This window comes from Janthinobacterium sp. PC23-8 (genome assembly GCF_002250505.1).
Lineage (GTDB): Bacteria > Pseudomonadota > Gammaproteobacteria > Burkholderiales > Burkholderiaceae_D > Janthinobacterium.
This window is the reverse complement of the sequence record NZ_NJGY01000001.1, coordinates 3225230-3280574: the sequence shown is the minus strand read 5'-3', so window position 1 is coordinate 3280574 and position 55345 is coordinate 3225230. Positions and strand designations below refer to the sequence as shown.

57 protein-coding genes and 2 rRNA genes (1 of these 59 only partly in view) are annotated in these 55345 nt (G+C 63.3%); 21 read left to right on the top strand and 38 right to left on the bottom strand.

Translation table 11 applies throughout. The features are described from left to right. From CD932_RS14160 to rsmB, 3 genes are all read right to left on the bottom strand, one after another. On the bottom strand, positions 1 to 1423 hold the 5' portion of the coding sequence (locus CD932_RS14160; protein ID WP_094443182.1) for an ATP-binding protein. The gene continues 857 nt to the left of window position 1, outside the view; 1423 of the gene's 2280 nt are visible here — the first part of the coding sequence; its start codon is at positions 1421 to 1423; its stop codon lies off the left edge, out of view. Then, a complete protein-coding gene (locus tag CD932_RS14155) occupies positions 1423 to 1944 on the bottom strand; it encodes a DUF4390 domain-containing protein (RefSeq protein ID WP_254926617.1) in 522 nt (173 codons plus the stop codon). The genes CD932_RS14160 and CD932_RS14155 overlap by 1 nt, the downstream gene beginning before the upstream one ends. 76 nt (positions 1945 to 2020) lie before the next feature. Then, positions 2021 to 3442: a 16S rRNA (cytosine(967)-C(5))-methyltransferase RsmB gene (rsmB, locus tag CD932_RS14150; protein ID WP_094443180.1), complete on the bottom strand. Its 1422-nt coding sequence runs from the start codon at positions 3440 to 3442 to the stop codon at positions 2021 to 2023. 330 nt (positions 3443 to 3772) lie between these two features. On the opposite strand from rsmB, the gene argS reads away from it, so the two are divergent. From argS to CD932_RS14115, 7 genes are read left to right on the top strand one after another with little or no spacing between them, the layout of a single operon-like run. Continuing rightward, a complete protein-coding gene (argS, locus tag CD932_RS14145; protein WP_094443179.1) occupies positions 3773 to 5482 on the top strand; it encodes an arginine--tRNA ligase in 1710 nt (569 codons plus the stop codon). A gap of 20 nt (positions 5483 to 5502) precedes the next feature. After that, positions 5503 to 6228, top strand: a complete 726-nt coding sequence (locus CD932_RS14140; protein WP_094443178.1) for an SPOR domain-containing protein — start codon at positions 5503 to 5505, stop codon at positions 6226 to 6228. Between the two features lie 32 nt (positions 6229 to 6260). After that, positions 6261 to 6932: a thiol:disulfide interchange protein DsbA/DsbL gene (locus CD932_RS14135; protein WP_094443177.1), complete on the top strand. Its 672-nt coding sequence runs from the start codon at positions 6261 to 6263 to the stop codon at positions 6930 to 6932. Between the two features lie 16 nt (positions 6933 to 6948). Further along, the gene (locus tag CD932_RS14130) at positions 6949 to 7737 is read left to right on the top strand and encodes an SDR family oxidoreductase (protein WP_094443176.1); all 789 of its coding nucleotides are present in this window, start codon (positions 6949 to 6951) and stop codon (positions 7735 to 7737) included. Further along, entirely contained in the window at positions 7734 to 8528 is a 795-nt protein-coding gene (locus CD932_RS14125) for a biotin--[acetyl-CoA-carboxylase] ligase (protein ID WP_094443175.1), read from the top strand. Before CD932_RS14130 ends, CD932_RS14125 begins: the two co-directional genes overlap by 4 nt. 4 nt (positions 8529 to 8532) lie before the next feature. Further along, positions 8533 to 9279 carry a type III pantothenate kinase gene (locus CD932_RS14120; RefSeq protein ID WP_094443174.1) on the top strand — a complete coding sequence of 249 codons (747 nt, stop codon included), beginning with the start codon at positions 8533 to 8535 and terminating at the stop codon, positions 9277 to 9279. Continuing rightward, on the top strand, positions 9273 to 9956 hold the full coding sequence (locus tag CD932_RS14115; protein WP_094443173.1) for an SPOR domain-containing protein: 684 nt from the start codon (positions 9273 to 9275) through the stop codon (positions 9954 to 9956). Before CD932_RS14120 ends, CD932_RS14115 begins: the two co-directional genes overlap by 7 nt. 3 nt (positions 9957 to 9959) lie before the next feature. Here CD932_RS14115 and CD932_RS14110 read toward each other — a convergent pair whose 3' ends face one another. From CD932_RS14110 to CD932_RS14085, 6 genes are all read right to left on the bottom strand, one after another. Next, positions 9960 to 11006: a septal ring lytic transglycosylase RlpA family protein gene (locus CD932_RS14110; RefSeq protein WP_094443172.1), complete on the bottom strand. Its 1047-nt coding sequence runs from the start codon at positions 11004 to 11006 to the stop codon at positions 9960 to 9962. Continuing rightward, on the bottom strand, positions 11006 to 12121 hold the full coding sequence (gene rodA / locus CD932_RS14105; RefSeq protein WP_094443171.1) for a rod shape-determining protein RodA: 1116 nt from the start codon (positions 12119 to 12121) through the stop codon (positions 11006 to 11008). Before rodA ends, CD932_RS14110 begins: the two co-directional genes overlap by 1 nt. A gap of 8 nt (positions 12122 to 12129) precedes the next feature. Further along, positions 12130 to 14097: a penicillin-binding protein 2 gene (gene mrdA / locus CD932_RS14100; protein ID WP_094443170.1), complete on the bottom strand. Its 1968-nt coding sequence runs from the start codon at positions 14095 to 14097 to the stop codon at positions 12130 to 12132. A 12-nt stretch (positions 14098 to 14109) separates the two neighbouring features. Further along, the gene (gene mreD / locus CD932_RS14095) at positions 14110 to 14622 is read right to left on the bottom strand and encodes a rod shape-determining protein MreD (protein ID WP_094443169.1); all 513 of its coding nucleotides are present in this window, start codon (positions 14620 to 14622) and stop codon (positions 14110 to 14112) included. After that, a complete protein-coding gene (gene mreC, locus CD932_RS14090) occupies positions 14619 to 15626 on the bottom strand; it encodes a rod shape-determining protein MreC (protein ID WP_254926582.1) in 1008 nt (335 codons plus the stop codon). The genes mreD and mreC overlap by 4 nt, the downstream gene beginning before the upstream one ends. Before the next feature lie 103 nt (positions 15627 to 15729). After that, positions 15730 to 16773, bottom strand: a complete 1044-nt coding sequence (locus CD932_RS14085; RefSeq protein WP_010393186.1) for a rod shape-determining protein — start codon at positions 16771 to 16773, stop codon at positions 15730 to 15732. A gap of 351 nt (positions 16774 to 17124) precedes the next feature. Between CD932_RS14085 and gatC the strand changes: the two genes are divergently transcribed. From gatC to CD932_RS14065, 4 genes are all read left to right on the top strand, one after another. Then, entirely contained in the window at positions 17125 to 17427 is a 303-nt protein-coding gene (gene gatC / locus CD932_RS14080) for an Asp-tRNA(Asn)/Glu-tRNA(Gln) amidotransferase subunit GatC (RefSeq protein ID WP_094443168.1), read from the top strand. Between the two features lie 61 nt (positions 17428 to 17488). Beyond that, positions 17489 to 18973, top strand: a complete 1485-nt coding sequence (gatA, locus tag CD932_RS14075) for an Asp-tRNA(Asn)/Glu-tRNA(Gln) amidotransferase subunit GatA (protein ID WP_094443167.1) — start codon at positions 17489 to 17491, stop codon at positions 18971 to 18973. 24 nt (positions 18974 to 18997) lie between these two features. Beyond that, positions 18998 to 20458, top strand: coding sequence for an Asp-tRNA(Asn)/Glu-tRNA(Gln) amidotransferase subunit GatB (gene gatB, locus CD932_RS14070; protein ID WP_094443166.1), 1461 nt, complete (start codon positions 18998 to 19000; stop codon positions 20456 to 20458). 104 nt (positions 20459 to 20562) lie between these two features. Continuing rightward, positions 20563 to 21609, top strand: a complete 1047-nt coding sequence (locus tag CD932_RS14065) for an oxidoreductase (protein WP_094443165.1) — start codon at positions 20563 to 20565, stop codon at positions 21607 to 21609. Positions 21610 to 21613: 4 nt separating this feature from the next. Here the strand turns inward: CD932_RS14065 and CD932_RS14060 are convergent, their stop codons facing one another. The 3 genes from CD932_RS14060 to CD932_RS14050 form a co-directional block, all read right to left on the bottom strand. Continuing rightward, positions 21614 to 22075 (bottom strand): hypothetical protein, encoded by a 462-nt coding sequence (locus CD932_RS14060; protein ID WP_094443164.1) that lies wholly within the window; start codon positions 22073 to 22075, stop codon positions 21614 to 21616. A 14-nt stretch (positions 22076 to 22089) separates the two neighbouring features. Then, the gene (locus tag CD932_RS14055) at positions 22090 to 22281 is read right to left on the bottom strand and encodes a YqaE/Pmp3 family membrane protein (RefSeq protein ID WP_094443163.1); all 192 of its coding nucleotides are present in this window, start codon (positions 22279 to 22281) and stop codon (positions 22090 to 22092) included. 85 nt (positions 22282 to 22366) lie between these two features. Continuing rightward, positions 22367 to 23260, bottom strand: coding sequence for a LysR substrate-binding domain-containing protein (locus CD932_RS14050; protein ID WP_094443162.1), 894 nt, complete (start codon positions 23258 to 23260; stop codon positions 22367 to 22369). Positions 23261 to 23384: 124 nt separating this feature from the next. On the opposite strand from CD932_RS14050, the gene CD932_RS14045 reads away from it, so the two are divergent. From CD932_RS14045 to CD932_RS28855, 5 genes are read left to right on the top strand one after another with little or no spacing between them, the layout of a single operon-like run. Continuing rightward, on the top strand, positions 23385 to 24128 hold the full coding sequence (locus CD932_RS14045) for a sulfite exporter TauE/SafE family protein (RefSeq protein ID WP_094443161.1): 744 nt from the start codon (positions 23385 to 23387) through the stop codon (positions 24126 to 24128). 22 nt (positions 24129 to 24150) lie between these two features. Beyond that, positions 24151 to 24429, top strand: coding sequence for a hypothetical protein (locus tag CD932_RS28265; protein WP_141213249.1), 279 nt, complete (start codon positions 24151 to 24153; stop codon positions 24427 to 24429). After that, entirely contained in the window at positions 24410 to 24838 is a 429-nt protein-coding gene (locus CD932_RS14040; RefSeq protein ID WP_094443160.1) for a hypothetical protein, read from the top strand. The genes CD932_RS28265 and CD932_RS14040 overlap by 20 nt, the downstream gene beginning before the upstream one ends. 9 nt (positions 24839 to 24847) lie before the next feature. Next, a complete protein-coding gene (locus CD932_RS14035; protein ID WP_094443159.1) occupies positions 24848 to 25135 on the top strand; it encodes a type II toxin-antitoxin system RelE/ParE family toxin in 288 nt (95 codons plus the stop codon). Next, on the top strand, positions 25114 to 25446 hold the full coding sequence (locus tag CD932_RS28855) for a hypothetical protein (protein WP_176460954.1): 333 nt from the start codon (positions 25114 to 25116) through the stop codon (positions 25444 to 25446). Before CD932_RS14035 ends, CD932_RS28855 begins: the two co-directional genes overlap by 22 nt. On the opposite strand, the gene pyrE is transcribed toward CD932_RS28855, so the two are convergent. Continuing rightward, on the bottom strand, positions 25434 to 26096 hold the full coding sequence (gene pyrE / locus CD932_RS14025; protein WP_094443158.1) for an orotate phosphoribosyltransferase: 663 nt from the start codon (positions 26094 to 26096) through the stop codon (positions 25434 to 25436). The two genes, CD932_RS28855 and pyrE, sit on opposite strands and share 13 nt — an antisense overlap. 107 nt (positions 26097 to 26203) lie before the next feature. On the opposite strand from pyrE, the gene CD932_RS14020 reads away from it, so the two are divergent. Then, the gene (locus CD932_RS14020) at positions 26204 to 26980 is read left to right on the top strand and encodes an exodeoxyribonuclease III (RefSeq protein ID WP_094443157.1); all 777 of its coding nucleotides are present in this window, start codon (positions 26204 to 26206) and stop codon (positions 26978 to 26980) included. 3 nt (positions 26981 to 26983) lie between these two features. On the opposite strand, the gene CD932_RS14015 is transcribed toward CD932_RS14020, so the two are convergent. The 12 genes from CD932_RS14015 to CD932_RS13960 form a co-directional block, all read right to left on the bottom strand. Then, entirely contained in the window at positions 26984 to 27871 is an 888-nt protein-coding gene (locus CD932_RS14015; RefSeq protein ID WP_094443156.1) for a pseudouridine synthase, read from the bottom strand. A gap of 1 nt (position 27872) precedes the next feature. Beyond that, on the bottom strand, positions 27873 to 28778 hold the full coding sequence (locus CD932_RS14010; RefSeq protein WP_094443155.1) for a M48 family metallopeptidase: 906 nt from the start codon (positions 28776 to 28778) through the stop codon (positions 27873 to 27875). 120 nt (positions 28779 to 28898) lie between these two features. Continuing rightward, positions 28899 to 29513, bottom strand: coding sequence for a methionine biosynthesis protein MetW (gene metW, locus CD932_RS14005; protein ID WP_094443154.1), 615 nt, complete (start codon positions 29511 to 29513; stop codon positions 28899 to 28901). Then, on the bottom strand, positions 29510 to 30709 hold the full coding sequence (locus CD932_RS14000; RefSeq protein WP_094443153.1) for a homoserine O-acetyltransferase: 1200 nt from the start codon (positions 30707 to 30709) through the stop codon (positions 29510 to 29512). The genes metW and CD932_RS14000 overlap by 4 nt, the downstream gene beginning before the upstream one ends. A 132-nt stretch (positions 30710 to 30841) precedes the next feature. Continuing rightward, the gene (ptsP, locus tag CD932_RS13995; protein ID WP_094443644.1) at positions 30842 to 32584 is read right to left on the bottom strand and encodes a phosphoenolpyruvate--protein phosphotransferase; all 1743 of its coding nucleotides are present in this window, start codon (positions 32582 to 32584) and stop codon (positions 30842 to 30844) included. A gap of 44 nt (positions 32585 to 32628) precedes the next feature. Continuing rightward, a complete protein-coding gene (locus CD932_RS13990; protein ID WP_094443152.1) occupies positions 32629 to 32898 on the bottom strand; it encodes an HPr family phosphocarrier protein in 270 nt (89 codons plus the stop codon). Positions 32899 to 32964: 66 nt separating this feature from the next. Continuing rightward, positions 32965 to 33369 carry a PTS sugar transporter subunit IIA gene (locus CD932_RS13985; RefSeq protein ID WP_094443151.1) on the bottom strand — a complete coding sequence of 135 codons (405 nt, stop codon included), beginning with the start codon at positions 33367 to 33369 and terminating at the stop codon, positions 32965 to 32967. A 9-nt stretch (positions 33370 to 33378) separates the two neighbouring features. After that, positions 33379 to 34341 (bottom strand): glutathione synthase, encoded by a 963-nt coding sequence (gshB, locus tag CD932_RS13980; protein ID WP_094443150.1) that lies wholly within the window; start codon positions 34339 to 34341, stop codon positions 33379 to 33381. 99 nt (positions 34342 to 34440) lie between these two features. Beyond that, positions 34441 to 35739, bottom strand: coding sequence for a glutamate--cysteine ligase (gshA, locus tag CD932_RS13975; RefSeq protein ID WP_094443149.1), 1299 nt, complete (start codon positions 35737 to 35739; stop codon positions 34441 to 34443). 213 nt (positions 35740 to 35952) lie between these two features. Further along, a complete protein-coding gene (gene amt / locus CD932_RS13970) occupies positions 35953 to 37503 on the bottom strand; it encodes an ammonium transporter (protein ID WP_094443148.1) in 1551 nt (516 codons plus the stop codon). A gap of 11 nt (positions 37504 to 37514) precedes the next feature. Beyond that, positions 37515 to 37853 (bottom strand): P-II family nitrogen regulator, encoded by a 339-nt coding sequence (locus CD932_RS13965; RefSeq protein WP_065308187.1) that lies wholly within the window; start codon positions 37851 to 37853, stop codon positions 37515 to 37517. 11 nt (positions 37854 to 37864) lie between these two features. Next, positions 37865 to 38632, bottom strand: coding sequence for a TorF family putative porin (locus tag CD932_RS13960; RefSeq protein WP_094443147.1), 768 nt, complete (start codon positions 38630 to 38632; stop codon positions 37865 to 37867). 267 nt (positions 38633 to 38899) lie between these two features. On the opposite strand from CD932_RS13960, the gene CD932_RS13955 reads away from it, so the two are divergent. The 4 genes from CD932_RS13955 (at position 38900) to CD932_RS13940 (ending at position 41904) form a co-directional block, all read left to right on the top strand. Beyond that, positions 38900 to 39169 carry an accessory factor UbiK family protein gene (locus tag CD932_RS13955; protein ID WP_094443146.1) on the top strand — a complete coding sequence of 90 codons (270 nt, stop codon included), beginning with the start codon at positions 38900 to 38902 and terminating at the stop codon, positions 39167 to 39169. A 90-nt stretch (positions 39170 to 39259) separates the two neighbouring features. Next, positions 39260 to 40780: a YifB family Mg chelatase-like AAA ATPase gene (locus CD932_RS13950; protein WP_094443145.1), complete on the top strand. Its 1521-nt coding sequence runs from the start codon at positions 39260 to 39262 to the stop codon at positions 40778 to 40780. 54 nt (positions 40781 to 40834) lie between these two features. Further along, positions 40835 to 41380, top strand: coding sequence for a hypothetical protein (locus CD932_RS13945; protein WP_094443144.1), 546 nt, complete (start codon positions 40835 to 40837; stop codon positions 41378 to 41380). A 179-nt stretch (positions 41381 to 41559) separates the two neighbouring features. Next, the gene (locus tag CD932_RS13940) at positions 41560 to 41904 is read left to right on the top strand and encodes a DUF1840 domain-containing protein (protein ID WP_094443143.1); all 345 of its coding nucleotides are present in this window, start codon (positions 41560 to 41562) and stop codon (positions 41902 to 41904) included. 91 nt (positions 41905 to 41995) lie between these two features. Here the strand turns inward: CD932_RS13940 and rrf (CD932_RS13935) are convergent. The 13 genes from rrf (CD932_RS13935) to rrf (CD932_RS13875) form a co-directional block, all read right to left on the bottom strand. Next, a 5S ribosomal RNA gene (rrf, locus tag CD932_RS13935) occupies positions 41996 to 42108 on the bottom strand. A gap of 246 nt (positions 42109 to 42354) precedes the next feature. After that, positions 42355 to 43782 carry an aldehyde dehydrogenase family protein gene (locus CD932_RS13930; RefSeq protein WP_094443142.1) on the bottom strand — a complete coding sequence of 476 codons (1428 nt, stop codon included), beginning with the start codon at positions 43780 to 43782 and terminating at the stop codon, positions 42355 to 42357. Between the two features lie 60 nt (positions 43783 to 43842). Next, positions 43843 to 44841 (bottom strand): AraD1 family protein, encoded by a 999-nt coding sequence (gene araD1 / locus CD932_RS13925; protein ID WP_094443141.1) that lies wholly within the window; start codon positions 44839 to 44841, stop codon positions 43843 to 43845. Between the two features lie 10 nt (positions 44842 to 44851). Next, positions 44852 to 46027 (bottom strand): L-rhamnonate dehydratase, encoded by a 1176-nt coding sequence (locus CD932_RS13920; protein WP_094443140.1) that lies wholly within the window; start codon positions 46025 to 46027, stop codon positions 44852 to 44854. 76 nt (positions 46028 to 46103) lie between these two features. Further along, complete coding sequence (locus CD932_RS13915) at positions 46104 to 47138, bottom strand: 4-hydroxythreonine-4-phosphate dehydrogenase PdxA (RefSeq protein WP_094443139.1); 1035 nt, start codon at positions 47136 to 47138, stop codon at positions 46104 to 46106. Continuing rightward, a complete protein-coding gene (locus tag CD932_RS13910) occupies positions 47138 to 48055 on the bottom strand; it encodes an amidohydrolase (protein ID WP_094443138.1) in 918 nt (305 codons plus the stop codon). The genes CD932_RS13915 and CD932_RS13910 overlap by 1 nt, the downstream gene beginning before the upstream one ends. A 12-nt stretch (positions 48056 to 48067) precedes the next feature. Beyond that, positions 48068 to 48997 carry a YncE family protein gene (locus CD932_RS13905; protein ID WP_254926581.1) on the bottom strand — a complete coding sequence of 310 codons (930 nt, stop codon included), beginning with the start codon at positions 48995 to 48997 and terminating at the stop codon, positions 48068 to 48070. Positions 48998 to 49115: 118 nt separating this feature from the next. Beyond that, positions 49116 to 50234, bottom strand: coding sequence for a substrate-binding domain-containing protein (locus tag CD932_RS13900; RefSeq protein WP_254926580.1), 1119 nt, complete (start codon positions 50232 to 50234; stop codon positions 49116 to 49118). Between the two features lie 19 nt (positions 50235 to 50253). Beyond that, positions 50254 to 51321, bottom strand: a complete 1068-nt coding sequence (locus tag CD932_RS13895) for an ABC transporter permease (protein ID WP_094443136.1) — start codon at positions 51319 to 51321, stop codon at positions 50254 to 50256. Positions 51322 to 51352: 31 nt separating this feature from the next. Beyond that, positions 51353 to 52888: a sugar ABC transporter ATP-binding protein gene (locus tag CD932_RS13890; RefSeq protein ID WP_094443135.1), complete on the bottom strand. Its 1536-nt coding sequence runs from the start codon at positions 52886 to 52888 to the stop codon at positions 51353 to 51355. A gap of 82 nt (positions 52889 to 52970) precedes the next feature. Beyond that, positions 52971 to 53864 (bottom strand): SMP-30/gluconolactonase/LRE family protein, encoded by an 894-nt coding sequence (locus CD932_RS13885; RefSeq protein ID WP_094443642.1) that lies wholly within the window; start codon positions 53862 to 53864, stop codon positions 52971 to 52973. A gap of 51 nt (positions 53865 to 53915) precedes the next feature. Then, positions 53916 to 54647, bottom strand: coding sequence for a FadR/GntR family transcriptional regulator (locus CD932_RS13880; protein WP_094443134.1), 732 nt, complete (start codon positions 54645 to 54647; stop codon positions 53916 to 53918). A gap of 384 nt (positions 54648 to 55031) precedes the next feature. Then, a 5S ribosomal RNA gene (gene rrf / locus CD932_RS13875) occupies positions 55032 to 55144 on the bottom strand. Between the last annotated feature and the right edge of the window lie 201 nt (positions 55145 to 55345).

Here is a 55345-nt window from a genome sequence, read left to right as displayed (position 1 = left end):
GGCGCGGAATCTCGATCTGGCGCTGCCAGTGCAGCCGCTGCGCATTGCGGCCCGACGCCGATTGCGCGCTTTGCGCCGAAAACGCGCTGACGATGGCCGCGCCAAATTCTTCAATCCCGGAGATACTGGTCAGGGGCTGGCCCACCATCGTCACGCCCGCGTGCTGCAAGATGCGCTCGACCGAGGCATTGCAGGTGACCAGCTTGAAGTCGCCGTCGAGCACCATCACGCCGGCCGACATATTGGCCAGTACCGATTCCAGGTGGGCCTTGGCGTTTTGCAAGGCGGCGCGGTTGCTTTCGACGGCCGTGCGCGCGTCGAGCAACTGGCGCGTCATGATGTTGAACGACTGCGTCAGCGTGCCCAGCTCGTCGCGCGAGGCGACGATAGGGCGCGGCGACAGATCGCCCTGGGCCACCGCCTGCGTGCCTTCGGCCAGCAGCAGCAGCGGCTGGGCCAGGTTGCTGGCGATCAGGAAGGCGCTGCCGATGGCGCCGAAAATGGCCAGCAGCAAGGTCAAGGTGAGGATTTCCATGTACATCTTGCGCAGGCCCACGCGCGCGACAAACCGTTCCTTGTATTCGCTGTAGGCGCCGCGCAGCATTTCGCCGTTGGTGGCCAGCTTGGGCGGTACCGCTTTGAGCAACTGCAGATAGCGTGGCGACACGGAAGGCCCGGGCACGGCCACCAGCACGCGCAAGCGCAGGCTGGCGGCCGCGTCCAGCGATGACGGGCCGCTGCGCATGCCGCCGCCGCCCGACTCCATGCTGTCGTCATGCAGCTCCAGCCCGCCTTCGGCCGAAGCATAGCCGGCAGGCTGCGCCGCCTGCGCCAGCATCGCCGCCGTCGGCAGGTCGGCGCCGCTGTGCGGGCCGGCGCTGGCCAGCAACATGCCGTCGCCGCTGACGATCATCACGTTCTGCATGCCCTCTTCGCGCAACAGGCTGGTCAGCACTGCCGGGCCGGTGACCGGGTCGCTGCGCAATTCATCGACGGCCTGCTTGCCGCGACGATCGAGTTCGACCAGCGCCGTGTCCAGGCCGGCGCGGCCCAGCTCCAGGCCCGATTCGAGCGCCGCTTCGATCTTGACGTTGAACCACGATTCGATCGAGTGCGAAACGAACTGCACCGACACCAGAAAGATCACCAGGCCGGGCAGGATGCCGACGGCGGCAAACAGCATCACCAGGCGCATCATCAGCTTCGAGCCGAACTTGCCGCTCTTGTAGCGTGCATACAGGCGCGCCAGCGAAATGCCGACCAGCGCCAGCAGTGACACGGCGACGGCCGCGTTCAGGCCCAGCAGCCAGGTGTAATAACGGTCGAAGAAACCGGAGTTGTCGGAAGCGGACGCCAGCAGGAACAACAGGATGCTGACGATGCCGCCGCCCACCACCAGCAGATAGCGCAATGCCTGGGTCACTACTCCGCCGTATACAAGAAGGTTTTTCTGTTCGAAGCCAGTCGCCAGTCGCTATTGTTGAAGGCGTTGACCTGGATCGGCTTGGGCAGATAATCGCGGTCCATGCCCATGCGCAAGGTGACGTTATAGGTCTGCCCGACTTTGAGCGCGCCGCGCGCCGCCACCAGCCAGCGGCTGGGGCGCCGGATCAGGAACAGCGCGTCGTCGAGGGTGGCGAAGCTTTGCTGCAAGCCGCCCAGCGAGACGTGATACTGGCGCGTCAGCACGTTGTACGACAGCCGGCTGGTCTGGCGCGCGACGATGGCTTTTTCATCGAACCAGTACCAGCGCGGCCGGGTCAGTTCGATTTCGGTCGTGAAAAACAGCGGCACGCCGTGCTGCACGGCGTCGTCGAGGTCGTGATTGAGGTCGAAAGAGTAACTGGCCGCCAGCTTGTAGCCCTCGTCGCTCGCTTCGATATAGGCGCGCGTGATCTCGACCACATCGGCGGCATGCGCGCGTGGCGTCAGGCATGCCAGCATCAGCACCAGGGTCAGGGAGCGGAAAAATGTCACAAGCGTGCCGGTCGTATCCGTGAAAAAAGGGGCGAAGTAGCGCTCAGGCAGCATTTTTTTGAAAGAGCGCATAGAACAAGCCGTCATGGTCCTGTTCCGCGCTGCCAGTCGGCAACAGCTGGCCAGGGGCTGTCAAACGGGTCGCATTATTGCGCACCGCAAATGCTGCCGCTTGTGCTTCGGACTCTTGCGGCCACAATGAACAAGTCACGAACAACAATTTACCATCGGGGCGCAGCATCTGCCACAGATTGTCCAGAATTTTCGCGGAAAGTGTTGCAAGTTGCAAGGCGTCGCCCTTGCGGCGCAGCCAGCGGATGTCCGGGTGGCGACGCACGATGCCCGAGGCCGTGCACGGCACGTCGGCCAGGATGCGGTCGTACTGCTGGCCATCCCACCAGGCGCTCGATTGCGCGTCCTGCGCCTTGAGCGTCGCTGCCAGTCCCAGGCGCTCGAGGTTTTCAGCAATGCGCGGCAATCGCCTGGCGTCGGCGTCGATCGCCGTCACCTGCACGTCGGCCAGTTCCAGGAGATGGCAGGTCTTGCCGCCGGGCGCGGCGCAGGCGTCGAGCACGCGCATGCCGTCTTGCAAGTCGAGCAGCGGCGCGGCCAGCTGCGCGCCGGCGTCCTGCACGGAAACAACGCCCTGCTCGAAACCGGGGATCAAGGCCACGCCGATCGGCTTGTCCAGGCGCACCGCAAACGGCCCCACCTGGCGCGCGGCGATGCCGGCTTCCTGCAACACGGCCAGATAGGCTTCGACCGTGCTCTTGCGGCGATTGACGCGCAAGGTCAAGGGCGGCACGGCATTGCCGGCCGTCAAAATGGCCTGCCAGTCGCGCGGATAGGCCACGCGCAGCGCATCGATCCACCACTGCGGATAATTCCACTGCGCCAGCGGCTGCTGCAAGGCTGATTCCAGCAAGGACTTGCGTTCGCGCAGGAAACGGCGCAGCACGGCGTTGACCATGCCCTTGGCGTGCGCCAGGTCCGGGTGCGAGGTGGCCACCGTGACGGCCTGGTCAACCACCGTGAATTCTTCATACGGCTGTTCGCCCGGCTCGTTTGATATCAAGGACAGCGCGCAGCACAGCAGCGCGGCCAGCATCGGCGGCTCGGGCGCCTTGGAGGTCATCAGGCCGACCAGCGTTTCGCTGCGGCCCAGCTGGCGCATGGTGCGATACGAAATATCCTGGATCGCGCCGCGCGCCTGCGCGCTGGCGTTCGATTGCGCAAACACTTTTGCCAGCGCCTGCGGCAGGGCCGTGCCGGTGCGCACCTGGGCCACGGCATTGGCCGCGCCAAGCAGGCAGAAGGCCAGCGAATCGGCGCGCAGGTCGGGCTGGAAGCCTGGTTGCAGGACCGGTTTGACGTCGGGATGGTAGCTGGGACGCAGTTTTGCGGCTACCGGCGCGGCGGCGGGCGCTGGCCTGGTTTTCAGTTTCAGCGTGGGGCGCTTGTTCATAAATTATCCGGTGTGGCTGCGCGCGACGAAAAAAACACGATCGCGCGTCATCATAAAGGGTCGATTGTAGCGTTTGTCAGGCCCTGTGCACCAAGCGATTGCAACGATGCGTGTAATTCGCTGTAAAAAAGTGCATATGTACAAGCCGAACTGGCCAGGTTGATGTTTTCATGCACCAATGACCGGCACGCCCGCCTGTCCTGCGGCGTATTGTTCCAGCCGGCAAACCAGTATAATTACCGCAGTCCGGGCGACGGCATCGACCGTCGTCCTTTTGCATTTGTGCACCATTCTTTTCAATCTTAACGCGGTTCCGCCGCCATCCTGCTCATGCTCGCCCAACAGAAACAAGAAATCATCGCCCTGTTCCAGGCCGCCCTCGCTCCCGTCCTGGCCGGCACGTCGCTGCTGCCTTCCGTGGTGCTGGAGCGACCACGCGACGCATCGCATGGCGACGTCGCCTGCAATATCGCCATGCAGTTGGCCAAGCAGCTGAAACAAAACCCGCGCGAACTGGCGCAAACCATCGTCACGGCCGTGCTGGCCAACCCGGCCGGCAAGGGCCTGATCGAGGCGGTGGAAATCGCCGGCCCCGGCTTCATCAACGTGCGCGTGTCGAACGCCGCCAAGCAGGCGGTGGTCAAGACCATCCTCAGCGAAGGCGCCAGCTATGGCCGCGGCACGGCGGGCGCCGGCAAGCAGGTAATCCTGGAATTCGTCTCGGCCAACCCGACCGGCCCGCTGCACGTGGGCCACGGTCGCCAGGCGGCGCTGGGCGACGCCCTGTCGTCGCTGTTCGACGCGCAAGGTTACAAGGTGACGCGCGAGTTCTATTACAACGACGCCGGCGTGCAGATCCAGACCCTGGCCCATTCGGTGCAGGCGCGCGCGCGCGGCTACAAGCCGGGCGACGCCGAGTGGCCCGAGTCGGCCTACAACGGCGACTACATCAGCGAAATCGCCGAAGACTTCAAGGCCGGCAAGACCGTCTCGGCCAGCGACGGCATGCCTGCCACCGCCAATGGCGATATCGAGGACATCGATTCGATCCGCCCGTTTGCCGTGACCTATCTGCGCAACGAGCAGGACATCGACCTGCAGGCATTCGGCGTGAAGTTCGACAACTACTACCTCGAATCGTCGCTGTACAAGGATGGCAAGGTCAACAGCGCCGTCGAGACGCTGGTCAAGGCCGGCCACACCTATGAACAGGATGGCGCGCTGTGGCTGCGCACCACCGACTACGCGGACGACAAGGACCGCGTGATGCGCAAGAGCGATGGCAGCTACACCTATTTCGTGCCGGACGTGGCCTACCACCTGGTCAAATGGCAGCGCGGTTTTGTGCAGGCGATCAATATCCAGGGCAGCGACCACCACGGCACCATCGCGCGCGTGCGCGCCGGCCTGCAGGCACTCGACATGGGCATCCCGCAAGGCTATCCCGACTACGTGCTGCACAAGATGGTCACCGTCATGAAGGATGGCGAAGAGGTGAAAATCTCGAAACGCGCCGGCTCCTACGTCACCGTGCGCGACCTGATCGAATGGTCGGGCGGCGGCGACATCGACAAGGGCCGCGACGCCGTGCGCTTCTTCCTGATCTCGCGCAAGGCCGATACCGAGTTCGTGTTCGACGTCGACGTGGCGCTGAAAACCACCGATGAAAACCCGGTCTACTACGTGCAGTACGCGCATGCGCGCATCTGCCGCATCCTGGAAAACTGGGGCGGCGACGAGAACGCCATTGCCGGCGCCGACCTGTCCTGCCTGACGGCGCCGACCGAAGCGACCCTGCTGGCGACCCTGGCCGCCTACCCGGAAATGCTGGCGCGCGCGCAAGCCGAGCTGGGACCGCACCAGGTGGCGTTCTACCTGCGCGACCTCGCTGCCAACCTGCACAGCTTCTATTTCGCGGAAAAAGTACTGGTCGAGGACGACGCCGTGAAAATGGCCCGTCTGGCGCTGGTGCTGGCCGCGCGCCAGGTGCTGCGCAATGGCCTGGCACTGATCGGCGTATCCGCGCCAAACAAAATGTAAACGCAAAGGTCTGAACCTTCATGAACCAAGCTTCCCGCTTTACTTCCAGCCGCCGCCAGCAGGGCAATACGCTGGTCGGCATCATCATCGGCCTGGTGGTCGGCCTGGGCATCGCCGTGGTGGTGGCGCTGGTGATTTCCAAAGGTAATTCGCCGTTCACCGACAAGTCGGGCAAGGTGGGCAAGTCGACGGAACCGACGGCCGGCCAGATCGCCGACCCGAACAAGCCAATGTATGGCAACAAGGAAGCGGCGCGGGAAGCGGCGCGCGATTTTTCGAAGGAACCACGCGAACTGGCCTTGCCGGGCCAGATCACGGCGCCGGCCGCGCCGCCCACCACGCCACGGCCACCGCCACCGGATGCGCTGCAGGAACTGATCGGCACGCTGAAGGACAAGCCGGCGCCGAAAGCCGCAGCGGCCACCGCGCCAGGTGCGCCGGCGGCACAGGCAGCCGCAGCCGCCCCGGCGGCGCCACCGGCGCAAGCGAAGGCCGATGCAGCCAGCGACAAATGGATTTATTATCTGCAGGCTGGCGCCTTCCGTGACATGGCGGACGCCGAAAGCACGCGCGGCAAGCTGGCCCTGCTGGGTTTTGAGGCGGCCATCAGCGACCGCAGCACCGATGCCGGCGTGCTGCACCGCGTGCGTGTCGGCCCCTTCAATCAGGTCGATGCAATGAACCGCGCGCGTACCAAACTGTCCGAAAACGGTGTCGATGTCGCCGTTGTCAGGAATTCCAAATGAGTCCAAATGAGTCATCTGAACAAGGAAGCAGCATGCGTTTTCTGAACAAAGTATTGTTTGCCGCCGCCCTGTGCGGCGCCACCGCCTTCGCCGCCGCGTCGCCGGCCGCCCCGAAGAACGGCGTCGAATATGAAACCCTGGCCACGCCCCAGCCGACCGAATCGGGCAAGAAGATCGAAGTGACGGAGTTCTTCGCCTATTACTGCCCGCATTGCAATGTGCTCGAACCGCAACTGGCGGCCTGGGTCAAAAAGCAGGGCGACAATATCGTCTTCAAGCGCGTGCATGTGTCGCGCGATGAAAGCGTGGCGCCGCAGCAGCGGCTGTTCTTTACCTTGCAGGCCATGGGGCTGCTGGACCAGCTGCACACCAAGGTCTTCCACGCCATGCATGTGGAGCACAACCGCCTGAACAGCGACGACGCCGTGTTCGACTTCGTCGCCAAACAGGGCGTCGACCGCCAGAAGTTCATCGATACCTACCGCTCGTTTGGCATGCCCGCCCGCATGCGCCGCGCCGACGCCATGATGCAAGCCTACAACGTCACCTTCTGGCCGATGATCGCCATCGATGGCCGCTATATCACCTCGCCATCGCAGGCCGACCAGGGCAGCAAATCGGCCCGGAACGAAGAGCAGTTGAACGCCCAGGCCCTGACGGTGATGGATATGCTGGTGGCCAAAGCCAAAGCGGAAAAGAAGTAAACGTGAGCATCACCTGATGCAGGCCGTCTTCATTACCGGAGCATCGAGCGGCCTGGGCGCCGCGCTGGCGCGCCAGTACGCCAGCGACGGCGCGCAACTGGGCCTGCTGGCCCGCCGTGGCGAGGCCCTTGACCAGCTGATCGCCACCCTGCCCCGGCCCGAACTGCACCGCGCCTACGCCGTCGATGTCGGCGACCATGCCGCGCTCAAGACTGCGGCCGACGATTTCCTGGCCCATGCCGGGCGCATCGACGTGGTGATCGCCAGCGCCGGCGTGTCCGTCGGCACGCTCACCGAACACGCCGAAGACCTGGCGGTGTTTGCCGCCGTCATGGCCATCAACGTCAACGCCACCGTCGCCACCTTTGCGCCGTTTATCGCCGCCATGAAACGGCAGGGAGACGGCCGCCTGGTCGGCATCGCCAGCGTGGCCGGCATCCGCGGCTTGCCCGGCGCCGAAGCCTACAGCGCCTCGAAGGCGGCCGTGATCAGTTACTGCGAATCGCTGCGCCTGGAATTGAAACCATCCGGCATCAAGGTCGTCACCATCACGCCCGGCTATATCGATACGCCGATGACGCGCCACAACGCCTACCACATGCCGTTTTTGATGCCGGCCGCCGCCTTTGCGCGGCGCGCCGCGCGCGCCATTGGCCGCGGCGACAGCTATCGCGTGATTCCCTGGCAAATGGGGGTGGTGGCCAGGCTGCTGCGCCTGTTGCCCAACGCCGTCTACGACCTGGCGTTTGCCAGGGCGCCCCACAAAGCCCGCCAGCACCACACTGGCAAGCAACCGCTCCCATGACCTGTCACCTTGACCTGAACAGCGCGGCCATCGCCGCCCTTTGCGCCACCGGCGCCTCCCACGTCGCCATCGAAGTGGTCGATGAAACCGGCTCTACCAATGCCGACCTGCTGGCGCGCTGCGCGCAGCTGCCTGGGCCCACCCTGCTCATCGCCGGCCAGCAGACGGCGGGACGGGGACGCGCCGGACGGCCCTGGCTGTCGCAGGCGGACGCCAGCCTGATGTTCTCGCTGGCCTGGCGCTTCAAGGGCCCGCTGCAAGCGCTGGTCGGCTTGCCGCTGGCCGTCGGCGTGGCGCTGGCCGAAACCATGGGTTCATTGGGTGTGCCGGTGCAACTGAAGTGGCCCAACGACCTGATCAAGGACGGCAGCAAGCTGGCCGGCATCCTGGTCGAGACCCGCCAGGCGACCGACGGCGGCGTGTGGGCCGTGATCGGCTGCGGCATCAATCTGACCATGTCCGATGCGCTGGAACAGCAAATCGGGCGCAGCGTGTCGGCCGTGCCCTGGCTGGCGCAGATGGAACGCAACGCCCTGGTCGCCGCCCTCTTGAGCCGGCTGGCCGGCGTGCTGGCCGAATTCGACGATACCGGCTTTGCACCGTTTGCGCAGCGCTGGAACGCCCTGCACGCCTGGCAGGGCCAAGCGGTAAAAATTGTCGACAACGGCCATCTGCTGCAGCAAGGCGTGGCGGCCGGCGTCGACCAGCTGGGCCAACTGCTGCTGGCGACTGATAGCGGCACGGTCGAGATCATGTCCGGCGACGTGTCCCTGCGCCTGGCGCAGGAGTAGGCGCATGCTATTGTTGATCGACGCGGGCAATACGCGCATCAAATGGGCGCTGGTGGCGCCCGATGCCGGCCTCGGTGACTGGCTGGCCAGCGGCGCCGTGGCGCATGCCCAGCTCGACAGCCTGGCCGCGCAGTGGGCGTCGTTGCCGATCGGCACGGTGCTGCTGTCGAACGTGGCCGGCAGCGCCATCGCCGCGCGCCTGCGCGCCATGCTGACGGTCGCCGTGCGTGATTTTGTGTCGCTGCCGCAGCAAGCCGGCGTTGCCAATGGCTATCGCAATGCGGCCCAGCTGGGCTGCGACCGCTTTGCCGCCGCCATCGGCGCGCGCGCGCTGGCGCCCGGCCAGGCCGTGATCGTCGCCAACTGCGGCACCGCCACCACCATCGACGCCATCACCGCCGAGGGTGTGTTTTTGGGCGGCATGATCCTGCCGGGGCTGGGCCTGATGGCCAGTTCGCTGGCGCGCAATACGGCGCAGTTGCCGCAGATCGCCGACACGGCCCCGCTGCCGGCCGGCTTTGCCGACAATACCGACGACGCGATTCTTTCCGGCTGCCTGGCCGCGCAAACGGGCGCCATCGAACGCGCCGTGCGCATGCATGGCGCGCAACGCTGTCTGCTGTCCGGTGGCGCGGCGCCGCGCATCGCCCCGGCGCTGGCATTGCCGTTTCAACTGGTGGACAATATCGTCATGCTCGGCCTGCAGGCGGCGGCCAGGGCAAACCGTGCGCAAGGAACACAACCATGCTGAAATTCGTCTTCTGGCTGCTGGCGGCCATCAACCTGCTGGTGCTGGCCATCGGCCAGGGCTACCTGGGTAGTTTTCGCACCGAAACGCGCGAACCGGCACGGCTGAAAAACCAGCTGCACGCCGAGAAAATCACCTTGCTGATGGCCGCCCAGGCGACGGCGCCGGTGGAACCGGCGCCGTCGCCTGCAAAGCCGCCCCCCGCCGCACCGCAAATCTTCGCCTGCACCGAAGTAGGCAATTTCGTGCTGGCCGACGCGCGCAAGTTCGAGTCCCGGCTCGCCGCGTTGGCGCTGGGCGAGCGCCAGTCGCGCCACAACGTGGCCGGCCAGGATATTTCCAGCTATATGGTGTTCATCCCGTCGCAGGGCAGCAAGGAAGGCGCCGACCGCAAGGCCGGCGAATTGAAACAGCTGGGCGTGACGAATTACTTCATCATGGGCGAAGGCAGCCCGCAGCGCTGGGGTATTTCGCTGGGCGTGTTCAAGTCGGAAACGAGCGCGCAAACCCATCTGGCGTCGCTGCAGAAACAGGGCGTGCACAGCGCCCGCGTGGCGCCGCGCTACAGCGCCAGCAAGCAGGTCGCTTACCAGTTCCGCGACCTCGACACCGCCACGCGCACGCGCCTGGCCGAGATCACGAAGCAGTTCGACGAGCAGGAACTGCGCTCCTGCAAATAAACCCTAGCGTTCGATCACGATGGGCTTCACGCCGGCCGACGCCGGCAGGCTGGCCGCTGCGCGCGCCGCGTCGGCGCGGCTGGTGAACGGCCCGCCGTACAGGCGGAACAGCGCTCCGGCCGGCACCACGTCCAGCTTGCCCAGCGTCTGCGCATACGGCGCCAGTTGCGCGCGGCCCTGTTCGGCATTGTCCAGACGCGAATAGGCGCCCAGTTGCAGGTAAAAACCGGTGGCCAGCGCCATTGGCGCGGGCGCCGCCACGGTGGCGTCGAGCATCGCCATGCTGGTGATTTCAGGCTGCGCCACGGCGGTCAGTTCCGCTTCGCTGCCGGCCGGCGTATCGATCGACCGGGCGATCACGCTCGGCACCGGTTTCGGCGCCGCGCGCGCCGCCAGGATGGCGTCGATATCGGCCGGCAGCAGGCGCTCGACGATCACCTGGTGGCTGCCCTTGCCAAGGAAGCCGAGTTTGAGCGCCGCCGTGTACGACACGTCGATCACGCGCGTGGCGTGGAAAGGGCCGCGGTCATTGATGCGCACGATCACCTGCTCGCCGCTGTCGATGCTCGTCACGCGCGCATACGACGGAATCGGCAGGGTCGGATGGGCCGCCGTCATCTTGTACATATCGTAGATTTCGCCCGACGAGGTGCGCTGGCCGTGGAATTTCTTGCCATACCAGGTGCCCGTGCCGCGCTGCGTGAATGGCTGGTTGTCGGTAAGCGGCGTATAGGTCTTGCCGAATACCACATAGGGCCGGTTCGAGCGCGTCGAATAGGGCTCGTTGCGCACCTCGGCATCGGGCACGTCGCGCAGATTGGACGGCGGATTGTCGCCCGGGCCGTCATCCTTGTAATAGCCGCCACGGCCTGAACCGGCCGCCGGCATGGCCGGCAGGGTGGGATCCTGACGCACGGGAATCTTGACCTTGCCGCCATGCGGCATCTTGACGTTATCGGACTGTTGCGGCGTCGTGCCGCAGGCAGCCAGGGTCAACAACACAGCCAGGCCCAGGCCACGCGTATACAGGGTATCGACAGGCGCGCGCATCAGGTCTGCACCAGCTTGCGGTGGCGCTGTATGCTCATCAGGATGCCGCTGGCCACGCCCAGGGTAATCAGGGCAGTGCCGCCGTAGCTAAGGAAGGGCAAGGGCACGCCGACCACCGGCAGGATGCCGCTGACCATGCCCATGTTGACGAAGGCGTAAGTAAAGAAAATCATGGTAATCGCTCCTGCCAGCAGGCGAGTGAAAAAACTGGGGGCGCCGGCGGCGATCATCAGGCCGCGGCCTACCAGCAGCAAATACATCAGCATCAGGATCAGGTTGCCGGCCAGGCCGAATTCTTCGGAATACACGGCAAAAATGAAGTCGGTGGTGCGTTCCGGGACAAACTCCAGGTGGGCCTGGGTACCGTGGGTCCAGCCCTTGCCCGTCATGCCGCCCGAACCGATGGCGATGATCGACTGGATGATGTGAAAGCCCTTGCCCAGCGGGTCCTTGGTCGGGTCGATCAGCATCATCACGCGGTCACGCTGGTAGTCATGCAGGTGCGACCAGACGATGGGCAGGCTGGCCACCAGCGACAGCAGCAGGCCGGCCAGCACTTTCCAGGACAGGCCCGCCAGGAAAATCACGGTAAAGCCTGCCGCCACCACCAGCAGCGAGGTGCCCAGGTCGGGCTGGCGCGCGATCAGGTACACGGGTGCGAGCAGCAGCACGGCGGCCACCGCGAAGGAGTTCCAGCGCAGCGCACCGGCATTATGCTGGAAAAACCAGGCCAGCATCAACGGTGCGGCGATCTTCAAAAATTCGGACGGCTGGATATCGATCACGCCGATGTGCAACCAGCGCCGCGCGCCGAGCTTGATGGTGCCGAACAGGGCCACGGCAATCAGCAGCAGCACCGACAGCGTATAGGCCGGCACGGCGACGCGCATCATCATTTGCGGCGTGACATTGGCCGCTACCCACATGACGAAAAAGCACAGCACGATATTGCGCAGGTGGTCTTCGATCTTGCCCGGGATGCCGATGCTGGCCGAGTACAGGGTCACCAGGCTGGTACAAAGCAGCATCACGATGATCAGCATCAGCGGCGGATCGAACACCGCCAGGTAGGGCTTGGCGCGCCGCCACAGCGAGCGCCTTTCGTTAATGGACATGTATTTCCTTATTGCGTCGCAGGCGGCGTGCCGGCCTGTTCATCCGTGATTTCTTCGAGCGTGCGTACTTCGTCGACGTCTTCCTTCGGCACCTTGGTGGTGTCGCGGTCCTTCTCGCCCGGGCGCTTGCCCAGCAAGTAGTAATCGAGCGCCTTGCGCGCGATCGGCGCGGCCACGCCGGCGCCAAAGCCGGCGTTTTCCACCACGATGGCCAGCGCGATGCGCGGCTTGTCGGCCGGCGCAAAGGCGGTAAACAAGGCGTTGTCGCGCAGCCGTTCGGCCAGCAGCTTGGCATTGTACTTCTCGTTTTTCTTGATGCCCACCACCTGCGCCGTACCGGTCTTGCCGCCCACCGTGTACTGCACGCCGGTGAAGATGGTCGCGGCCGTGCCGCCCGCTTCGCTGGTCACGCCCACCATGGCGCGCTTGATGATATCGATGTTTTCCTGCTTCAGAGGGATGCGGTAGCTCTCCTTGGCCACCGTCAGGGTGCGCGCGCCGGAGGCCGCGTCTTCGATGATCTTGACCAGGTGCGGCTTCATCACCACGCCGTTATTGGCCAGCACCGCCGTCGCATGGGCGATCTGCAGCGGCGTATAGGAATTGTAGCCCGAGCCATTGCTGACCGAAATCGTGTCGCCGCCTACCCATTTCTTTTGCTGCGCCGTCTTGAAGCGGTCGCGCTTCCATTGCGTCGACGGCAGCACGCCGCGCTTCTCGTTATTGAGGTCGATGCCCGTCAGCTGGCCGAAACCGAAAGGCTTCATGAAGTCGTGGATGGCGTCGATGCCCATGTCGCGGCCGAGCTGGTAATAATAGGTGTTGCACGACACGACGATGGACTTGTGCATGTCGACCATGCCATGACCGCCGACCTTGTCGTCCCTGAACTTGTGGCCGCCCAACATGAAGAAACCGGAATCGGCAATTGCCTGGCCAGGGGTGCGCTTGCCCAGTTCCAGCGCGGCCAGCGCCATGAAGGGCTTGAAGGTGGAGCCGGGCGCATAGGTGCCGGACAAAGGCCGGTTGACCATCGGCCGGTCCAGCGAGGTATTCAGTTCAGTCCAGCTTTGCTGGTCGATGCCGTCGACGAACAGGTTGGGGTCGTAGCCAGGCTTGGAGACATAGGCCAGGATGTCGCCGGTGGCCGGGTCGATCGCCACGGCCGCGCCGCGCCATTCGCCGAAGGCCTCTTCCATGACTTTTTGCAGCTCGATGTCGATCGACAGGATCAGGTTATTGCCCGGTACGGCGGCGGTGCGCGACAGGGTGCGCATGGCGCGCCCGCCAGCCGACACTTCCACCTCTTCATAGCCGGTGGTGCCGTGCAACTGCTTTTCGTAGCTTTTTTCCAGGCCTTCCTTGCCGATATGGTCGGTGCCATTGTAATTGGCGGCGTCGTCGCCCTCGTCCAGTGATTTGGCCTCGCTGCGGTTGATGCGACCGATAAAACCCACCACGTGCGAGGCCACCTCGCCCATCGGATACTGGCGGAACAGGCGTGCCTGTACTTCGACGCCAGGAAAGCGGAAGCGCTGGGCCGAAAAGCGCGCCACTTCCTCGTCGGTCAAGCGCGTGCGCAGCGGCACGCTGACAAAGTTTTTTGACTCTTCCAGCAGCTTCTTGAAACGGCGGCGGTCCTTGATGTCGATCTGGATCAGGGTGCCCAGTTCGTCGATCACCGAGTCGAGGCTGGCGCTGAGCTTGGACGGCGTGATTTCCAGCGTAAACGCCGAATAATTGCGCGCCAGGACCACCCCATTGCGGTCCAGGATCAGACCGCGCGTGGGCACGATCGGCACCAGCGCGATGCGGTTGTCCTCGGCCTTGGTGGCGTAATCTTCATGCTTGATCACCTGCAGCCAGATAAAGCGGGCCAGCAGCAGCGAAAAGCAGACGAAGACGAGCGCGCCCAGTATCGTCAGGCGCAGCCGGAAGAAATGCAGTTCGCGCTCGGTATTCTTGAGTTCATTCATGACAGGTCAGGGTCAGATCGGCCGGTTATGGTCGCGGTCCACGACGCGGCGCTGCGGCGCCAGCAGCATCCAGGTGATCAGGGGCCACAGCAGCACGGCGAGAAAGCTTTCGACGAAATTGAGCCAGCCCTGGAAGCGGCCCGAGACGATCAGCCGCGTCACCAGTTGCAGCGCCTGCGTCAGCAGCAGCAGCGGCAGCACGTGCAGCGCCTGCGTCATGACGGGGAACCACAGCACGCGGCGGTGCATCATGATGGCCAGATAGGACAGCACGGTATAAGCGAGCGCGTTTTCGCCCAACAGGGTCGAATCGTGCACGTCCATCATCAGGCCCATGAAAAAAGCCACGCCGATGCCGACCTTGCGCGGCTGGTGGATGCCCCAGAACACCAGCACCAGCGCGACAAAATCGGGCACGCCGACGAAATGGCCCCAGGGCAGCAGGTTCAGCAGGAACGCGCAGAGCAGCGAAAAAGCGATGAACAGCGGGTTGACCGGCAGCAGGATGTAATGCGGACGGCTCATCGCGCGGTCTCCGTCGGCGCGGTGGCGGGCGTGGCTGCAGGCTTGGCCGGCGCCGCGGCGGGTGTGGCCGCAGGCGTGTCGGTCGGCTTGGGCGTATCCTTGATCGGCGCCATCTTGCCGGCGATCTTGCGGCCGGTCTTGATGTCCTCCGCAGGCGGGCGCGGCGCAATGTCGGGCGAGGAAGTGAGGATCAGCAGTTGCGTATTGCGCTCGATGCCGGCCAGCGGCTGGCACACCACGCGGCCGAACGGGCCGTGCGCATTGCGCTCGACCAGGGTCACGCGCGCCACGGCCAGGCCGGCCGGGTACAGGCCATCGAGGCCGGACGTAATCACGATATCGCCGATCTGGATATCGGCCGTCGGCTCCGTAAAACGCAGTTCCAGGGTGCCGGACTTGCCGCGCCCGTAGGCCACGCTGCGCACGCCGGTGCGCAGCAGCTGCACGGGAATCGCCTGCTCTTCATCGGTGAGCAGGGTCACTTCCGAGGTAAACGGGAACACGCGCGTGACCTGGCCAACCACGCCGAGGTTGTCGATCACGGGCCGGCCCAGCTCCACGCCGTGCTGGATGCCGCGATCAAGCACGATCTTGCGGGTGACCGAATCGCGCGTGTCATACAAAATTTCGGCCAGCATCGATTTCACCGGCACGCGCTCGCGCGCTTCCATCAATTTGCGCAGATGGTTGTTTTCCACGATATTGAGCTGCGCCTGCTGCAGTATCTGCGCCGAGGCGATCTGTTCGTGCTTGAGCTCACGCACCTGTTTTTCCAGCGCCGACAGCGAGGAAAAATAGGTGCCGACGCCGAGCGCCACGTCGCGCGGCACCAGCGCCGCCATCTGCACCGGGTAAAGCAGCGTGCCCACCGCCTGGCGCACGGCGGTCAGCGCGTGCATGCGCGAATCGACCAGCAGCAAGGCGATCGAAATGCCGGCGAACAGCATCATCTTGACGCGGGCGGAGGTGCCCTGTTTGAAAAGTGGCGGAGGACTGTATTCCATGACTTCCAATAATCAGGCCAGGCGCGCAGCGCCAACGTGCGGGCGCCGGGCCAACGCCGGTGCCAAAACCAGGCCGTATCATGTGCCGGCCCTTTTCGTCAGATTATTCGTAGGAGAAGATCGAGCCGAGCTTGTCCATACGTTCCAGCGCCATGCCGGACCCGCGCACCACGCAGGTCAGCGGGTCTTCGGCCACCAGCACCGGCAGGCCGGTTTCCTCCATCAGCAGGCGGTCCAGGTCGCGCAGCAGTGCACCGCCACCGGTCAGCATCATGCCTTTTTCGGCGATATCGGCGCCCAGTTCCGGCGGCGTCTGTTCCAGCGCGTTCTTCACGGCCGAGACGATATTGTTCAGCGGGTCGGTCAGCGCTTCGAGGATCTCGTTCGACGAAATGGTAAACGAGCGCGGAATACCTTCGGACAGGTTGCGGCCTTTCACTTCCATTTCCTTCACTTCCGAACCCGGGAAAGCCGAACCGATGGCCTTCTTGATCGCTTCGGCCGTCTGTTCGCCGATCAGCATGCCGTAGTTGCGGCGGATGTAATTGACGATGGCTTCATCGAACTTGTCGCCACCGACGCGCACCGAACCTTTGTAGACCATGCCGCCGAGCGAAATGATGCCTACTTCCGTCGTGCCACCGCCGATGTCGACCACCATCGAGCCGGTCGCTTCAGAGACCGGCAAGCCGGCGCCGATGGCCGCAGCCATCGGCTCTTCGATCAGGTAGACCTGCGAAGCGCCGGCGCCCAGCGCCGATTCGCGGATCGCGCGGCGTTCCACCTGGGTCGAGCCGCACGGCACGCAGATGATGATGCGCGGCGACGGACGGAAAAATTTCGAATCATGCACCATGCGGATGAACTGCTTGAGCATCTGCTCGGTGACGGTGAAGTCGGCGATCACGCCATCTTTCATCGGACGGATCGCTTCGATATTGCCCGGCACCTTGCCCAGCATCTGCTTGGCTTCCTTGCCGACTGCCTGGATGGTCTTCTTGCCGTTCGGGCCGCCTTCCTGGCGGATCGCGACGACCGACGGTTCGTCCAGGACGATACCGAGGCCGCGTACATAAATCAGGGTGTTGGCCGTGCCCAAGTCAATGGCCAGATCGGTGGAGATATACCTGCGTAAAAAACCAAACATGAGTGTCCTGTAGCGCATCGAGCTGCGCAAAAGCTGTTTATGGGGAGTTTCAAAGCGGGCGCTTTCAGGCTCCTTCGAAAACCCGTGCAGGCGTTTTTCGGCGGTTCGCTTGGCGCTTGCGCAATCGTTTCTATGCTGCGGCAGCAGTCCATCGGCGCCGGCAACGCATTAACCCGCCATTCTACCTTATAATTTGAATGCGATTTGCCCGAAAACCATGGAAAAGTGCGACCCCGGCCGCCGCAAATTAGGCGGCATTTCCGAGTTTTTGTGAGCAAAAGAGCAGTAAATACCCGCGCTTTATCAAAGCGCCAACTTAAATACTATTGCGTGCACTGCGCGCCTTTCGCCATGTCCCTGACACTCTCCGATGTAAAACGCATTGCCCATTTGGCACAACTCGACATGGCCGACGACCAGGCCGCCACGTCTTTGGAACAATTGAATAAAATTTTTGCGCTGGCAGAACAAATGCAAGCCGTCGATACCGAGGGCGTCGCGCCCCTGAGCCACCCGCTGGCCGCCCATATGGACAATATTGCGCTGCGCCTGCGCGAAGACCGGGCCACGGAAAGCAATCACCGCGAGGCCTACCAGGCGGTGGCGCCGAAAGTCCAGGACGGCCTCTACCTCGTCCCCAAGGTGATCGAGTAAGCATCGCGCCAAAGCGGCGCCCCGCCTTAGTCTCCCTGTCGAATATCAATATAGAAACGCCATGCATACAAAATCCATCAAACAACTGTCCGCGCTCTTGCAGAACAAGGAAATTTCCGCCGTGGCACTGGCGACGCATTTCCTCGACCGCATCGCCGCCGACGACTCGAACGCCTTCCTGCACGTCGACCGTGCGCTGACCCTGGCACAGGCCGCAGCGGCCGACGCGCGCATCGCCGCCGGCACCGCCACCGCCCTGACGGGCGTGCCGATCGCGCACAAGGATCTGTTTGTCACCCAAGGCTGGCGCACCACGGCCGGCTCGATGATGCTGGCCGACTACGTCAGCCCGTTCGACGCCACGGTGGTGGAAAAATGCCTGGCCGCCGGCATGGTCAGCCTGGGCAAGCTCAATTGCGACGAATTCGCCATGGGCTCGGGCAACGAGAACTCGGCCTTCGGCGCTGTGAAAAACCCGTGGGACGCCGCTGCCGTGCCGGGCGGCTCGTCGGGCGGCTCGGCCGCCGCCGTCGCCGCGCGCCTGGCGCCAGTAGCCACCGGTACCGATACAGGCGGCTCGATCCGCCAGCCAGCAGCGTTTTGCGGCATTACCGGCATCAAGCCCACCTATGGCCGCGTATCGCGCTTCGGCATGATCGCCTTTGCCTCTTCGCTCGACCAGGGCGGCCCGATGGCGAAAACCGCCGAAGACTGCGCACTGCTGCTGAACGTGATCGCCGGCTTCGACGAACGCGATTCGACCAGCCTTACGCCGGAACAAGGGGGAGTGACGGAAGACTTTACGCGCGAGCTCGCTCAACCTTTGAGCGGCCTGCGCATCGGCGTGCCGCGCGAATACTTCGGCGACGGCCTGGCCGCAGACGTGGACGCGGCCGTGCGCGGTGCGCTGGCGCAATACGAACAGCTGGGCGCGACCCTGGTCGATATCTCGCTGCCAAACACGGCGCTGTCGATTCCCGCCTATTACATGATCGCGCCGGCCGAAGCGTCGTCCAACCTGTCGCGCTATGACGGCGTGCGCTACGGCCACCGCGCCAGTGCCTACAAGGACCTGCAGGACATGTACAAGAAAAGCCGCGCCGAAGGCTTTGGCGCCGAAGTCAAGCGCCGCATCATGGTCGGCACCTATGTGCTGTGCCACGGCTATTACGACGCCTATTATCTGAAGGCGCAAAAGATCCGCCGCCTGATCGCGCAGGACTTCGAAGCGGTGCTCAACGGCCCGAACGCCGTGTGCGACGTGATCATGGGACCGGTCGCACCAAGCGTGGCCTGGGACCTGGGCGACAAGACCGACGACCCGGTGGCGAACTACCTGGCCGACATCTACACCCTGTCGACCAGCCTGGCCGGCCTGCCCGGCATGTCGATCCCCTGCGGCTTCGGCGCGGGCGAGAAAAACAGCAAGCGCCCGGTCGGCCTGCAAATCATCGGCAACTACTTTGGCGAGGCCAGGCTGCTGAACGTGGCCCACCAGTACCAGCTGGTGACGGACTGGCACACGCGCGCGCCCGCCGGCGTTTAACTGATAAAAAGAAGCGAGAACACTATGCAATGGGAAGTCGTCATCGGTCTTGAGAACCACGTGCAGCTCACGACCGACTCCAAAATTTTCAGCGGTTCGCCGATCAAGTACGGCGCCGAGGCCAACACCCAGGCCAGCCCGGTCGACCTGGCGCTGCCGGGCGTGCTGCCGGTCATGAACAAGCAGGCGGTCGAGCGCGCCATCCGTTTCGGCCTGGCCGTGGGCGCCACCGTGGCACCACATTCGGTCTTCGCGCGCAAGAACTATTTTTACCCCGATTCGCCGAAGGGCTACCAGATCAGCCAGTTCGAAGACCCGGTCGTGATTGGCGGCGCCCTGACCTTCGGCTACGAAAAGGATGGCCAATTCGTTACCAAAACCGTCAACCTGACGCGCGCCCACCTGGAAGAAGACGCCGGCAAGTCGCTGCATGAAGATTACGCCGGCATGAGCGGCATCGATCTGAACCGCGCCGGCACGCCGCTGCTGGAAATCGTCTCGGAACCGGAAATTCGCAGCGCCGCCGAAGCCGTGGCCTACGCCAAGGCGCTGCACTCGCTGGTGATGTGGCTTGGTGTGTGCGACGGCAACATGCAGGAAGGCTCGTTCCGCTGCGACGTCAACGTCTCGGTGCGCCCGGTCGGCCAGAAGGAATTCGGCACCCGCTGCGAAATCAAGAACCTGAACTCGTTCCGCTTTATCGAAGAAGCCGTGCACGTCGAAGTGCGCCGCCAGATCGAGCTGATCGAAGACGGCGGCAAGGTGGTGCAGGCGACGCGCCTGTACGACCCGGACCGCAAGGAAACACGCGAAATGCGCAGCAAGGAAGACGCCCAGGATTACCGCTACTTCCCCGATCCTGACCTGCCGCCGCTGGTCATCTCGCCCGAGTGGATCGCCCGCGTGAAAGCCGACATGCCGGAACTGCCGGCCGCCATGCGCGAGCGCTTTATCAGCGACTATGCGCTGCCCGACTATGACGCTCTGGTGCTGACGCAGTCGAAAGCGATGGCCACCTATTTCGTTGCCGTGGTCGACAAGGCCGGCCAGGACAACGCCAAGGCCGCCGCCAACTGGCTGATGGGCGACGTCGCCTCGACCGTCAACCGCGAAGGCGTGGACCTCGACGCGGCGCCGGTGTCGCCGGCCCAGCTTGCCGCCATGTTGAAACGCATCGCCGACGGCACGATCTCGAACAAGGCGGCAAAAGAAGTGTTCGCAGGCATGTGGGAAGCGAAGTCCAGCGATGAGAACCTGGTCGACGCCATCATCGACGCCAAGGGCCTGAAACAGATCTCGGACACGGGCGCCCTGGCGGCCATCGTCGACGAAGTGCTGGCCGCCAACGCCAAGTCGGTCGAGCAGTACCGCGCCGGCAAGGAAGCGGCCATCAATGCGCTGATCGGCCAGGCCATGAAGGCCTCGAAAGGCAAGGCCAACCCGGCCCAGCTGACCGAACTGCTGAAATCCAAGCTGGCTGGCTGATCAGCTTAGCTCCCCATGAAAAGGACGCTGCGGCGTCCTTTTCTTTTGGAGCAGGAGCACTTGCAGGTATGATCATGGCATCTTTCACGCACAGTAAATCAGCCATGAACAAAATCAAAACCGGCCTGGTGGGCTACGGCTTTGCCGGCTCTACCTTCCACGCTCCCGTCCTGGCCACCGTCAATGCATTGGCACTGACGGCTGTCGCGTCCAGCAAGCCGGAGCTTGTGCACAAGGACTGGCCGGAAGCGACGGTATATGCCGATCCGGCACAGCTGTTTGCCGATGATTCCATCGAACTGGTGGTGATCGCCGCGCCCAACGAGGCGCATTTCAGCCTGGCGCAGGCGGCCCTGCAGGCGGGCAAACATGTGGTGGTCGACAAGCCGTTCACCATTACCTGCATTGAGGCGCAGACGCTGATAGCCCTGGCCAAAGAACGCAAGCTGGTGCTCAGCGTGTATCACAACCGCCGCTGGGATGGCGACTTTCTCACCTTGAAAGCGCTGCTGGCGCAAGGTACCCTGGGCCGCATCACCAGTGTTGAATCGCATTTCGACCGTTTCCGTCCCGAGATCCGCCAGCGCTGGCGCGAGTCCGCCGCGCCCGGCGGTGGCCTGCTGTACGACCTGGGGCCGCATATGCTGGACCAGGCGCTGCAACTGTTCGGCATGCCGAAAAAACTGTATGCCGATATCGATCTGCAGCGCGATGGCGCGCAGGCAGTCGACTACCTGCATATCGTCCTGTATTACGAGCGCCTGCGCGTGGTGCTGCAAGCGGGCTGTCTGGTCAAGGCGCCGACGGCACGCTTTGCCGTGCATGGGGACCAGGGCAGCTTCGTGAAATTCGGCCTCGATCCGCAGGAAGACGCCTTGCGCGCGGGCGGTCGTCCGGGCCAGCCGGGCTGGGGCGAGGATGGCGTGCGCGGTGCGCTGCACCTGGGCACGCAGCCGGACGGCCAGTGCGAGCATCTGGACCTGCAGCCTGGCCGCTACCAGGATTTCTACCAGGGCATGGCCGACGCCATCCGCGAAGGCAAGCCGGCGCCGGTGGCCGCCGAAGATGCGCTGGCGACCATCAGGCTGATCGAACTGGCGCTGCAAAGTGCCACAGAAGGCCGCGTGCTGAACGTGTCAACTGCGGCGTAAGCCCTCAGGACTGGTTGGTGCCGGCCGGCCAGACCAGTTCCATATGGGTCGAAGCGCCCTGTTTCACCTGCACCTTGCGTTCCAAAGTCTTGCCGGCCAAGGTGGCGCGCAGACTGTAGCTGCCCGGCGCCAGGCGCGCCAGCAGATACGGCCCGCTGGCGGTGGCGTCCAGCGCCAGCGCGCCTTTCGCATCGCGAATTTCCAGCTTCACGTCGGACGCAAATTGCGCGCGCGCGGCGGACTGCACGGAAAACACCAGACTCAATGGCCACTGGCCGCTGGCGCTCTTGATGGCCGTCGATTCGTCGAGGCCGATGCCGCCGCTCAGGTACTCGACCGCGCCGCTTTTCTGCACCGGCGGCAGCGCGCCTTCGGCCTGCGCCAGGGCGGTGCCATGCAGGCTGGCAGCCAGCAGGGCCGCGCCCAACAAGGCGGCAACACGATGACTGCGTGCAAAACTGTACATGATGGTCTCCAGGGTCAATAACGGCGGGTGGCTTCGGCGATCTTCTGGTCGGTCTTGAACTGGCTCAGCGCATACACGGCCCAGATGGTAGCCGGCAGCCAGCCGATCAGGGTGATTTGCAGGATCAGGCAGATGATGCCGGCGATCGGGCGACCGATGGTGAAAAAGGTCAGCCATGGAAGAATCAGGGCAATCAATAAACGCATGGTGTGTTCCTTGGGTTGTGCTTGAATAAAATCGATTATAGGCGAGTCATGTCGGCCTGTCCGCGCGCCATCGCACACTACACAATCAGGCCTGCAGATGCTCGACCAACTGGCGCGCGTACGAGGATAATTCGCTGAACTGGCGCACGCAGATGGTCAGATTGCGCACCGACCAGGCATCGGATAATTCGAGGCAGCGCAGCGCCATCGTCTGCTGGCAGCGGCGCGCAGCCGACTGCGGCACCACGGCGACCCCGGCACCGCTGGCCACCATGCGGCAGACGGCGTCGAAACTGCGCAGGCGCACGCGCACTGTCAAGGGCCGCCCCAGGCGCGCCGCCTGCAGGCCCAGGTACTGCTGCAGCGCGCTGTCGTCGGCCAGGCCAATGAAATCATGATCGAGCAGCGACGCAAAATCGACGGCTTGCGCGTCGCCGATGGCGCAGTGATGCCTCCCCTCAAAGGCCGCAATCGCCACCAGCCGGTCGGGCCGGAACAAAAACGTCTGCAAGCCGCGCAGGTCGACCGAATCGGAGACGATGCCCATATCGGCCAGACCTTCCGAGACGCCCTTGACGATATCGTAGCTGAGCCGCTCTTCCAGGTCGATGGTGAGGTTGGGATGGCGCTCCAGGAACGTGGCCAGCGCCTCGGGCAAAAATTCGCTGAGCGCCGAGGTATTGCACAGCAGGCGCAGCTGCCCTTTGAGGCCACGCGCAAATTCGCCGAGCTCGCCGCGCAGCTTGTCCATCTGCAGCAGCACCAGCCGCGCATGGTGCAGCAGGGTCTGGCCGGCCGGTGTGACTGTTACGCCGCGCCGCCCGCGCAGCAGCAGCGGCATGCCCAGCGCGTCTTCCATGCCGCGCACGCGGGCACTGGCGGACGCCAGCGCCAGGTGGCTGCGCGCGGCGCCCGCCGTCAGGCTACCCTCTTCCAGCACATGCACGAACAGCTGCAAATCGACCAGATCGAAACGCATGATTCCCTCCTGCCGCCATCTTAGCAGCCTTCGTTTCAAACTGAGGCTGGTGCTCGATAATCGCGCTTTCCAAACCGCGCAGGCACGCGCAGAATCGCCCCACCCTCACTACTTGACACCAATCATGGAAACCTCGTTGCTGCTGGCCATCGGCGCCAGTTTTATTCTCGCTGGCTTCGTCAAGGGCGTAGTGGGCCTGGGCTTGCCGACGGTGGCCATGGGCCTGCTCAGCCTGGTGATGCCGCCGGTAGAGGCCGCCGCCCTCCTGATCGTGCCGTCGATGGTGACCAATGTCTGGCAACTGGCCACAGGCCCCGGCCTGGGTGCCCTGCTGCACCGGCTATGGCCCTTGCTGGCCTGCACCATGGCTGGCACCCTGCTTGGCGGCGCGCTGCTGCCGCAAGACAGCGGGGCGTGGGCCGTGGTGGCGCTGGGCGTGGCATTGATGGCGTATGCGCTGGCGGGACTGTGTTCGCTGCGGCTGGCGGTGGCACCGCGCCATGAACGGCTGCTGGCGCCCCTGATCGGCGCGCTGACGGGCCTGGTGACGGCGGCCACCGGCGTGTTCGTGATACCGGCCGTGCCGTATCTGCAAGGCCTGGGGCTGCAGCGCGATGCGCTGGTGCAGGCGCTGGGCCTGGCGTTTACGGCATCGACCGTGGCGCTGGCAGCCAGCCTGGCGCTGCAAGGCAATTTCCACCTGGGTGACGCGCAGGCGTCAGGCTACGCGCTGCTGCCGGCGCTGGCCGGCATGCTGGCAGGCCAGTGGCTGCGCGGGCGCATTGCGCCGGAGCTGTTCAAAAAGTACTTTTTTGCCGGCCTGTTTGCGCTGGGCCTGCATTCGGCGATCAAACCGTGGCTGGAATAAACAACCTCAATCGAGACCCAAGATGGATGCCACCGACGATTCCAGCTGTTCCACCAACTCCGGCTGCATGAACTTGTCGGGGAGAACACAGAATTCGAAAAAAATCGGACGCCAAGCCGTGCCTGATCCGGTTTTGCGTTCCGTTGCGCCAGGACGTGCCATGTTCGCGCAAGCAGCCTTATGTCAATTTCTTGGCGCGGCCAACAAAATCGGTCCTTGCAATCTTCTATTATTTGCGGATAATCCAACTATTGTACGTTCCGCACACAGAGGGAAAAAGCATGACGACCGAAACGATTGACCACACCACCCTGACCAAGCTGGCCGAGGCCGGCGTTGTACGCAGCGCACACGTGGTCGGCCAGAACGGCGGCTGGGGCATCCTGGTCAAATACGGCATGACCGAGCGCGCCCTGGCGACGCAGCGCAGCCACCAGGTGCGGATCTTCCGCAAGCTCGAAACGCTGGTCGAATACCTGAAAGGGGTCGGTATCGCGCGCTTCGACGTGGACGCCGTGAACTACGACCCGCACAGCGCCAGCACCGCCAAGCGCCCGGATCGCGCCGCCGCCATGAAGGACGCGCACGCAGCGGCCGCCTACACGAAATGGCTCAAGGCCGAGGTGCAGGAGGCCATCGACGACACCAGCCCGACCATCCCGCATGACGAGGCGATGCGCCAGGTTCGCGCCGCGATCAAGTTGGCATAAGGAAAGCGCGTGCACGCCATCCACTGGAAAAAACAAGCCATCAACGATCTGATCAGGATCGGCCAGCACATCGCCAAGGACAGCCCGACCAGTGCCGGAAAAATGATTGACCTCATCGAGGGCAAGGTGACGCCGCTCGCGACCCATCCGAACCTCGGCCGCACCGGGCGAAAGCGCGGCACCCACGAGCTGGTGGCGCACGAAAGCTATATCGTGATCTACCGGGTACTGACCAAGAAAATCGAAATCCTGCGCGTCAAGCACACGGCGCAGCAATGGCCGCCAGCGACGATATAGCGCCCGATTTTTTCCATTTCCTCCGTTCTCCCCTTGTAGTCGTCCGGGATATCGAGCACATGGATGGTCTTGTGTCAAAGCAGGCGGCCGAACTGCGCGCGCAGGCGCGACTGGTGTTTTTCTTCCCTCACGAAGATGACGTCGCACCAGCCCACATCCTGCTCGCTGACGGGATGGCGCGCATTGCTGCTGGTGCCGCCAGAACGTACGGACAGCGCGGGATGGCGGCGCCATACCCGCTGCGCCGTGGGGCTGCGCTACTGGTTGCTGCTGCAGACAAACAGGACGTTCAAGGGCTTCAGATCCCGTAGCGCGTACGGTAGGCGGAAACGGCTTGCTTGTATTTGAGCAGTTCCGGATCGGCGCCATCGCCGTTCAGGTAAGCGAACAGGTCGTCGAGGTTGCCGATCGAGATGACAGGAATGCCATATTGTTTCGTCACTTCCTGCACTGCGGAACTTGGCGACAGCTGGCCGTCCGGCCCGGAACGTTCCATGCGGTCGAGCGCGATCAGCACGGCGCACGGTTCGGCGCCGGCGGCGCGTATCATGTCCACCGATTCGCGCACCGAGGTGCCGGCCGAGATCACGTCGTCGATGATGACGACCTTGCCAGCAAGCCTGGCGCCGACGATGGTGCCGCCTTCGCCATGGTCCTTGGCTTCCTTGCGGTTGAAGGCGAACGAGGTGTTGCGGCCCTTGCCGGCCAGCGCCACGGCGGTGGCCGAGGCCAGGGTGATGCCCTTGTAGGCGGGGCCGAACAGCATGTCGAATTCGACACCGGAATCGAGCAGGGTCTGGGCGTAGAACTGGGCCAGTTCGGCCAGGGTGGCGCCGTCATGGAACAGGCCCGCGTTGAAGAAGTACGGCGACTGGCGCCCGGCCTTGGTGGTGAACTCGCCGAACCGCAAGACTCCCTTGGATACCGAAAACGCGATAAACTGCTGGCGTAAATTATTCACATGAGCCTCATTTTTTAAAAGTGCCTGTATTTTAATCCGCGCGCACCGGCGAGACAATCGCCATGCCGCGCCGCCCCTTGCGGCCCGCGCCCTTTCCCTTGCCTTCTATGCCAAAAATTATCTCCGCCAACCTGAACGGCATCCGTTCCGCCGCCAAAAAAGGCTTTTTCAACTGGATGGGCACGCAAACGGCCGACTTCATCTGCGTGCAGGAACTCAAGGCGCAACTGCCCGACATGACGCCCGAGTTTCTCAACCCGCACGGCTACCATGGCCATTTTCACTACGCCGAAAAGAAGGGATATTCCGGCACCGGCGTCTACAGCAAGGTGGAGCCGGATGCCGTGCATATCGGTTTCGGCTGCCCTGAATTCGACGCCGAAGGGCGCTATGTGCGCTGCGACTTCGGCAATCTGTCGGTCATTTCCGTCTACTGCCCTTCCGGCTCGTCCGGCCCCGAACGCCAGGAAGCCAAGTTCCGCTTTATGGAAGTGTTCCTGCCGCACCTGCTGACATTAAAGGCGCTGGGGCGCGAAGTGGTGATCTGCGGCGACTGGAATATCGCCCACCACGAGATCGACCTGAAGAACTGGAAGGGCAACAAGAAGAACTCGGGCTTCCTGCCGGAAGAGCGCGCATGGCTTACGCGCGTATTCGATGAAGTGGGCTTTGTCGACGTGCACCGTGGCCTCGACAAGCGCGAAGATCAATATACCTGGTGGAGCAACCGTGGCCAGGCCTATGCGAAAAACGTCGGCTGGCGCATCGATTACCACGTCGCCACGCCTGGCATCGCGGCGCAGGCGCATACGGTCAGCGTGTACAAGGACGAGCGGTTTTCCGATCACGCGCCGCTGATCATCGATTACACGACCCGGGCGTAAGGCCTACAGGCTGCGCCGGCTCTCGAAGCGGCGCAGTTCTCCCGTCAAGGGATCGGCAAAGGCAATCGCCCGCGCCAGCAGCTGCAAGGGCTGCGACATGTCGTCCTCCTTGCACGGCAGCGCCACCGGATAAAACGCATCGTTGACGATGGGGATGCCCAGCGACGCCAGGTGCACGCGCAGCTGGTGCTTGCGCCCCGTGTGCGGCTGCAAGCGGTACAGATTCAAGTCGCCACGCTCTTCGATGACATCGATGATGGTTTCCGAGTTCGCCTCGCCCGCCTCCTCGCGCATGATGAAGAACTTGTCGCCGTCGACCATGCGGCTGCGGTAGGTGAACGGAAAATCGCGGCCGTGCAGACGCGGCGCCAGCGCTTCATAGACCTTGTGGATTTCACGGCGCTGGAACAGCGTCTGGTAGGCGCCACGGCTGGCCTGGCGGCGCGAAAAAATCACCACGCCGGCCGTTTCGCGGTCCAGGCGGTGGATCGGCGTCAGTTCGGCGCAAGCGAGTTTTTTCTTCAGGCGCGTCAACAAGGTCTCCTGCACGAAGCGCCCGCCAGGGGTCATCGGCAGGAAATGCGGCTTGTCGACCACCACCAGGTGCTCGTCCTGGAACAGGATCTGTTCCTGGAACGGAATCGGCGTTTCGCGTTCCAGCTCGCGGTAATAAAAGATGCGCATGCCGCGCCGGTAGGCACTGGTCGGCAGCAGTTGCTCGCCGTCGCCATTGACCACATCGCCGCGCGCCATGCGTTCGATCCACTGGGCCGCGCTGACCTGCGGGTAGCGCTCGACCAGGAACGCCAGCATGTCGGGCCACTGCCCTTCGGGCAGCCACAAATAGCTGGCCGCCACGCCATCGCGCATCGGCAGTGGAGACGCCGTCATGTCAGCGCGAGGCGACGGCGTTGCTGCGGTAGGCCGGCAGCTCGTTGACCGACACGCCCCTGGTGCGTGCGTACAGTGGCAGCACCTGCGCCATATGGCTGTTCATCTGCGAAATGCGGTCCTTGCCCGACGGGTGGGTCGACAGGAATTCCGGTGGTGCGCCCTTGTTCAGCGCGGCCATTTTCTGCCACAGGATGACGCCGGCGCGCGGATCAAAACCGGCGCGCGCGGCCAGGTCCATGCCGATCAGGTCCGCTTCGCGCTCGTCGTCGCGCGAGAACTTCAGCATCACGCCTTGCGCCGCCATATTGGTGGCGGTGCTGGTGATGCTCGGGTCCACGCCCAGCCAGGCCGACAGGCCGGCGCCGGCCAGCTTGGCGCCGACGGCGGCCAGGTTGCCCTTGCCGGCCTGGGCTTGCGAGTGTTCGCGCAGCGCATGCGAGATTTCATGACCCATGACGATGGCCACTTCGTCGTCGGTGAGGTTGAGCTTGGTGATAATGCCGCTGTAGAAGGCGATCTGCCCGCCCGGCATGCAAAAAGCGTTGACCTGGTCGGAATTGAGCAGGTTGACCTGCCAGTTCCAGTTGGCGGCCGCCTCGTTCCAGCGCGTGGCGAACGGAATGATACGCTGGGCAATGGCGCGCAGGCGCTTGACCTGCGGGTCGCCGTCGGGCACCAGCGCATTTTTTTCCTTCGCTTCGTTGACCAGCTGCGTATATTGTTGCTTCGATTGTTCGTTGAAATCGACGCCGCCGGCAAAGATGCGCGAGCTCGACAGGGGACGTACCTGGATGCCGTCCTGCACCACGGCCTGCGCCAGCGCCGGCAGGGGCGCAAACGCGGTGGCCGCGCACAGGCTGGCGAGCACGGTAAATCGTTTCAAAGTGGATCGGGTTGGCGTCATTTGATCAAGCTCCATGAATCAGGGTTAACAGTGCCCGCGCTGGCGGGCCAATCTTGTACATTAGCATACAGGTTGGCCGCCATCTTGCACTACACCAAGCTTCGCGTGCGGCCTGGTGTCTCAGTGCACGGCTTTCTTGCGCAGCCGGAACACCGCCAGGTCGCCGCGCAGATTGGGCAGCACGGACACCATCTTGCCTTCGGCCAGGGCCACGCAATCGATCACTTCCAGGCCGCATTCCTCGGCCAGTTCGCGAAAGTCGTTGATCGTGGCGCAGCGCACGTTGGGCGTATCGTACCACTGGTAGGGCAGCGATTTCGACACCGGCATGCGGCCCTTGAGCAAGGAGACGCGGTGCGGCCAGTAGGCGAAATTCGGGAATGAGACGATGGCCTCGGTACCGACGCGCACGATGTCGCGCAGCAGCGGCTCGACCTGCTTCATCATCTGCAGCGACGACAGGCACAGCACGGTGTCAAAACTGTTGTCGCCGAAAATCGCCAGTCCTTTTTCCATGTCCTGCTGGATCACCTGCACGCCGCGGCGGGTGCTGGCCAGCACCTTGTCGTCGGCGATCTCCAGCCCGTAGCCGCTGCAGCCCTTGCCGCTGCTTTGCAGGTATTCGAGCATCACGCCGTCGCCGCAGCCGACGTCAAGCACATGGGCCTGGTCCGGCACCCAGTGGGCGATAAAGGCCAGGTCGGGGCGCAGCGCGCTCAGTTCTTCGAAATTCATGCGATCTCCTTCGCGCCCTGGCGCACGGCGGTATGGTGTACGGTGGCCGGCAGGCCGGCCTCGATCTCGTGCCACACCTGGCCGTAGTAGGCGCGCACCATGTTCATGTAGCGCGCGTCTTCCAGCAAAAAGGCGTCGTGGCCGTGCGGCGCATCGATCTCGGCATACGTCACCTGGCGGCGGTTGCACACCAGCGCCTCGACGATTTCGCGGCTGCGTTCGGGCGAAAAGCGCCAATCGGTGGAAAACGAAGCGATGAAAAATTTCGCCTTTGTACCGGCCAGCGCCCTGGCCAGGTTGCCGCCATGGGCGCGCGCCGGATCGAAATAGTCGAGCGCCTTGGTAATCAATAAATACGTGTTGGCGTCAAAATACTCGGAGAACTTGTCGCCCTGGTAGCGCAGATACGATTCGATCTCGAAATCGATGCCGAAGCCGAATTTGTAGGCGCCCGTTTGCGCCGCGTCGCGCAGCTTGCGGCCGAATTTTTCGGCCATGTCGTCGTTTGACAGATAGGTGATATGGCCGACCATGCGCGCCACGCGCAGGCCGTTCTTCGGCACCACGCCGTGTTCATAAAAGTCGCCGCCATGGTAGTCGGGGTCGGACAGGATCGCCTGGCGCGCCACGTCGTTGAAGGCGATATTTTGCGCCGACAGCTTGGCCGTCGAGGCGATCACCACGCAGTGGCGCAAGCGCTCGGGATACATGATGCTCCAGGCCAGCGCCTGCATGCCGCCCAGCGAGCCGCCCATCACGGCGGCGAACTGATTGATGCCCAGTTCATCGGCCAGGCGCGCCTGCGCGCTGACCCAGTCCTCCACCGTCACCACGGGAAACGCGGCGCCATACGGCTTGCCGGTGGCCGGGTTGACATGCATGGGGCCGGTCGAGCCGAAACAGGAACCGAGGTTGTTCACGCCAATCACAAAAAACCGGTCGGTGTCGAGCGGTTTGCCCGGGCCCACCATATTGTCCCACCAGCCGGTGCTTTTCGGCTCGCCTTCATAGGTGCCGGCCACATGGTGCGAGGCGTTCAGTGCGTGGCAGACCAGCACCGCGTTCGATTTGTCGGCGTTCAGGGTGCCGTAGGTTTCATACATCAACAGATAGTCCCGCAGCGAGGCGCCGCTTTGCAGCTGCAGGGGTTGCGCAAAATACATGGTTTGCGGCGAAACGATTCCAATGGATGACATGTGCGTGTCGGTTTATCTAGGGGGCGGCCCCACGGGCCATGATCGATGCGGAGTCGCGATGAAAGGCTCCGCAGCTTCAGCAGGACGCATCTTGCCGCGCGCAATGCGTCCTGCTGGTGTTGAAACGACAGTTTACATCAGCTGCAGCTGGTGGACCGCTTCGGCAATCACATTTGGCTCCATCGAGCGCATGATTTTGCGCATTTGTGGCGCGATCAGCGCCAGGTCGCTATTGAGGATCTCCTGCTTGACGGCCAGCAACTGGGCCGGATGCATGGAAAACTCGCGCAGGCCCAGGCCCAGCAGCAAGCGCGTGAGCTTGACGTCGCCGGCCATTTCGCCGCAGACGGCCACGTCGATGCCCGCCTTGTGGCCGGCAGCGATCGTCATCGAGATCAGTTGCAGCACGGCCGGATGCAGCGGGTTGTACAAATGCGCCACTTCGTAGTCGACCCGGTCGATCGCCAGGGTGTACTGGATCAGGTCATTGGTGCCGATCGACAGAAAATCGAGCCGCTTGACGAACATCGGCAGCGCCAGCGCGGCGGCCGGGATCTCGATCATGGCGCCCACTTCGACGGCCTCGTCGAACTTGACGCCCTCTTCGCGCAGGCTCGCCTTGGCCTGCGCGATCATCGCCAGCGACTGGTCGATCTCGAAGGCGTGCGCCAGCATCGGGATCAGGATGCGCACCTTGCCGTAGGCCGAGGCGCGCAAAATGGCGCGCAGCTGGGTCAGGAACAGCTGCGGTTCGGCCAGGCAGTAGCGGATCGCGCGCAGGCCCAGCGCAGGGTTCAGCGCCGTATGGTCGGACTGATCGAGCGGCTTGTCGGCGCCGATGTCGAGCGTGCGGATGGTGACCACCTTGCCCTTCATCGACAGCACCGTCTGGCGGTAGGCTTCGAACTGCTCGTCCTCGGACGGGATCTTGTGGGCGCGGCCCATGAACAAAAATTCGGAGCGGAACAGGCCCACGCCGACCGCGCCCGATTCGAGCGCAAAGGCGCAGTCGTCGGGCAGTTCGATATTGGCCAGCAGCGTCACGGCCGTGCCGCATTTGGTGACGGCCGGGGTTTTCTTGAGCTTGCCCAGCTTTTTGCGCGCGCGCTGCATCGCCACCTGGCGCTCGCGGTATTGCTCGAGCACCAGCGCACTGGGGTTGGCGATCACCACGCCGGCGTCGCCGTCGATGATCAGCCAGTCGTCCTGTTCGATCAGGGTCGAGGCCTGCGACATGCCGACCGCCGCCGGAATGTCGAGGCTGCGCGCGACGATGGCCGTGTGCGAATTCTGCCCGCCGACATCGGTAATGAAGCCGACAAACGAGCGGTCGCGGAACTGCAGCATGTCGGCCGGCGAGATATCGTGCGCAACGACAATCATCTGCGCCGTGAATTCGTCTTCGGCCGCCGCCTTGGGCAACAGCTGCTCGGTGCCCAGCAAGACTTTCAATACCCGTTCGGCCACCTGCTGGATGTCGGCCTTGCGCTCGCGCAGATACGGATCTTCGATTTCGTCGAACTGGGCCGACAACTCATCGATTTGCGTCAGCAGCGCCCATTCGGCGTTGTAGTGGCGCGAGCGGATGATGTCGAGCGGCGCCTCGGAAATCATGGGATCGGAGAGGATCAGCGCATGCACATCGATAAAGGCGCCCAGCTCGGTGGGGGCGTCTTTCGGCAGCTCGTTCCACAGGGTCTGCAATTCCTTGTGGACGGCGGCAATCGCGTTTTGCAGGCGCAATACCTCGCCCTCGATCTGTTCCTGGGCGACCAGGTAATGCTTGACGTCAAGGGCGGCCGGCGCCAGCAAATGCGCGCGGCCGATGGCGATGCCGCGCGAGACGGGAATGCCGTGGAGCGTGAAAGATGCCATGGGATGACCTGTGGGAAGGCGGCTGCGGCTGCGTTCGGCGGACATTACTCGCCTTCGCCAAACCTGTCGTTGATCAGGGCGGTCAGGGCCTCGACGCAGGCCTCTTCATCGGCGCCGTCCGCTTCCAGGGTCACTTTCGCGCCCTTGCCGGCGGCCAGCATCATCACGCCCATGATGGACTTGGCGTTGATGCGGCGCGCATTGCGGGTCAGCCAGACATCGCTCTTGTAGCGTGCGGCCATCTGGGTGAATTTGGCCGAGGCGCGTGCATGCAGGCCCAGTTTGTTGATGATTTCGAGTTCTTTTTGAATCATTTTTGTCTAGTCTCTATTCCTGAAAAAAAACTCCCGCCGCCTTCAGCGCGGCGGCCATGGCCTGCTTTATTCGCCGACGCGAATGCGGTTGTCGACGCGTACGGCGCCGCTTTGCGCACCGGCCAGCGCCATCTCGACCACCACGTCGAGCGTGTCGCGGCGGTACGTGATGGCGCGCAGCAGCATCGGCAGGCTGATGCCGGCGATCACTTCCACGCGGCCCGCATCGGCCAGCTTGTTACAGCAGTTCGACGGCGTGCCGCCTTTGACATCGGTGATCACCAGTACGCCGGCACCATCGTCGAGGCGACAGATGGCGGCCGAGGCCAGTTGCTGAACCTCGGCCAGGTCCTGGTCGGCCAGCACGTCGATCGCTTCAAAACGCTCGGTCGGTCCGCGAAACACGTGCGCGCAGGCGGCAATGAATGCCTGGCCCAGCGGCGCGTGTGTCATGAGCAAAATCCCTACCATATGGTTTCCTTATGCCGCGTGCGCCGCAGACTGCGCCACGCCCTGCTCGACCGCATCGACAAACATGGCGGCCACATCAAAACCGGTCTGCTGCGTAATTTCCTGGAAGCAGGTCGGGCTGGTGACGTTCACTTCCGTCAGGTAGTCGCCGATCACGTCCAATCCTACCAGCATCAGGCCACGTCCGGCGAGGATGGGGCCGAGCTTTTCGGCGATTTCCAGGTCGCGCGCCGTCAGTGGCTGGGCCACGCCCTTGCCGCCGGCGGCCAGGTTGCCGCGCACTTCGCCGCCTTGCGGGATGCGCGCCAGGCAATACGGCACCGGTTTGCCGCCGATCACCAGGATGCGCTTGTCGCCCTTGTCGATGTCGGCGATAAAACGCTGGGCCATAATGGTCTGCGCGCCGTTGTCGGTCAGGGTCTCGATGATGGCGCCCAGATTCAGGGCGTCGGCCTTGACGCGGAAGATGCCGGTGCCGCCCATGCCGTCGAGCGGCTTGAAGATGACATCCTGGTGTTTGGCGTGGAAGGCGCGCAGGCGCGCTTCGTTCGACGTCACCAGGGTCGGCGACGTGAATTGCGAAAACTGCGCGATAGCCAGCTTTTCATTGTTGTCGCGAATCGCCGACGGCTTGTTGAACACGCGCGCGCCCTGCTTTTCGGCCAGTTCCAGCAAATAGGTGCCGTACACATATTCCATGTCGAACGGCGGGTCCTTGCGCTCGATGATGGCGTCAAACACGGACAGGCGCACTTCCTCGGTCGCCACTACCTTGTACCAGTCATGCTCGTCGCCGGTCAGGGTGATCTGTTGCACCTGCGCCGTGACGATGCCTTCTTCCAGCGCCATGTTCTTCTGCTCGAAAGCGTAGATGGCGTGGCCGCGGCGGGCCGCTTCGCGCATCATGGCGAAAGTGGAATCTTTGTAGGTCTTGAAGCCTGCCAGCGGATCGGCGAGGAATGCAATTTTCATGAGGCGGTCCAGTCGGAATGCGGGAAGAAGAAGGCTTGATTCTAGCCGAGATCGCCAGGCGGGGTGCTGCTCCCGCCGGGCCGGTCCTGCGTCAGCGCATCAATACACTTCGGGATTGGGGTCCGTGCGTTCCATTTCCAGCGACGCCGCCAGCAAAGCCAGGCGCGCCACCACGCCGTAGACATAGAAGCGGTTCGGCGCGGCCGTGCCGGGCTTGGCTTTCAGGTCCGGCACCGCATGCTGCTGGGCAAACGCCAGCGGCACATATTGCGAGCCCGGCGCGTTCAGGTTCTGGTCCACGCCCTTCTCCGCGTGCACGCGGTAAAAGCCGCCCACCACATAGCGGTCGATCATGTAGACGACCGGCTCGGCCACCGCATCCTTGATGCTTTCAAAGGTCGGCACGCCTTCCTGGATGATGACGTCGGTCACCAGTTGGCCATCCTTGACGATGGACATTTTTTCGCGCTGCTTGCGCGACAGGTCGCGCACTTCGCTGGCATCGCGCACCGTCATGATGCCGGTGCCATAGGTTCCCGCGTCGGGCTTGACGATGACGAACGGCTTTTCCTTGATGCCATATTCCTTGTACTTCTTGCGTATCTTGGCCAGCAACACATCGACGCCGGCGGCCAGCGCGTCTTCGCCCTCGCCTTCCTGGAAGTTCACGCCGCTGCATTTGGCGTGGAAGGGGTTCAGCATCCACGGATCGACGTCGATCATCTTGCAGAACTTTTTCACCACTTCATCGTAGGCCGCGTAGTGGTTGCTCTTGCGGCGCAAGGCCCAGCCCGCATGCAAGGGCGGCAGCAAGCTTTGCTCATGAATGTTTTGCAGGATCTCGGGGATGCCGTCGGACAAATCGTTGTTCAGCAGAATCGTGCACGGATCGAAATCCTTCAGGCCCAGGCGGCGGCCATTGTTCAGGCGCACCAGCGGCTCGATCACCAGCATATTGCCGTCCGGCAGGGCCAGCGGCGTGGGCTGGGTGATCTCGGGCGACCAGGAACCGAAACGCACATGCAGCCCCGTCTGGCGGAAGATCTGCATCAGCCGCGCCACGTTCTGCAGATACTGCGGCGTGGTGTTGTGCAATTCCGGCACGATCAGCAGGTTGCGGGCATCCGGGCAATATTTGTCGATGGCAGCCATCGCCGCCTGCACCGACAGCGGCAGCATTTCGGTGGCCAGGTTATGAAAGCCGCCAGGGAACAGATTGGTGTCGACCGGGGCCAGCTTGTAGCCGGCATTGCGCAAGTCAACCGAGCAATAGAAGGGCGGCGTGTGCTCTTGCCATTCCATGCGGAACCAGCGCTCGATGGCGGGCGTGGCGGCGAGAATCTTTTTTTCGAGGTCGAGCAGCGGTCCGGTCAGGGCCGTGACGAGATGGGGAACCATAGTTACATCCTTAAATTATGTGCAGTATTCAAAAAAGCACACAGAACTGCCGACTATATTACCGTGTAAGTAGCCCAAATCGGGGCATAAGCCTTGTTTTAAAGGTCTCATCGTTGCCGTGCACAAAAAAAAAGGCGCCTCGATGAGGCGCCTTTCAGGCAAAACAACACTGATACGTTGCGCCGCAGCGCGGCCGTATCAGGAAATTAACAATTAACCGTGGTAAGCCTGCTCGCCATGGCTGCTGATATCCAGGCCTTCACGCTCTTCTTCTTCCGGTACGCGCAGGCCGATGACGATGTCGACCAGTTTATAGGCGATCACGGACACCAAGGCCGACCAGATGATGGTGGTGCCGACGGCCTGGGTTTGCACCCACACTTGATGGCCGATCGAATACGGGTCGGCCGACATTTTGTTGGTGACGTAGTCGAAAATGCCCTGGCCGCCCAGTTGTGGCGCGGCAAACACACCGGTCAGGATGGCGCCCAGGATGCCGCCGACGCCGTGCACGCCGAATACGTCGAGCGAATCGTCGGCGCCGATGAGGCGTTTCAGGCCAGTCACGCCCCACAGGCAGATCACGCCAGCGAGCAGACCGATGACCAGGCCACCCATCGGGCCGACATAACCGGCCGCAGGAGTGATGGCCACCAGGCCGGCAACCGCGCCGGAAGCGCCGCCCAGCATCGATGGCTTGCCTTTGGTAATCCATTCACCGAAGACCCACGACAACGTGGCGGCGGCGGTGGCCAGCAGGGTGTTGACGAAAGCCAATGCAGCCAGGTCGCCCGCTTCCATCGAAGAACCGGCATTGAAACCGAACCAGCCTACCCACAGCAAGGACGCGCCGATCATGGTCATCGTCAGCGAGTGCGGCGCCATCGATTCGCGGCCGTAACCGACGCGTTTGCCGATCATGATCGCGCCAACCAGGCCAGCAACGGCGGCGTTGATGTGCACTACGGTGCCGCCGGCGAAGTCCAGCGCGCCTTTTTGCCAGATCCAGCCAGCCTTGGCCGCTTCGGTTGCGGCGGTGGTCGCATTGGTGATCAGGTCAGGACCGGTCCAGAACCAGACCATGTGCGCTGCGGGAATGTAGGCGAACGTAAACCACAGCACCACGAAGGCGAGGACGGCCGAGAACTTGGCGCGTTCGGCAAAGGCACCGATGATCAGCGCGCAGGTAATCGCGGCAAACGTGCCCTGGAAGGCGACGAAGACGAATTCAGGAATCACCACGCCCTTGGTAAAGGTGGCGGCGACGGCGAAGGTGCCGGTGGCCGGATCCCAGATGCCGTTCAGGAAAGAGCGCGCGAAGGTGCCGAAGAACGCATTGCCTTCGGTAAAGGCCAGCGAGTAGCCATACACGCACCACAGCACGATCACCAGCGCGAACACGACGAACACCTGCATCAGGATCGACAGCATGTTCTTGGAACGCACCAGGCCGCCGTAGAACAGGGCCAGGCCGGGTATCGTCATCAGGATTACCAGCAACGCACAGATCATCATGAAGCCGGTATCGCCTTTATTGGGCACCGGTGCGGCCGCAGGCGCGGCAGCGGGTGCCGGCGCGGCGGCGGTGGTGGCGGCCGGTGCGGCGGCAGGAACGGCCAATGGCGCCACTTCCGGCGTGGCGACGGCGGCCGTGGTGGCTGCTGGTTCGGTTTTCGCAGGCGCATCGGCAAAACTTGGCGCCGAGACGCCAAATGCAAACAGACAGGCTACCCCAGCCAGCAATTTTGTTATATTTTTGTGCATCAATATTCCCCTTAGAGCGCTTCGTTGCCGGTTTCACCGGTGCGGATACGGATGACTTGTTCCAGAGTAGTCACGAAAATCTTGCCATCGCCGATTTTACCGGTCCGCGCGGCACCTTCGATCGCTTCGATGGCCTGGTCGACGATGGCGTCATCGACGGCCGCTTCGATTTTGGTCTTTGGCAGGAAGTCGACCACATACTCGGCGCCACGGTACAGTTCCGTGTGGCCTTTCTGACGGCCAAAACCCTTCACTTCCGTGACGGTAATACCTTGCACATTAATAGCCGACAAGGCTTCGCGCACTTCGTCGAGCTTGAAGGGCTTGATGATCGCAGTAATCATTTTCATGGCAATCTCACTCAGAAAGTTTTGGAAACAGACAATACCAAGCCGGTTTTGGCCAGGTTTTTGCCATTTGGCGCCAGCGACACGATATTGGCCTTGACCGCAGCCAGCGACACCGTTACCACGCCATAGTCTTTCGTCACGCCGAGCTTGAAATCGTTGTAGCTGAGGGAGTCGTTATGCTCGACCTTTTGACGTCCTGCATGCAGATTCAACATGTAGCCATCATGCACTTCGACATTGGCGCCGACATCGAGGTAGCCGCTGTTCTTGCTGTTGGCCACACCGAACAGATTGCTGGTCGAATGCGAGTATTTGATGTAGACGGGACCAAATCCCACCTGGCCATACAGCTCGAAGGTATTGGCGTTGGTGCTCAGGCCGTTGGAAGGGTAGAAATAATACAGGCCGCCCACGTCGTAGCTCACGCCATCGGCGATCTCGCCGCGCTTGCCGCCGTAGATATCCCATTCCAGGTTGGTATCGCCACCGCCGTCCTTGATCCATTTGATGCTCGACAGCCAGGTGCCCAGGTACAGGCCGGTCGGATTGTTCGTGTAGTCGGCGCCGCCGCTGATCGCCGGTTGCAGACGGCTTTGCGAGATGCCGCGATAACGGTAGTCGCTGGACAGGGCCACGTTGTACGCCACCACATTGTCCGGTACTGGCTCGGCTGCGGCTGGCGCCGCGGCAGCTTCCTGGGCCATGGAAGCGCCACACATGGCGGACATGGCAAATGCCAGCGCAGCTGCTAAAGTCATCTTCTTGGACAGATTCTTCATGGCGATTCCCTTTTATTGAACTTTTAAAGCGGTTGAGGTTTAAAATCTGGTCTGGCGATCACAAAGCGTTCCAGGATCTATTAGCAGAATACGTGCCAGCTACATTGCCACCTTGACAGCTGCATTTCCGTCCATACATAGGCTTCAAGCCACAGGCAATGCGGCACCAGGAAATGAAAGCTTGTTGAACTGCCCACTTTCGCACCATATTAAGGCTGAAGTGCACCGCAATGGTGCGATGCACATGCCGCACCATAAGGACATACCATGGACATGAATACTTTCTTTAACGATTTGCAAGGCAAGATCCACCAGGCCATCGAAAATTCACCGGCCAAGGATATCGAGAAGAATGTGAAGTCGATGATGACCCAGGGCTTCGCCCGCCTGGACCTGGTCACGCGCGAGGAATTCGACATCCAGGCCCAGGTACTGGCCAAGACGCGCGCAAAACTCGATGCGCTGGAACTGCGCGTGATCGAACTGGAAACCCGCCTGAACGACAACAAAACCGTCAATGTCGGCAAGACCCTGTAAGACAACACGGTAGTACTGGCGAAAATCAAGCGCCAGGCCAGAGCACCGGCTAGACTGGTTCTGCCCGCGCCTGCGGAGCAGGGAGATGCCATGAGCCTGGCAGTGTTAAAAAGTCGCGCCCTGGCGGGCATGGAAGCACCCGAGGTCAACGTCGAGGTGCATCTGGCCAACGGCCTGCCCTCGTTTACCATCGTCGGCTTGCCCGATACGGAAGTCAAGGAGTCACGCGACAGGGTGCGCGCCGCCTTGCAAAATTGCGGCTTCGACATGCCGGCCCGGCGCATCACGGCCAACCTGGCGCCGGCCGATCTGCCCAAGGAATCGGGCCGTTTTGACTTGCCGATTGCGCTGGGCATCCTGGCCGCCTCGGGCCAGCTGCCTGGCGAACAATTGCATGCTTATGAATTTGCCGGCGAACTGTCACTGTCAGGACAGTTACGCGCCATCCGTGGCGCGCTGGCGATGACGTTTGCCATGCAACGCAGCAAGAGTGGTTCGCCGCGCGCCTTCATTTTGCCGCATGCCAATGCCGACGAGGCGGCGCTGGTGGCCCACGCCAGCATTTATCCGGCACACAGCCTGCTCGAGGTGTGCGCCCATTTTGCCGCCCGCGATCAGCGCACGGCCCTGCAGCGGCACCAGCCCAGCTTGCTGGCGCCGCATTTTTCCTATCCCGACTTTGCCGAAGTACAGGGCCAGCAACATGCGCGGCGGGCGCTGGAAGTGGCGGCCGCTGGCGGCCACAACGTGCTGATGGTGGGGCCGCCCGGCGCCGGCAAGACCATGCTGGCCAGCCGCTTCCCCGGCATCCTGCCGCCCATGAGCGATGAAGAAGCGCTGGAAGCGGCGGCCGTGCATTCGCTGTGCGGCAGCTTCAAGGTGGAAAACTGGAAGCGCCGACCCTATCGGGCGCCGCACCAGACGGCTTCGGGCGTGGCCCTGGTCGGTGGCGGCCATCTGCCACGGCCGGGAGAAATTTCACTGGCCCACTGCGGCGTGCTGTTCCTTGACGAAATCGCCGAATTCGACCGCCGCGTGCTCGACGTGTTGCGCCAGCCGATGGAGTCAGGCCTGATCAGCATCTCGCGCGCGGCGCGCCAGGCCGAGTTCCCCGCGCGCTTTCAACTGATCGCGGCCATGAATCCCTGCCCGTGCGGCTATCTGGGCCATGCCTCCGGCCGCTGCCGCTGCACCCCGGACGCCGTGCTGCGCTACCATGGCCGGCTGTCCGGCCCCTTGCTCGACCGCATCGATTTGCAGCTGGAAGTGGCCGCCATGCCACCGGGCTTGCTGGGGGCAAAGGCGGCTGCCGGCGAAAGCACGGCGGCGATCGCCGCCCGCGTGGCGGCCGCCTTTGCCTTGCAACTGGCGCGCCAGGGCAAAGCCAACCATCGGCTGGCAAACGACGAGATCGCAGCACATTGCCAGCTCGACACCGCTGGCGAGCAACTGCTGCACGGCGCCATGCTGCGCCTGCACTGGTCGGCCCGCACCTATCACCGGGTGTTGCGGGTGGCGCGCAGCATCGCCGACCTGGCCGGCAGCGCCACGATTGCACAGGCGCATGTCGCCGAAGCCATCCAATACCGGCGCGTCTTGCGTGCCGCCTGAACCGGGCGCGCGTGCGCGATTGCGTGCGGCGGACAGCGCTGCTACCATCGCTTGATGAAAAAAACATCATTCGCCGCCATCGCCAGCATGCTGGCCACCGCCGCCATCCTTGGCGCCTGCAGCCCCAAATTCGACTGGCGTGAATATCGCAGCCCCGATGCCCAGTTCACGGCGCTGTTTCCCGGCAAGCCGTCCGTGTTGACGCGCGACGTCGATCTTGACGGCAAAAAAATCAGCCTGACCATGACGGCCAGCGAAGTCGACGGCACTACCTTCGCCATCGGCAGCGCCGAGCTGCCCAGCGCACAGCAGGCACAGGCTGCCTTGCCGGCCATGAAACAGGCCTTGCTCAACAATATCAAAGGGACGGTGCGCAGCGAAAAATCGGCCAGCGCCGCCAGCAGCGACGCCGCCGGTAGCCACCAGAAGAGCAGCCTTGAGATCGAAGCGACCGGCATGCAGAACGGCCAGCCGGCCTTGCTGGTCGGCCGCTTCGTGGCACACGATAAACGCATCTTCCAGATCATTATCCTGGGGCAGGAAAAAAACCTGTCACGCGAGAACATCGATACCTTCATGGCGTCGGCCAAGGTCGATTGAGAAGCGCCCTGGTGCTTAAATGCGGCTTAAGTGCGGCTTAAAGGCGGTGCCAGCGCTCTTGTAAATGGGTGAAACGTCCAACACATGCGGCTATCGGGCTTGCGGACTTCCTGTGGAGAAACCCAAGCCGTGGTATCGTTTCACCACCACTACTAATAACAAGATTCAGAAAGCCTATCATGTTGATCTCATTCAAATCCAAATCCTCCCCTGCCGTCCTGATGTACCAGGAACACGCGCAACGCATCCTCGACATCCTGCACAAAAGTCCGACGCGCGGCGTGATCACGCCCGCCGAAGCTGGCCATGCCCTGGAACTGCTGGAAAAGGAAGTCGCCGAAACCAGACTGCACCCGGAAAACGACATCGAACACGATGTGCATACCCCGGAAAGCCGGGAAGATGGTGAGTCGGCCGAACACGCGCGTGCGCAAAAAGTCCATTTCTCGCAGCGCGCTTTCCCGCTGATGGAAATGCTGCGCTCGGCCAAGGCCGAAAACGAAAGCATTATCTGGGGCGTGTAAGACAGACGAAGCGGAGGGACGAAAAAAAACCCTCCAGTCTGCAAGATGACATCATGGCATCTTGGCACTGGAGGGCTTTTTTATATAACAAGCCTGACGATAACCTACTTTCACACTGGTTGCAGCACTATCATCGGCGCAGAGTTGTTTCACGGTCCTGTTCGGGATGGGAAGGGGTGGTACCAACTTGCTATGGTCATCAGGCATAACTTTTTCAACAACCTGCTCCCGGCTGGGCAGCAACTCGTCTGATCTGAGGAAACAGATTATATAGCAATCTGTGTCGACAAGGTGGACAACATAACGATTTTCAGGACAACAAAGCCGACCGGCGAAAAAAACGACGTCACCTTCGATCAACTGCGGCCGGGGATATATTCCGGCCGCATGCCCGGGTTCATTATCGTTCGCCCATGTTCGAATGCGTCGACATGTCGAATGCGGGCAAACCTAGCCGCAATACGCAGTCTTCACGCTGGTGAAGAATTCTGCCGCGTAACTGCCTTGCTCGCGCGAACCGTAGCTTGACCCCTTGCGGCCGCCGAACGGCACATGGTAGTCGACCCCGGCCGTGGCCACATTGACCATCACCATGCCGGCTTGCGCATGACGCTTGAAATGCGTCGCGTGCTTGAGCGAGCCGGTGCAAATGCCGCTCGACAGACCGAACTCGGTATCGTTGGCCAGCGCCAGCGCATGCTCGTAATTGTCCGCCGGGATGACACTGGCAACCGGGCCGAAGATTTCTTCGCGGCTGATGCGCATGTCGTTGCTGCAATCGGTAAACAAGGCCGGCGTCAGATAGAAGCCCTCGGTGTCGCGCCGCACGCGCTGGCCACCAAAGGCCAGCGTGGCACCCTCGTCGCGGCCGATGCGGATGTACTGCAAGTCCTGCTCGAGTTGGGCGGCGTCGACCACCGGGCCGATGTCGGTGCCAGCCTTGAGCGCGTCGCCAATATTGAGGCCGGCAAGCTTTTCCTTGAGCGCCGCGACGAAGGCCGGATACACGCCTTTTTCAACGATGATGCGGCTCGACGCCGTGCAGCGCTGCCCGGTTGAGAAGAAGGAACCCTGCACCGCGCAATTGACGGCGTTGGCCAGATCGGCGTCGTTCAATACCACCAGCGGATTCTTGCCGCCCATCTCGATCTGCACCTTGGCCATGCGCCCGATGGCCGCCTGCGCCACCCTGGCGCCGGTCGTCACCGAGCCGGTGAAGCTGATCGCATCGACGCGGCGGTCGTCCAGCAGGGTCTGGCCGACCACGCCGCCGCGCCCCATCAACAGATTGAACACGCCGTCCGGCAAGCCGGCGCGGCTGATGATCTCGGCCAGCGCCCAGACGCTGCCGGGCACCAGTTCGGCCGGCTTGATCAGCACGCAATTGCCGTAGGCCAGCGCGGGCGCGATCTTCCACGCCGGGATGGCGATCGGGAAATTCCACGGCGCGATGATGCCGACCACACCGACCGGTTCACGCGTGACTTCGACGTCGATGCCGGGCCGCACCGAAGCGAGCTTGTCGCCGCGCAGGCGCAGGCATTCCTGTGCGAAAAACTTGAAGATGGCGCCGGCGCGCCCCGCCTCGCCTATGCCTTCGGGCAAAGTCTTGCCTTCCTCGCGCGACAGCAAACGGCCCAGCTCGTCCTTCCGGGCCAGGATTTCCGAGCCGATCTTGTCGAGCGCGTCGGCGCGCGCCTGCGTGCCCGAGCATCCCCAGGCCGGCGCGGCGGCGGCAGCAGCGGCGATGGCCAGACAGGTCTGGGCCGCGTCGGCCTGGGCGTAGTGGCCGATCACGTCGGCCGTGTCGGACGGGTTGATGTTGGCCACGGCGCTGGCGCCGTCGACCCAGGCACCGTTCACATAATTCTGATGCATCGTGTTCCCCAGCTGAAAGTGTGTTGCGGATAGGCCGACGCGGACGCCGGCCGCCATGGTCTACAGCGCGCGCACGCCCTGCGGCGCAATGCCCGCCTCGCCGCAGCCGATACCGTTGATCAAGGGCATGCCGAATTCGGCTGCGCCGATCTCGAAGGCGTCGCCCTGGCGCGTCTGCACGCCGTCGGCGAACGACAGCGTCGCGGTGCCAAAGAAATGCACATGGACATCGCCGGCGCGCAAGAACTGGCGATACTTGAAGTGATGGTATTCCAGGTTGTCCAGGCTGTGGCACATGTTCTCTTCGCCGGACAGGAAGGGTTTTTCCCAGATCACCTCGCCGCCGCGACGCAGCCGGCTCAGGCCGGACAGGTTCGCCGGCAACGGGCCGGTGCGCAACTCCGGTCCGAAGGAGCAATAGCGCAACTTGGAATGGGCCAGGTAAAGATAGTTCTTGCGTTCGGTGACGTGGTCGGAAAACTCGTTACCCAGCGCGAAACCGAGGCGGTAGGGCACGCCGTCCGCGCCGATCAGGTACAGGCCGGCCACCTCCGGCTCCTCGCCGGCGTCCTCGGCGAACTCCGGCACCGGGAAGGACATGCCGGGACGCACCACGATGCTGCCGTCGCCCTTGTAGAACCACTCCGGCGGTGTGCCCACCGCGCCCGCCGCAGGCTTGCCGCCGTCGATGCCCCACTGGAACATGCGCATCGTGTCGGTCATCTGCGACTCGTCGTGCTGCGCCTGCTGGTGCATCTTGTCGCGCGTGGCGGCGCTGCCCAGATGGGTCAGGCCGGTGCCGCTGACCAGCAGGTGGGCCGGATCGTCGTGGTCGAGCGGCGCCAGCACGCGCGTCTGCGCCAGCAGTTCGGCGTAGTCGAACAACTCGCCGTCACCTTGAGCGTCGGCTTGCGCGTCGAGCGGGCGACCGGCGTCGATGGCCCGCTGCGCCAGTTCGCGCATGCTGGCCACGCCCTGCAGCGCTGCCACGGTGTTGTCGCCGCGCACCACGCCGACGCGGCGTTCGCGCAGCACCGTTTCAAATTGAATCAAACGCATGCCGTTCCCCTTATTCGATGATGTTGAAATCGTGCAGGTGTTCGGTCGAAATCTCGATCCCCAAGCCCGGCAGATTGTCGTCCAGCTGCAGGAAGCCCCGCTCTGGCTGCGGCTCGCCCTTGAATACGTAATAGAACAACTCGTTGCCGACCTCGACGTCGAAGACCGGGAAGAATTCCGACATCGGACTGGCAGTGGAGGCCATCGTCAGGTGGTAGTTGTGCATCTGCCCGGCATGCGGAATCACCGGCACGCTCCAGGCCTCGGCCATGGCGTTGATCTTTTGTGCTGCGGTGATGCCGCCAACGCGGTTGGTGTCGTACTGGATCACGTCGACCGCGCGCCGCTCCAGCAAGTCCTTGAAGCCATAGCTGGTGAACTCATGCTCGCCGCCGGAAATCGGAAAGGGACTCATTTTCTTCAATTCGGCGTAACCCTCGATGTCGTCGGCGATGACCGGCTCCTCCAGCCAGCGCGGATTGAACTCGGCCAGGCGCGGGATCATGCGGCGGGCGTATTCCAGCGTCCAGCCCATATAGCATTCAAGCATGATGTCGACGCCGTCGCCGACCAGTTCGCGCAGCGCGCGCACCTGGGCGATGTTCTTCAGCATGCCGGCGGGACCATCCTTGGGACCGTAGCCGAAGCGCATCTTGACGCTGGTGAAGCCCTGCGCCAGATAGCCTTTGGCTTCGGCGAGGAAGACGTCGAGGTCGTCGTTGGCGTACAGTTTGGAGGCGTAGCAGGGAATTTTTTCCTTGGTGCGCCCGCCCAGCAGCTTGAACACCGGGCGATGCACCGCCTTGCCCATCAGATCCCACAGCGCGATGTCGACCGCCGAGATGGCCGCCATGCCGATGCCCTTGCGGCCCCAGGCCAGCGTGCCGCGGTACATCTTCTGCCACAGGTATTCATTGTCGAACGGGTCTTCACCCATGACGATGGGCGCCAGGTACTGGTCGACGATCAGCTTGGCCACGCGCGGCGCCAGGGCGCAGTTGCCGATGCCGATCAGGCCGGTGTCGGTTTCGATCTCGACCACCATCCAGCCGTGGAAGCGGAACGAGCCCATGGCGTCGCCGCGCTCGAACAAGATGTCGCTGGCGTTGGTGCAGAAGTGCTGCTGCGGCGGCACGACTTTGCCTTTCCATTCAAAAACGCGGGTACGCACGCGGGTGATTTTCATTTCATTCTCCTGTCAGTTGGACGACTACTCATGCTTGGATTGTTGGCAAATGCATAACGGCGCGCGGACGACCGGTTTACTGGTCCCGGCGCGCGGCGCGGCGCGTCGCGCCCATGCGGCAAGCCAGCTGAAAGGCCTGCAGCGTGGCGCCGACATTGGCGACGCCCTTGGTGCTGATGTCGAAGGCGGTGCCGTGCGCCGGCGTGGCGATGGGAATCGGCAAGCCGCCCTGCAGCGTGACGCCGCGCCAGAAGCCCATCAGCTTGATGGCGATCTGGCCCTGGTCGTGGTACATCGTGACGACCGCGTCGTACTCGGGCTTGTCGCCCTGCACCTTGAGGAAGATCGTGTCGGCCGGGAACGGCCCTTGCGCCGCCATGCCCTCGGCGCGGGCCAGCGCGACGGCCGGCTCGATGATATCGATCTCTTCGCGGCCGAAGGAACCGTTGTCGCCGTTGTGCGGGTTCAGGCCACAGACGGCGATGCGCGGCGCCGCCACGCCGCTCAGCTTGAGCTGGGCGTCGATCAGGCGAATCGCCGTCAGCACGCCCTCGCGGGTGATCATCGCCGGCACGTCACTGAGCGCCACATGCGAGGTCACGCGCGAGGTCCACAGGCTGTCCATGACGTTGAACTCGCAGAACGGCCCGCTGTAGCCGAGGCGCTCGGCGAACCAGTGCAATTCGTCGCTGTGGCCCATGCCGGCCAAGTGCAACGAGCTCTTGTTAAGCGGGCCGAACAGGATGGCGTCGGCGGCGCCGCGCTGAGTCAGGCCGAGCGCCACATCGAGCGTGTCGAGGCTGTAACGGCCGCCCTTGCGGGTCGAGGCGCAACGCTCGAAGGCGCCCTCGGTGTTGCCGCGGAAATCGTACAGCACCGGTTTGCCGGACGCGTAGTCGGCCAGTTCGGGCGCCGTCGTAGTGGCGTAGTCGACGCTGCAGCCGGCCACCTGCATGCCGTGATCGAATTCGGCGCGGTCGCCAATCACCAGGATGCGCGCCGCCTGCCGCACTTCCGGGCGCGACAGCAGCTTGGCGATCAGCTCCGGGCCGATGCCGGCAGGGTCGCCCAGCGTCAGCGCGAGGATGGGTTTGTCAGTGGTAGGGTTCATCAAGCTCTTTCAGTAAGGTCGATACGATAAAAGTCGAGTGCGTTGCGGCAAAACACGGCGTCCTGCTGCGCTTCGCCCAGTCCGGCAAACATGCGCCGCATCTGCCCGACCAGCGAGCGGTAGCCGATGCGCAGTCCGGCCACCGGAAAATTGCTGCCGAACATGCAGCGTTCGGCGCCGAAGATGGCCAGCACGTCGGCCACCACGCGCGCGTTGGCGGCGTAATCCCAGTCCTGGGCGCGCAGGCCGAACTCGGAAAGCTTGACCGACACGTTCGGGTTCGCCGCCAGCCGCGCCATGCCTTCGCGCCATTGCGCCAGTCCGGCCTCGCTGCGGTCCCACGGCAGGCCGGCGTGGTTCAGGGCGATGGGCAGGGCCGGGAACTGCGCCGCCATCTCGGCGGCCTCGCCCAGGTACCAGAACGGCACGCGCAGGTCCAGCGACAGCTTGTGCCTGAGCAGCAGCGCCAGCCCCGCCAGCCAGCGCGGATCGCGCATGCTGCCGGCGCCGCCCCGCTCGGCGTCGTCGCGGGCACCGGTGCGCGGCTTGCAGCGGATGCCGCGCACCAGCGGAAAGCGGCGATGCGCCAGCAGCATCTCTTCGCATTCCGGGTGGTCCAGCCAGGCGTGCGCGACAACGGCGGCAGGGCAGCGGCCGCTCGCCTCGAGCCCATGCAACCACTGCGTTTCTGCCAGTTGCTCGGTGCGCGAACGCTCGGCCTCGACGTGGACGGTGGCGACCACGTTCAGGCCGGCGCTGGCGTCGGCGTAGTCGGCCGGCAGAAAATCCCGGCGCAGCGCAGCGTAGTCGCCCAGCATGAAGCCGGCCGGGTCGTATTCGCGCTGCAGCCAGGGATAGTTGCCGGCGCCCAGATCCCACAGGTGATGGTGGGCATCGACGATGCGCGGGGTCTGCATGGCCGTCTGCACTCAGGCAATCAGCACGTGCGACACGTCCGGCTCGCGCTGGGTGGCGAAAAAGCGCGAGAAGCTCAGCGTCTCCAGGTCGAGCACGCCGATGCGGTCATCCTTGAGCGAGATATAGGCTTCGTCGCGCTGCGGATGGAAGCTCAGGCCGATGGGCAGGCTGGGCAGCGGCACGGTGCCGATCTGCTCCAGCTTGGCGTTGTAGACCGACATGTAGTCGGCGCCGTAGTTGGTAACGAACAGGCGGTTGCGGCGGTCACGGTAGATGCGGGTCGGATCGGTGCCGGTCCTGGCGCTGGCGGTCACGGCCAGCGTGGCGACGTCGATGGCGACGATGGTTTCGCTGTCGCGGTTGGCGACATACAACACGCTCTCGTCTTCGCTAAAGCAATTGCCCTCCGGCCGCGCGCCGGGCATGATGGCCACCGGCGTGAAGGTCGGGTCCTGCGGTTTCAGCAGGGTGACAGTGTTGCTCAGCAGGTTCAGCGAGAACGCCAACTCGCCATCGCTGCGCAGCGCCACCAGATGGCTCTTGTAGCCGCCCGTCGGCAGGGCCCGGGTCGGCTTGTCGTCGCGCTCCGGATGGTCGAACACCAGCAGCGCGGAATTGCCCTCGCTCAAGACATACAGGCGGTCCTGATCGTCGATGGCGATGCCGTGCGGGCGGCGGAACGGCCACAGGTCGAGGGTACGCACGTGCTCGCGGCTGTGCAGGTCGATGACGAACACCGCGCAGCCGCCCTCGCCGTTGTGCGCCTGGGTTTCCAGGCCGTAGTGGCCAACATAGGCGAAGCGGCCGGCCGAGTCGACCACGAATTCGTGCGGGAAATCCGGCAGGCGGATGCTCTTGATGCGCTCGCCGGTGGGCAAGTCGTAAAAGCTGAAAGTGTGGGCGCACTTTTCAACCAGCAAGAGGGTTTCTGTTTGTTTCACTGTTGACTCCTTGAGATGATGCATTGCATGTCTGCGTTCAAAAACTGCCGCCTGTCGACCGTCGGCAAACTGGAGAAGCATTGCTGCGAAGGCCGATTTCCATACTGTCCACAGTGGTTTATTTCTTCGCCCAGATACGCTGGTATTGGGCGCGGTAGCCGTTGTCCGGCTCGAAGGCGTTGTTCGGTCCGCCATCGAAGGCGATGTTCTGCTTGGTCACCAGATGCACCGGCGTCGAATAGCCGCTCGGCTTCTCGCCAGCCATGGCGCGATTGAGCTCGTCAACCAGTTGCCAGCCGTGCAGATTGAGCGGCTCCGGCACCGTGCCGGCCTGAAACTTGCCGCTGCGGATACGCTGGTACGCCGATTCCGAGCCGTCGCCGCCAGACAAGTTTTGCAAACCCTTGCCGGTGGCGCCAGCGGCCATGATGGTCGGCCCCATGAAGTCGAAGTACAGGTCGTTGATGCCCAGCGAATAGTTCCATCCCGCGCCGTGGCGCTGCAACAACGACGTCGTCAATTGCGGTATGCGGTTCGAGGTGTCGGCCAGCGGCGTGTCCTCGATGGCCAGCAGTTTGCAGGTCTTGCATTGCCTGATCACCTGCGCCATGGCGTTCGATTTGGCGATCGCCACCGAGTAGGCCGAATCGGTGAACACCACCACCCCGGCCGTGCCCTTCGATTCAACGATGGCGTATAGCGCCGTGATTTCGGCGACGTCGTTGGCGTCGGTGGTCACGTTGGTAAACAAGCCGTCGACCGGCCCGGCCTTGGCCGCCGCGTGCCAGCCGACCACGGGGATGTTGCGCCCCGTCGCCGTCTTGATGCCGCTGGCCTGCTCCTTGGCGTCGAAGCCGCCCAGGATGATGCCGTCCGGCTTGAGCGCCATGGCCTGGTTGAACGCCGCCGTGCGCGCCGACACCGTGCCCTGGCCGTCGAGTATGCGCACGGTCCAGCCGGCGGCCCTGGCTGCTTCGCTGACGCCGCGGCTGACGCCGAGCGCGCCGCCGTTGCGCATGTCCGAGGCGAGATAGACAACGGTCTTTTTCGCGTTGGCCGCCGGGCCGCTGGTAGGGCCATCCCAGGTGGTTTTGTGCGCGGTGGCCTTGGCCACTTTCTCCACCGCCTGTGTCATGAATTTGACAGGATCGTCCTGCGCTTGCGCTTGTCCCTGCGCAGCACCGACGAAACTCAGCGCCAGGGCGCTGCCGATTGCCTTCCAGTTCATTGCATTCATTCTTGTCTCCTTTGTGTTTTTATTTACTTGCCGTAGTTGCCGCTTGCTGCCCGCTGGTGATGCTGCGTTTGATCGAGTTGCTGCGCTTGCGCTGGGCGTAACCGGCGATGCCGATCGACACCAGCAGGGTGATGCCGTTAAACAGCGGTTCCACGAAGAACGCGCCGCCGAATTGTTGAATGCCCGAGATGCCGATTGCCAGGATCGCCACACCGACCATCGTGCCCCATACGTTGACGCGGCCCGGGCGGATGGTGGTCGAGCCGAGGAAGGCGCCGACCAGCGCCGGCAGCAGGTATTCGAGGCCGACGCTGGCCTGGCCGATGCGCAGGCGCGAGGCCAGGATGACGGCAGCGAATGCGGTCAACGCACCCGAGGTCATGAAGGCGCCGATCACGTACTTGCGCATCGGTATGCCGTTCAGCTGCGCCGCCTTGGGGTTGGCGCCGATGGCGTACAGGGCGCGTCCGGCCGGCATGTATTCGGTGAGCAACCACAGCGCGATGGCGACGAAGAGCACGTAGAAGGCCGGCGCCGGCAGGCCCAGCCAGTCGGCGATGGCGATGTTGTAGAAGCCGTCCGGCAATTCACCGACCACCTGGCGCCCGCCGCTGTGCCACAACGCCACCGCGTACAGCACGGTGCCGGTACCGAGCGTGGCGATGAAGGAGTCGATCTGCACCAGTTCGACCAGGACGCCGTTGAGCAGGCCGAACAGTGCGCCGGCGCACACCACGACGATCACCGCCACCGGCCACGACAAGCCGAACTGGGTTTGCAAGGTGATGGCCAGGATGTGCCAGAGCACGATGCCGTAGCCGACCGTCAGGTCGATCTTGCCGGTGATCATGGGAACCATGGCCGCCAGCGCCAGCAGCGCGATCACCGATTTGTCGCTCAGGATCGAGCGCAGGTTGAACAGGGTGGGAAAGGTATCGGGCAGCGCCAGCGAGAACAGCAGCGCCAGCGCCACCATCAGGATCACCAGGCCATACATCGGAATGGCGGCGCCGAGGCGGTTCCATATATCGCCGCCCAACTCGCTTGGGTCGCGCTCCAGTGCGCTCGATTTGATTGAAGTACTCATGTTGGTGTCTCCAGTTTTATGGTTAGTGTTGTTATGCGGTAACGGCGGCGGGCGCCAGGTGGGCGCTGCCGGCGGCCCATTGCAGCAGGTTAGGTACCGACAGCGCATCGCCCTCGAGTTCGGCAACGATGCGGCCGTTGCAGAACACCAGCGCGCGCGTGCAAAGATTGGCGACCTCCTCGAAATCGGTGGACACCACCAGCACCCCAGTGCCCTTGGCCGCCACCTCCCTGACGGTGCGGTAGATGGCGCCCTTGGCACCGACATCGACGCCGGCGGTCGGTTCCTCGAGGATCAGCAGGGGCTTGCCGATGTCGAGCCAGCGCGCCAGCACCACCTTTTGCTGGTTGCCGCCGCTCAGGTTCTCGATGTAGGCGTGCGGCGCGGCGGGGCGTACGTCGAAAGCGCGGATCAGCTCCTTCGCCCTGTCGCGCTCACGGTCGCGGCGCATCCAGGCAAACGGGTTCTTGTGCCATAGCAACGGATTGAAGAACAGGTTTTCCTGCACCGACATCGAACGCGCCAGATTTTCCTCGACCCTCTCGGCCGCCACCAGCGCGACGCCGGAGCGGATCGCCGCCAGCGGGGTCGACAGGTCGGGTTGCCTGCCGAGCAGGCTGACCTTGCCGGCGGCGATCTCGCACATGCCGAACAGCGCCCGGCTGACCGATTCCTGGCCGCCGCCGCGCAAGCCGATCAGGCCGACCAGCTCGCCCTTGCTCACGCGCAGGCTGACCGGCCCGGCATTGCCTGCCACCAGTGCGTCGAGCTCGAGGATGGTGGCGCCGCGTGCGCCGGCGGCGGCGCCACGCAGCGCCGAGGGCTCCTTGCCGACGATCATGTGCACCAGGTCATGTTCGCTCACCTGCGCAGTGTCGCGCACCGCCACCAGTTTGCCGTCGCGCATCACGACGACGCGGTCCGACAGCTCGATCACTTCGTCGAGGCGGTGCGACACATAGATCATGCCGACGCCCTGCCCGCGCAACTGGCGCAGCACCGTGAACAGATGCTGCACGTCGGCGGCCGGCAGGCTGGCGGTGGGCTCGTCGAGCACCAGGATCTGCGCGTCGACGGCCAGCGCGCGGCCGATCGCCAGCAGCGATTTTTCCGCCCGCGACAGAGAAAACACCCGGCGTTGCGGCGGGATGTTGCAGCCGACCCTGGCCAGCACCTCGGTGGCGCGGCGGTCGACCTCCTTCCAGTCGATCAGGCCGCTGCGGCGCGGAAAGCCGGTGCCGAAAGCGATGTTCTCGGCTACCGTCATCCATTCGATCAAGCCCAGGTCCTGGTGGATGAAGGCAATCGGCTGCTTGCCCCGGGGGGCGCTCGACAGCGTCTCGATGGGCTGTCCATCGAACAGGATGTCGCCGCTATCGCGCGGATAGATGCGCGCGAGCAGCTTGATCAGGGTCGACTTGCCCGCGCCGTTTTCGCCCAGCAGCGCGACGATTTCGCCGGCGGCTATGTCGAAAGATAGCTCGGATACCGCCAGCGTACCGCCGAAGCGTTTGCTGACTTGCTTAAATTGTAGGCGCGGCGTGCCCGCGCCGACGGTTTGGCTCATGCGAATCTCCTCTGGTCTTCGTGTGAAAACGCGCCTGCGATCGACGCGCCGTGTCTGCGACAGCCGGCTCTTGCGGCTTTTTTTATGTGGTTTGCAGGCCGCTGGTATTCAGGCGGATGCGGTACAGCGAGGTGGATGCGGCGATGTAGAGCTCGTCGCGCAGTGGTCCGCCGAAGGTGCAGTTGGCGATTTTTTCAGGCACGTGGATCTTGCCCAGCAGGGTGCCGTCGGGGTGGTAAACCTGGATGCTGTCGGCCGAGCTGGTGTAGATACAACCATGTGCATCCAGCCGGAAGCCGTCGGCCAGGCCGGGATTAACCTCGGCGAACAGACGCGGATTTCCCAGGGTTCTTCCGGCAACTACGTCGAACACCATGATATGGTGGTTGCCACCGCCGTCGCTGCGCAGCGCGGCCGATGTGTCGGCCACGTACAGCAGCGACTCGTCGGGCGAAAACGCCAGCCCGTTGGGTTCCTCGAGCAGCGCGCTGACGATGTCCAGCGTGGCACTGGCCGGGTCGAAGCGGAATACGTAGTTGTCGCCCAGTTCGGAGGGCGCCTGGTAACCCTCGTGGTTGGACAGGATGCCGTAGGGCGGATCGGTGAACCAGATCGTGCCGTCGGACTTGACCACCAGGTCGTTGGGGGAGTTCAGGCGCTTGCCCTGGTAGCGTTCGACCAGCACCGTGACCGTGCCATCGGCCTCGGTGCGTTCGATGCAGCGGCCGCCGTGCGAGCACGACACCAGCCGGCCCTGGGCGTCGCGGTAATTGCCGTTGGTGAAATTGGAAGGCGCGCGGAACACCGACATGCCCTGCTGTGCTGACCAGCGCAGCATGCGGTTGTTGGGAATGTCGCTCCAGACGATGGCGCCGAGCTCGGGCATCCACACCGGCCCCTCGCCCCAGATCGCGCCGGTGCACAGTTTTTCCAGCACGCAGGCCGTCGGCTCGCCGTCCGGAAGGATGCGCAGCATGCGCCGGTCCAGCACCTCGATCGTATCGCTACCCGTGTTCGTCATAACGTTTCACACTCCCTTTTTCTTCATCGCCGTCAGCGTGGTTTTATAGACATGGTCCAGATGCGCGGCGATCACCTCGCCAGCCAGATCCGGATCATGCGCGCGTAGCGCCTCGAGAATGACGGCGTGATCCTCGAAACTGCGCTTCACCGCACCGGCCTCCTTCATGACCTTGCGCCGGTAATCCAGCGCGTAAGCGTACAGATCCTGGACGAAGGTTACCAGCAGCGGATTGGACGAGGCCTCATACATAATCGAATGAAACTCCCGGTCCGACATCTGGAAGCGCACCGGGTCCTCGAACATCGTCGCCTGCGCCTTGAGCAAGCCTTCCATCCGCTTGATCTCCTTGTCGCTGATGCGCACCGCCGCGTCGCGCACTACTGCGATCTCGACCACCTTGCGCGCCTCGTACACCGTGTCGATCTTGTAATCTTTCAAACCACGCAAGGACGACACCGCGTCGTGCAAGGCATAGCCCTCGTTGCGAATGACCCTGGTACGGGACCCCTGCGACACTTCAATCATGCCCTGCGCCGCCAGGGTCTGGATCGCCCCGCGCACCGTCTCGCGGCTGACGTCGAGCATCGCGGCCAGCTCCCGCTCGCTGGGCAACTCGTCATCGATCTGCAACAGGCCCGAGCAGATCATGTAAGCCAGCTTGTCGCTGATCTGTTCCTTGATAGTCTTCTTGGACAACTGGTTGCCCAGGCCGGGAAGGCGTTCTATAAGCTGCATATCGAGCTACCTTTTCTTTGATGGTAAAGCGCCATTTTGAGGCATCTGGACCACTGACACAAACACCAGACCAGTTGTAGCAAAAATACGGCTTCCATCCTGTCAACGCCACCTTACTGGCCTACTGGTTGGTCAAGCATACCAGAATAGTAGAACACGATCCCTGCCAAGTCAACAACAATGATTATTTAAGGCAGGGCGATTGCATGAAATATCAAGTCGCCAGGCTCAGACCTTGGCGGGAAAGCGTCAGCGTCGAGAAGGAACAAGGAACTGGTGGAATGGAACAGATGAACTTTGTTAATGGATTAACAATAAGGAATCTGCAGACGAAAAAAAACCCCGACCATTGCTGGCGGGGTTTTTTTCTACTGCGAATAACAAGCCTGACGATAACCTACTTTCACACTGGTTGCAGCACTATCATCGGCGCAAAGTTGTTTCACGGTCCTGTTCGGGATGGGAAGGGGTGGGACCAACTTGCTATGGTCATCAGGCATAACTTGTACTGGCATTTGTCCTCGGTCGAGCGACAAAGCCTGAATCTGGAAGCAGCAAAGATTGGGGTAATGAATGGTATCAACACACACGCAACGTTGTACTGTCTTATCCTCTGCACCTGCTAAGGTTATAGGGACAAGCCGTACGGGCAATTAGTACTGGTTAGCTTAATGCATTACTGCACTTCCACACCCAGC

Bases quoted from the DNA above. Each gene is read 5' to 3' on its own strand.
- CD932_RS13885 (WP_094443642.1), bottom strand. From the start codon at position 53,864: ATGCTGCGCATCCTTCCGGACGGCGAGCCGACGGCCTGCGTGCTGGAA.
- amt (WP_094443148.1), bottom strand. From the start codon at position 37,503: ATGCACAAAAATATAACAAAATTGCTGGCTGGGGTAGCCTGTCTGTTT.
- mrdA (WP_094443170.1), bottom strand. From the start codon at position 14,097: ATGAATGAACTCAAGAATACCGAGCGCGAACTGCATTTCTTCCGGCTG.
- CD932_RS13945 (WP_094443144.1), top strand. From the start codon at position 40,835: ATGAAAAAAACATCATTCGCCGCCATCGCCAGCATGCTGGCCACCGCC.
- gshB (WP_094443150.1), bottom strand. From the start codon at position 34,341: ATGAAAATTGCATTCCTCGCCGATCCGCTGGCAGGCTTCAAGACCTAC.
- CD932_RS13950 (WP_094443145.1), top strand. From the start codon at position 39,260: ATGAGCCTGGCAGTGTTAAAAAGTCGCGCCCTGGCGGGCATGGAAGCA.
- CD932_RS14125 (WP_094443175.1), top strand. From the start codon at position 7,734: ATGACCTGTCACCTTGACCTGAACAGCGCGGCCATCGCCGCCCTTTGC.
- araD1 (WP_094443141.1), bottom strand. From the start codon at position 44,841: ATGCGTTTGATTCAATTTGAAACGGTGCTGCGCGAACGCCGCGTCGGC.
- mreD (WP_094443169.1), bottom strand. From the start codon at position 14,622: ATGAGCCGTCCGCATTACATCCTGCTGCCGGTCAACCCGCTGTTCATC.
- CD932_RS14020 (WP_094443157.1), top strand. From the start codon at position 26,204: ATGCCAAAAATTATCTCCGCCAACCTGAACGGCATCCGTTCCGCCGCC.
- CD932_RS14110 (WP_094443172.1), bottom strand. From the start codon at position 11,006: ATGCGCGCGCCTGTCGATACCCTGTATACGCGTGGCCTGGGCCTGGCT.
- CD932_RS14130 (WP_094443176.1), top strand. From the start codon at position 6,949: ATGCAGGCCGTCTTCATTACCGGAGCATCGAGCGGCCTGGGCGCCGCG.
- gatC (WP_094443168.1), top strand. From the start codon at position 17,125: ATGTCCCTGACACTCTCCGATGTAAAACGCATTGCCCATTTGGCACAA.
- CD932_RS28855 (WP_176460954.1), top strand. From the start codon at position 25,114: ATGGCCGCCAGCGACGATATAGCGCCCGATTTTTTCCATTTCCTCCGT.
- CD932_RS13880 (WP_094443134.1), bottom strand. From the start codon at position 54,647: ATGCAGCTTATAGAACGCCTTCCCGGCCTGGGCAACCAGTTGTCCAAG.
- rsmB (WP_094443180.1), bottom strand. From the start codon at position 3,442: ATGAACAAGCGCCCCACGCTGAAACTGAAAACCAGGCCAGCGCCCGCC.
- CD932_RS13930 (WP_094443142.1), bottom strand. From the start codon at position 43,782: ATGCATCAGAATTATGTGAACGGTGCCTGGGTCGACGGCGCCAGCGCC.
- CD932_RS14050 (WP_094443162.1), bottom strand. From the start codon at position 23,260: ATGCGTTTCGATCTGGTCGATTTGCAGCTGTTCGTGCATGTGCTGGAA.
- CD932_RS14140 (WP_094443178.1), top strand. From the start codon at position 5,503: ATGAACCAAGCTTCCCGCTTTACTTCCAGCCGCCGCCAGCAGGGCAAT.
- CD932_RS13960 (WP_094443147.1), bottom strand. From the start codon at position 38,632: ATGAAGAATCTGTCCAAGAAGATGACTTTAGCAGCTGCGCTGGCATTT.
- CD932_RS14045 (WP_094443161.1), top strand. From the start codon at position 23,385: ATGGAAACCTCGTTGCTGCTGGCCATCGGCGCCAGTTTTATTCTCGCT.
- CD932_RS13890 (WP_094443135.1), bottom strand. From the start codon at position 52,888: ATGAGCCAAACCGTCGGCGCGGGCACGCCGCGCCTACAATTTAAGCAA.
- metW (WP_094443154.1), bottom strand. From the start codon at position 29,513: ATGAATTTCGAAGAACTGAGCGCGCTGCGCCCCGACCTGGCCTTTATC.
- CD932_RS14040 (WP_094443160.1), top strand. From the start codon at position 24,410: ATGACGACCGAAACGATTGACCACACCACCCTGACCAAGCTGGCCGAG.
- CD932_RS14015 (WP_094443156.1), bottom strand. From the start codon at position 27,871: ATGACGGCGTCTCCACTGCCGATGCGCGATGGCGTGGCGGCCAGCTAT.
- gshA (WP_094443149.1), bottom strand. From the start codon at position 35,739: ATGGTTCCCCATCTCGTCACGGCCCTGACCGGACCGCTGCTCGACCTC.
- CD932_RS14065 (WP_094443165.1), top strand. From the start codon at position 20,563: ATGAACAAAATCAAAACCGGCCTGGTGGGCTACGGCTTTGCCGGCTCT.
- ptsP (WP_094443644.1), bottom strand. From the start codon at position 32,584: ATGGCATCTTTCACGCTCCACGGCATTCCCGTCTCGCGCGGCATCGCC.
- mreC (WP_254926582.1), bottom strand. From the start codon at position 15,626: ATGGAATACAGTCCTCCGCCACTTTTCAAACAGGGCACCTCCGCCCGC.
- CD932_RS14120 (WP_094443174.1), top strand. From the start codon at position 8,533: ATGCTATTGTTGATCGACGCGGGCAATACGCGCATCAAATGGGCGCTG.
- CD932_RS13965 (WP_065308187.1), bottom strand. From the start codon at position 37,853: ATGAAAATGATTACTGCGATCATCAAGCCCTTCAAGCTCGACGAAGTG.
- CD932_RS13900 (WP_254926580.1), bottom strand. From the start codon at position 50,234: ATGAATGCAATGAACTGGAAGGCAATCGGCAGCGCCCTGGCGCTGAGT.
- CD932_RS13990 (WP_094443152.1), bottom strand. From the start codon at position 32,898: ATGATTCAAAAAGAACTCGAAATCATCAACAAACTGGGCCTGCATGCA.
- CD932_RS14155 (WP_254926617.1), bottom strand. From the start codon at position 1,944: ATGCTGGCATGCCTGACGCCACGCGCGCATGCCGCCGATGTGGTCGAG.
- CD932_RS13955 (WP_094443146.1), top strand. From the start codon at position 38,900: ATGGACATGAATACTTTCTTTAACGATTTGCAAGGCAAGATCCACCAG.
- CD932_RS14115 (WP_094443173.1), top strand. From the start codon at position 9,273: ATGCTGAAATTCGTCTTCTGGCTGCTGGCGGCCATCAACCTGCTGGTG.
- CD932_RS14000 (WP_094443153.1), bottom strand. From the start codon at position 30,709: ATGTCATCCATTGGAATCGTTTCGCCGCAAACCATGTATTTTGCGCAA.
- CD932_RS14055 (WP_094443163.1), bottom strand. From the start codon at position 22,281: ATGCGTTTATTGATTGCCCTGATTCTTCCATGGCTGACCTTTTTCACC.
- CD932_RS14010 (WP_094443155.1), bottom strand. From the start codon at position 28,778: ATGACGCCAACCCGATCCACTTTGAAACGATTTACCGTGCTCGCCAGC.
- CD932_RS13985 (WP_094443151.1), bottom strand. From the start codon at position 33,369: ATGGTAGGGATTTTGCTCATGACACACGCGCCGCTGGGCCAGGCATTC.
- CD932_RS13920 (WP_094443140.1), bottom strand. From the start codon at position 46,027: ATGAAAATCACCCGCGTGCGTACCCGCGTTTTTGAATGGAAAGGCAAA.
- CD932_RS14135 (WP_094443177.1), top strand. From the start codon at position 6,261: ATGCGTTTTCTGAACAAAGTATTGTTTGCCGCCGCCCTGTGCGGCGCC.
- gatB (WP_094443166.1), top strand. From the start codon at position 18,998: ATGCAATGGGAAGTCGTCATCGGTCTTGAGAACCACGTGCAGCTCACG.
- CD932_RS13895 (WP_094443136.1), bottom strand. From the start codon at position 51,321: ATGAGTACTTCAATCAAATCGAGCGCACTGGAGCGCGACCCAAGCGAG.
- argS (WP_094443179.1), top strand. From the start codon at position 3,773: ATGCTCGCCCAACAGAAACAAGAAATCATCGCCCTGTTCCAGGCCGCC.
- rodA (WP_094443171.1), bottom strand. From the start codon at position 12,121: ATGTCCATTAACGAAAGGCGCTCGCTGTGGCGGCGCGCCAAGCCCTAC.
- CD932_RS13940 (WP_094443143.1), top strand. From the start codon at position 41,560: ATGTTGATCTCATTCAAATCCAAATCCTCCCCTGCCGTCCTGATGTAC.
- CD932_RS13915 (WP_094443139.1), bottom strand. From the start codon at position 47,138: ATGAACCCTACCACTGACAAACCCATCCTCGCGCTGACGCTGGGCGAC.
- gatA (WP_094443167.1), top strand. From the start codon at position 17,489: ATGCATACAAAATCCATCAAACAACTGTCCGCGCTCTTGCAGAACAAG.
- CD932_RS14085 (WP_010393186.1), bottom strand. From the start codon at position 16,773: ATGTTTGGTTTTTTACGCAGGTATATCTCCACCGATCTGGCCATTGAC.
- CD932_RS28265 (WP_141213249.1), top strand. From the start codon at position 24,151: ATGGATGCCACCGACGATTCCAGCTGTTCCACCAACTCCGGCTGCATG.
- CD932_RS13910 (WP_094443138.1), bottom strand. From the start codon at position 48,055: ATGCAGACCCCGCGCATCGTCGATGCCCACCATCACCTGTGGGATCTG.
- CD932_RS14060 (WP_094443164.1), bottom strand. From the start codon at position 22,075: ATGTACAGTTTTGCACGCAGTCATCGTGTTGCCGCCTTGTTGGGCGCG.